The 57671-nt window shown below is 61.6% G+C and carries 49 protein-coding genes (1 of these 49 running past the window's edge); 23 read left to right on the top strand and 26 right to left on the bottom strand.

Features of this window, described 5'->3' with window-relative positions; all coding sequences use genetic code 11:
- Together ACS3WB_RS11760 and ACS3WB_RS11755 are read right to left on the bottom strand one after the other, a co-directional pair.
- On the bottom strand, positions 1-2570 hold the 5' portion of the coding sequence (locus ACS3WB_RS11760; protein WP_438275744.1) for an efflux RND transporter permease subunit. It extends 580 nt beyond the left edge of the window; the window shows 2570 of its 3150 coding nt (coding positions 1-2570); it begins with the start codon at positions 2568-2570; its stop codon lies beyond the left edge, outside the window.
- Positions 2571-2589: 19 nt separating this feature from the next.
- The gene (locus tag ACS3WB_RS11755) at positions 2590-3846 is read right to left on the bottom strand and encodes an efflux RND transporter periplasmic adaptor subunit (RefSeq protein ID WP_438275743.1); all 1257 of its coding nucleotides are present in this window, start codon (positions 3844-3846) and stop codon (positions 2590-2592) included.
- A 312-nt stretch (positions 3847-4158) separates the two neighbouring features.
- On the opposite strand from ACS3WB_RS11755, the gene ACS3WB_RS11750 reads away from it, so the two are divergent.
- Together ACS3WB_RS11750 and ACS3WB_RS11745 are read left to right on the top strand one after the other, a co-directional pair.
- The gene (locus tag ACS3WB_RS11750; RefSeq protein ID WP_438275742.1) at positions 4159-4833 is read left to right on the top strand and encodes a response regulator; all 675 of its coding nucleotides are present in this window, start codon (positions 4159-4161) and stop codon (positions 4831-4833) included.
- A 325-nt stretch (positions 4834-5158) separates the two neighbouring features.
- Positions 5159-6544, top strand: coding sequence for an ATP-binding protein (locus ACS3WB_RS11745; protein ID WP_438275741.1), 1386 nt, complete (start codon positions 5159-5161; stop codon positions 6542-6544).
- 1 nt (position 6545) lies between these two features.
- Here the strand turns inward: ACS3WB_RS11745 and ACS3WB_RS11740 are convergent, their stop codons facing one another.
- From ACS3WB_RS11740 to narH, 5 genes are all read right to left on the bottom strand, one after another.
- Positions 6546-7619 carry a flavodoxin family protein gene (locus ACS3WB_RS11740; RefSeq protein WP_438275740.1) on the bottom strand — a complete coding sequence of 358 codons (1074 nt, stop codon included), beginning with the start codon at positions 7617-7619 and terminating at the stop codon, positions 6546-6548.
- Positions 7620-7750: 131 nt separating this feature from the next.
- A complete protein-coding gene (locus tag ACS3WB_RS11735) occupies positions 7751-8182 on the bottom strand; it encodes a hypothetical protein (protein WP_438275739.1) in 432 nt (143 codons plus the stop codon).
- A gap of 2 nt (positions 8183-8184) precedes the next feature.
- Positions 8185-8442, bottom strand: coding sequence for a PilZ domain-containing protein (locus tag ACS3WB_RS11730; RefSeq protein ID WP_438275738.1), 258 nt, complete (start codon positions 8440-8442; stop codon positions 8185-8187).
- A 601-nt stretch (positions 8443-9043) separates the two neighbouring features.
- Complete coding sequence (locus tag ACS3WB_RS11725; protein ID WP_438275737.1) at positions 9044-9256, bottom strand: hypothetical protein; 213 nt, start codon at positions 9254-9256, stop codon at positions 9044-9046.
- A gap of 620 nt (positions 9257-9876) precedes the next feature.
- Positions 9877-11418: a nitrate reductase subunit beta gene (gene narH / locus ACS3WB_RS11720; protein ID WP_438275736.1), complete on the bottom strand. Its 1542-nt coding sequence runs from the start codon at positions 11416-11418 to the stop codon at positions 9877-9879.
- Positions 11419-12762: 1344 nt separating this feature from the next.
- On the opposite strand from narH, the gene ACS3WB_RS11715 reads away from it, so the two are divergent.
- From ACS3WB_RS11715 to ACS3WB_RS11680, 8 genes are all read left to right on the top strand, one after another.
- Positions 12763-13191 carry an RrF2 family transcriptional regulator gene (locus ACS3WB_RS11715; protein WP_438275735.1) on the top strand — a complete coding sequence of 143 codons (429 nt, stop codon included), beginning with the start codon at positions 12763-12765 and terminating at the stop codon, positions 13189-13191.
- A gap of 211 nt (positions 13192-13402) precedes the next feature.
- Complete coding sequence (locus tag ACS3WB_RS11710) at positions 13403-14053, top strand: tetratricopeptide repeat protein (RefSeq protein ID WP_438275734.1); 651 nt, start codon at positions 13403-13405, stop codon at positions 14051-14053.
- Positions 14054-14281: 228 nt separating this feature from the next.
- A complete protein-coding gene (locus ACS3WB_RS11705; RefSeq protein WP_438275733.1) occupies positions 14282-15358 on the top strand; it encodes a multicopper oxidase domain-containing protein in 1077 nt (358 codons plus the stop codon).
- A gap of 22 nt (positions 15359-15380) precedes the next feature.
- The gene (locus tag ACS3WB_RS11700) at positions 15381-16058 is read left to right on the top strand and encodes a c-type cytochrome (RefSeq protein WP_438275732.1); all 678 of its coding nucleotides are present in this window, start codon (positions 15381-15383) and stop codon (positions 16056-16058) included.
- Positions 16058-16414 (top strand): c-type cytochrome, encoded by a 357-nt coding sequence (locus ACS3WB_RS11695; protein WP_438275731.1) that lies wholly within the window; start codon positions 16058-16060, stop codon positions 16412-16414. Before ACS3WB_RS11700 ends, ACS3WB_RS11695 begins: the two co-directional genes overlap by 1 nt.
- Positions 16415-16479: 65 nt before the next feature.
- Complete coding sequence (locus ACS3WB_RS11690) at positions 16480-17430, top strand: multicopper oxidase domain-containing protein (RefSeq protein ID WP_438275730.1); 951 nt, start codon at positions 16480-16482, stop codon at positions 17428-17430.
- Positions 17431-17922: 492 nt separating this feature from the next.
- Entirely contained in the window at positions 17923-19767 is a 1845-nt protein-coding gene (locus tag ACS3WB_RS11685; RefSeq protein WP_438275729.1) for a putative bifunctional diguanylate cyclase/phosphodiesterase, read from the top strand.
- Positions 19768-20030: 263 nt separating this feature from the next.
- A complete protein-coding gene (locus tag ACS3WB_RS11680) occupies positions 20031-21824 on the top strand; it encodes a glycoside hydrolase family 15 protein (protein ID WP_438275728.1) in 1794 nt (597 codons plus the stop codon).
- Positions 21825-21844: 20 nt separating this feature from the next.
- Here ACS3WB_RS11680 and ACS3WB_RS11675 read toward each other — a convergent pair whose 3' ends face one another.
- The 6 genes from ACS3WB_RS11675 to ACS3WB_RS11650 form a co-directional block, all read right to left on the bottom strand.
- The gene (locus ACS3WB_RS11675; RefSeq protein WP_438275727.1) at positions 21845-22648 is read right to left on the bottom strand and encodes an HAD family hydrolase; all 804 of its coding nucleotides are present in this window, start codon (positions 22646-22648) and stop codon (positions 21845-21847) included.
- Positions 22645-23181 (bottom strand): gluconokinase, encoded by a 537-nt coding sequence (locus ACS3WB_RS11670; RefSeq protein WP_438275726.1) that lies wholly within the window; start codon positions 23179-23181, stop codon positions 22645-22647. The genes ACS3WB_RS11675 and ACS3WB_RS11670 overlap by 4 nt, the downstream gene beginning before the upstream one ends.
- Positions 23178-23915 carry a 6-phosphogluconolactonase gene (gene pgl / locus ACS3WB_RS11665; protein WP_438275725.1) on the bottom strand — a complete coding sequence of 246 codons (738 nt, stop codon included), beginning with the start codon at positions 23913-23915 and terminating at the stop codon, positions 23178-23180. The genes ACS3WB_RS11670 and pgl overlap by 4 nt, the downstream gene beginning before the upstream one ends.
- Positions 23912-25426 (bottom strand): glucose-6-phosphate dehydrogenase, encoded by a 1515-nt coding sequence (gene zwf / locus ACS3WB_RS11660; RefSeq protein ID WP_438275724.1) that lies wholly within the window; start codon positions 25424-25426, stop codon positions 23912-23914. The genes pgl and zwf overlap by 4 nt, the downstream gene beginning before the upstream one ends.
- The gene (gene gnd / locus ACS3WB_RS11655) at positions 25426-26439 is read right to left on the bottom strand and encodes a phosphogluconate dehydrogenase (NAD(+)-dependent, decarboxylating) (protein WP_438275723.1); all 1014 of its coding nucleotides are present in this window, start codon (positions 26437-26439) and stop codon (positions 25426-25428) included. The genes zwf and gnd overlap by 1 nt, the downstream gene beginning before the upstream one ends.
- 275 nt (positions 26440-26714) lie before the next feature.
- Complete coding sequence (locus ACS3WB_RS11650; protein ID WP_438275722.1) at positions 26715-29567, bottom strand: bifunctional transaldolase/phosoglucose isomerase; 2853 nt, start codon at positions 29565-29567, stop codon at positions 26715-26717.
- A gap of 444 nt (positions 29568-30011) precedes the next feature.
- On the opposite strand from ACS3WB_RS11650, the gene ACS3WB_RS11645 reads away from it, so the two are divergent.
- The 4 genes from ACS3WB_RS11645 (at position 30012) to ACS3WB_RS11630 (ending at position 31697) form a co-directional block, all read left to right on the top strand.
- Positions 30012-30269 carry a DUF6894 family protein gene (locus ACS3WB_RS11645; protein ID WP_438275721.1) on the top strand — a complete coding sequence of 86 codons (258 nt, stop codon included), beginning with the start codon at positions 30012-30014 and terminating at the stop codon, positions 30267-30269.
- Positions 30270-30317: 48 nt separating this feature from the next.
- Complete coding sequence (locus tag ACS3WB_RS11640) at positions 30318-30794, top strand: glutathione peroxidase (RefSeq protein WP_438275720.1); 477 nt, start codon at positions 30318-30320, stop codon at positions 30792-30794.
- Positions 30791-31048 carry a DUF3297 family protein gene (locus ACS3WB_RS11635; protein ID WP_438275719.1) on the top strand — a complete coding sequence of 86 codons (258 nt, stop codon included), beginning with the start codon at positions 30791-30793 and terminating at the stop codon, positions 31046-31048. Before ACS3WB_RS11640 ends, ACS3WB_RS11635 begins: the two co-directional genes overlap by 4 nt.
- A gap of 292 nt (positions 31049-31340) precedes the next feature.
- The gene (locus tag ACS3WB_RS11630) at positions 31341-31697 is read left to right on the top strand and encodes a DMT family protein (RefSeq protein ID WP_438275718.1); all 357 of its coding nucleotides are present in this window, start codon (positions 31341-31343) and stop codon (positions 31695-31697) included.
- A gap of 81 nt (positions 31698-31778) precedes the next feature.
- On the opposite strand, the gene ACS3WB_RS11625 is transcribed toward ACS3WB_RS11630, so the two are convergent.
- Positions 31779-32684 carry a metallophosphoesterase family protein gene (locus ACS3WB_RS11625; protein WP_438275717.1) on the bottom strand — a complete coding sequence of 302 codons (906 nt, stop codon included), beginning with the start codon at positions 32682-32684 and terminating at the stop codon, positions 31779-31781.
- Positions 32685-32939: 255 nt separating this feature from the next.
- Positions 32940-33896, bottom strand: coding sequence for an iron exporter MbfA (gene mbfA / locus ACS3WB_RS11620; RefSeq protein ID WP_438275716.1), 957 nt, complete (start codon positions 33894-33896; stop codon positions 32940-32942).
- A gap of 110 nt (positions 33897-34006) precedes the next feature.
- Here mbfA and ACS3WB_RS11615 point away from each other — a divergent pair, with 110 nt between their 5' ends.
- Complete coding sequence (locus ACS3WB_RS11615; RefSeq protein WP_438275715.1) at positions 34007-34495, top strand: NUDIX domain-containing protein; 489 nt, start codon at positions 34007-34009, stop codon at positions 34493-34495.
- 70 nt (positions 34496-34565) lie between these two features.
- Positions 34566-35096, top strand: a complete 531-nt coding sequence (locus ACS3WB_RS11610) for a GNAT family N-acetyltransferase (protein ID WP_438275714.1) — start codon at positions 34566-34568, stop codon at positions 35094-35096.
- 145 nt (positions 35097-35241) lie between these two features.
- Here ACS3WB_RS11610 and ACS3WB_RS11605 read toward each other — a convergent pair whose 3' ends face one another.
- The 6 genes from ACS3WB_RS11605 to ACS3WB_RS11580 all read right to left on the bottom strand — a co-directional run bounded on the left by ACS3WB_RS11605 (position 35242) and on the right by ACS3WB_RS11580 (position 45348).
- A complete protein-coding gene (locus tag ACS3WB_RS11605) occupies positions 35242-37584 on the bottom strand; it encodes a TonB-dependent receptor (protein WP_438275713.1) in 2343 nt (780 codons plus the stop codon).
- A gap of 118 nt (positions 37585-37702) precedes the next feature.
- The gene (locus tag ACS3WB_RS11600) at positions 37703-38140 is read right to left on the bottom strand and encodes a DUF2946 family protein (protein ID WP_438275712.1); all 438 of its coding nucleotides are present in this window, start codon (positions 38138-38140) and stop codon (positions 37703-37705) included.
- A gap of 222 nt (positions 38141-38362) precedes the next feature.
- Positions 38363-40426, bottom strand: coding sequence for a hypothetical protein (locus ACS3WB_RS11595; protein WP_438275711.1), 2064 nt, complete (start codon positions 40424-40426; stop codon positions 38363-38365).
- Positions 40427-40586: 160 nt separating this feature from the next.
- Positions 40587-43397 (bottom strand): DUF4159 domain-containing protein, encoded by a 2811-nt coding sequence (locus ACS3WB_RS11590; RefSeq protein WP_438275771.1) that lies wholly within the window; start codon positions 43395-43397, stop codon positions 40587-40589.
- Positions 43397-44338, bottom strand: coding sequence for a DUF58 domain-containing protein (locus ACS3WB_RS11585; RefSeq protein ID WP_438275710.1), 942 nt, complete (start codon positions 44336-44338; stop codon positions 43397-43399). Before ACS3WB_RS11585 ends, ACS3WB_RS11590 begins: the two co-directional genes overlap by 1 nt.
- The gene (locus ACS3WB_RS11580) at positions 44338-45348 is read right to left on the bottom strand and encodes an AAA family ATPase (RefSeq protein ID WP_438275709.1); all 1011 of its coding nucleotides are present in this window, start codon (positions 45346-45348) and stop codon (positions 44338-44340) included. The genes ACS3WB_RS11585 and ACS3WB_RS11580 overlap by 1 nt, the downstream gene beginning before the upstream one ends.
- Positions 45349-45728: 380 nt before the next feature.
- Between ACS3WB_RS11580 and ACS3WB_RS11575 the strand changes: the two genes are divergently transcribed.
- Genes ACS3WB_RS11575 through ACS3WB_RS11560 form a run of 4 tightly spaced genes read left to right on the top strand, consistent with a single transcriptional unit; the run spans position 45729 to position 48515 of the window.
- On the top strand, positions 45729-46331 hold the full coding sequence (locus tag ACS3WB_RS11575; RefSeq protein WP_438275708.1) for a DUF1285 domain-containing protein: 603 nt from the start codon (positions 45729-45731) through the stop codon (positions 46329-46331).
- Positions 46328-47002 (top strand): CoA pyrophosphatase, encoded by a 675-nt coding sequence (locus ACS3WB_RS11570; protein WP_438275707.1) that lies wholly within the window; start codon positions 46328-46330, stop codon positions 47000-47002. Before ACS3WB_RS11575 ends, ACS3WB_RS11570 begins: the two co-directional genes overlap by 4 nt.
- Positions 46999-47262, top strand: coding sequence for a DUF6111 family protein (locus ACS3WB_RS11565; RefSeq protein WP_412771904.1), 264 nt, complete (start codon positions 46999-47001; stop codon positions 47260-47262). The genes ACS3WB_RS11570 and ACS3WB_RS11565 overlap by 4 nt, the downstream gene beginning before the upstream one ends.
- Complete coding sequence (locus ACS3WB_RS11560; RefSeq protein ID WP_438275706.1) at positions 47259-48515, top strand: CCA tRNA nucleotidyltransferase; 1257 nt, start codon at positions 47259-47261, stop codon at positions 48513-48515. Before ACS3WB_RS11565 ends, ACS3WB_RS11560 begins: the two co-directional genes overlap by 4 nt.
- A 115-nt stretch (positions 48516-48630) precedes the next feature.
- Here the strand turns inward: ACS3WB_RS11560 and hemF are convergent, their stop codons facing one another.
- The 4 genes from hemF to ACS3WB_RS11540 all read right to left on the bottom strand — a co-directional run bounded on the left by hemF (position 48631) and on the right by ACS3WB_RS11540 (position 51308).
- Positions 48631-49515: an oxygen-dependent coproporphyrinogen oxidase gene (hemF, locus tag ACS3WB_RS11555; protein WP_438275705.1), complete on the bottom strand. Its 885-nt coding sequence runs from the start codon at positions 49513-49515 to the stop codon at positions 48631-48633.
- Between the two features lie 133 nt (positions 49516-49648).
- Positions 49649-50014: a 6-pyruvoyl trahydropterin synthase family protein gene (locus ACS3WB_RS11550; protein ID WP_438275704.1), complete on the bottom strand. Its 366-nt coding sequence runs from the start codon at positions 50012-50014 to the stop codon at positions 49649-49651.
- A 197-nt stretch (positions 50015-50211) separates the two neighbouring features.
- Positions 50212-50844: a 7-carboxy-7-deazaguanine synthase gene (queE, locus tag ACS3WB_RS11545; protein ID WP_438275703.1), complete on the bottom strand. Its 633-nt coding sequence runs from the start codon at positions 50842-50844 to the stop codon at positions 50212-50214.
- Entirely contained in the window at positions 50841-51308 is a 468-nt protein-coding gene (locus tag ACS3WB_RS11540) for a tRNA (cytidine(34)-2'-O)-methyltransferase (protein ID WP_438275702.1), read from the bottom strand. Before ACS3WB_RS11540 ends, queE begins: the two co-directional genes overlap by 4 nt.
- A 203-nt stretch (positions 51309-51511) precedes the next feature.
- Here ACS3WB_RS11540 and petA point away from each other — a divergent pair, with 203 nt between their 5' ends.
- The gene (gene petA / locus ACS3WB_RS11535) at positions 51512-52039 is read left to right on the top strand and encodes a ubiquinol-cytochrome c reductase iron-sulfur subunit (RefSeq protein WP_438275701.1); all 528 of its coding nucleotides are present in this window, start codon (positions 51512-51514) and stop codon (positions 52037-52039) included.
- A 51-nt stretch (positions 52040-52090) separates the two neighbouring features.
- The gene (locus tag ACS3WB_RS11530) at positions 52091-54151 is read left to right on the top strand and encodes a cytochrome c1 (RefSeq protein WP_438275700.1); all 2061 of its coding nucleotides are present in this window, start codon (positions 52091-52093) and stop codon (positions 54149-54151) included.
- A 217-nt stretch (positions 54152-54368) separates the two neighbouring features.
- On the opposite strand, the gene ACS3WB_RS11525 is transcribed toward ACS3WB_RS11530, so the two are convergent.
- On the bottom strand, positions 54369-54866 hold the full coding sequence (locus tag ACS3WB_RS11525; RefSeq protein WP_438275699.1) for a YbhB/YbcL family Raf kinase inhibitor-like protein: 498 nt from the start codon (positions 54864-54866) through the stop codon (positions 54369-54371).
- A 501-nt stretch (positions 54867-55367) separates the two neighbouring features.
- Here ACS3WB_RS11525 and ACS3WB_RS11520 point away from each other — a divergent pair.
- Entirely contained in the window at positions 55368-57533 is a 2166-nt protein-coding gene (locus ACS3WB_RS11520) for an anthranilate synthase component I (RefSeq protein ID WP_438275698.1), read from the top strand.
- The last annotated feature ends 138 nt before the right edge of the window (positions 57534-57671 follow it).

The following is a 57671-nucleotide window of genomic DNA, read 5'->3' as shown; positions in this document are numbered from 1 at the left end:
CCGGGCGGTAATTGCACTTCCTGTGCGATGCGCTGCTGAGCTTCCTCGATGGTGCTGCCGAGATCGCGGTCGCGAACGCTGAACTTGATTGGCAGATAGCGCTGCTGCTGTTCCCTATAGATGTATGAAGGGCCGCTCACGAGCTGGATGCGCGCGACCTCGCTCAAGGGAATCTGCGTGATTCCTTTCGGGCCGGATGCGCCGATCGTCAGCTTGCTGATGGCTTCCGCGCTCTGGCGATATTGCGGGGCGAGACGGACCACGATCGGGAAGTGTCGATCGCTTCCCGGCTCATAGACGTCGCCCGCGGATTCGCCGCCGACAGCGGTCCGGATCGTCGAATTGATATCGCCGGGCGACAACCCGTAGCGTGCTGCGCGCTCGCGGTCAATATCGATCTGGATGGTTGGCTGGCCGAGCGATGTGAAGACGCCAAGGTCCGTTATTCCCGGCACGGTGGCGAGCACCGCCTTGATCTTGTCGGCCGTATCCGTCAGTTCCTGCAAGTCATTGCCGAACACCTTGATGGAGTTTTCGCCTTTAACGCCTGACACCTGCTCGGCGACGTTGTCCTGCAGGTACTGCGAGAAATTGAACTCGATCCCCGGAAATTCAGTCTCAAGCCGCGCCTGGATTTCTTCCGTCAGCTTTTCCTTGTTCAATCCGGCGCGCCATTGGCTGATCGGCTTCAGCGGCGTGAAGAACTCCACATTGAAAAAGCCGGCTGCATCCGTGCCGTCGTCCGGGCGACCGTGCTGGGTGACGACCGTTTCCACCTCGGGAAAGCTGCGGATCACCCGACGCATGCGGTTCGCATAGCCATTGCCTTCCTGAAGCGAGATCGTCGCCGGCATGGTGGCCCGTATCCACAGATTGCCTTCCTCCAGCTTGGGAAGAAACTCCAGCCCCAGGAAATGGATCGCAGCGCCTGCCAGAATAAAAACCCCCAGCGCCAGAATGGCCGTCAGCCTTCGGTTTGCGACGGCGAGTTGCAGAACCGGACTGTAAAAGCGATGAAGCGTCCGAACCAGCCACGTCTCGGTTTCTTCGACATGCTCGGGCAGCAGAAGTGCGCTGAGCGCAGGCGTAACCGTGAACGTGGCGATCAATCCTCCGGCGATGGCATATGCATAGGTCTTCGCCATGGGGCCGAAGATATGCCCTTCCACGCCGCTCATGGTGAAAAGCGGAATAAACCCGGCGATGATGATTCCGGTCGCGAACAGGATCGAACGATTGACGCTGATAGCCGCGGTATAAATGGCGAGCAGCCTTCCGCTGAATCCGGCCTCGCTTTCTACCGAGGAACGAGCGGGCACGTCTTGTCCGAGCTGCCGGAATATCCGCTCCACCATGATGACTGTCGCATCGACGATCAGGCCGAAATCGATGGCGCCGACGGACAAGAGGTTGGCGGATTCTCCGCGCAGAACCATGACGCCGACGGCGAAAAACAGCGCGAACGGGATCGTCGCGCCGACGATCAGGGCGCTGCGAAGATTGCCGAGAAACACCCATTGCAATGCGAAGATCAGCAGAATGCCGACCAGCATATTGTGCAGGACAGTATGGGTGGTCGTGTCGATCAGATCCTGACGGTCGTAGATGCGCTCGATCCGAACGCCCGGCGGCAAAATGCCTGACGTGTTGATGCGCTCGACCTCCGCCTTTACCCGCTCGATCGTCGGGGTGCTTTGCTGGCCACGGCGCATCAGAACGATGCCTTCGACGATATCGTCGTCATTGTCCTGGCCTGCAATGCCGAGGCGGGGTTGGTGGCCGACGATTACCGTGGCGACATCGCCGATCAGCACCGGATTGCCGCCCGCCTGAGTCAACATCGTATTCCTGATGTCGTCGACCGACCGGATCAGGCCGACACCACGAACGACGGCCGATTGCGTACCGAGATTGACGATGTTTCCGCCGACATTCAGGTTGCTGCTTCGCAACGTCTGCAGCAATTGCGACAGCGTGAGATTGTGGGCGATGAGCTTGTCGAGATCGACCTGCAGCTCGAAGGTTTTGGTCTTTCCGCCCCAGCCGACGACATCCACGATGCCTGGAACGGCGCGGAAGCGGCGCTGCAAAACCCAGTCCTGCAAAGTCTTCAGGTCGAGCACGCTATAGCCGGGTGGGCCGACCAGTCTGTAACGATATATTTCGCCGATGGGACTGACCGGGCTGATGGTGGGTTGAACACCGTCCGGCAATCCGGAGAGTTGCGCCAGGCGGTTGAGGACCTGCTGAAGAGCCTCGTCATAAGTGAAATCATAGGTGAACTGCAGTTTGACGTCCGACAGTCCGTAAAGGGAGATGGTTCGCATCACCCCGAGGTTCGGCACGCCGGAAAGCTGCGTCTCGATCGGGATCGTGATGTAGCGCTCGATTTCTTCGGCCGAAAGTCCCGCGCTTTGAGTGATGACATCCACCATGGGCGGAACGGGATCGGGATAGGCCTCGATGTTCAGGACTTTGAACGCAGCAAGACCGCCGGCCAGCGTCATGACGAACACGACCAGCATCAGAACGCGCTGCCTCAATGCAAACGCGACGATCAGATCGATCATTGCGAACTGCCCGTATTCATCAAGTTTGTTTGGCGGTGGTCATCCGGTCAATGAACAGACTGCCCCGCGTGACGATCTTCTCGCCCGCGTGGAGTCCGTCCAGGACCTGGATCATCCGTTCGCTCGACTGACCGAGCTTGATCTGGCGCAATTCGACGGAGTGGTCGTCGCCGACGACCCAGACGCGCGCATTGTTTCCTTCATAAATCACGGCATCGAGTGGCACGGCCGGCGTCGGTCTCCCGTCACTGGTGACGATGGTGACGCTCGCAAACATCTCGGGCTTGAGCAGCCCGTCGGCATTGTCGACGCTGGCGCGGACCAGTAGCCGGCGGCTGTCCGGATCGATTCCCGGCGCAACGTAGTCGATCCGCGTCTCGAACATGCGGTCCGGCTGGGTCAGCACCTTGAACATCAGCCGCTCGCCGATTCTTACCTTGGCGACGTCGGTCTCCCGCACATAGGCCGCGATCCAGACTTTCGAGGTGTCTCCGATCAGGAACACCGGATCGCTGTCGCCCGCTCCGGCGCTGACATACTGTCCGGGGCCGATTTTGCGTTGCAGAACGGTCCCGGCCAGCGGCGCGTATACCGGAGCATCGGGCGTGAGCGCGCCGGTTTTCTCGAACGCTTCGATTTCCGCATCGGTTTTGCCGACCAGTCGCAGCCGGTTGCGCGCGGCCTGAAGGGCGATCTCCGCCGAACGGGAATCGTTCTCCGCGGCGGTGAGATTGGCCTGAGCCTCTTGCCATTCCCGTTGCGAGGCTGCCCTGTCCTTGGCCAGCGTCGACATCCGTCGCTCGACGATCTGCGCAAGGTTCGTCTGGGAAACCGCCTTGTTCCGGGTCGTCAGGGCGACAACGAAGTCCCTCTGTGCGTCAACGGAGTCCGCCGCTGCGATCACAAAGAGAAGCTGGCCTTTCTGAACGTCATCGCCGGGCGCGACCATCAATTTCGTCACCCGGCCCGCGTATGGCGCGAAGATACGGGTCGACAGGTTCTGATCGATTGCGATCTTTCCTTCGGTACGGAATTCCGAACGGAACGCCTGTTGCTCGACGGGCTGCACCGTCACGGTGCTCCACTGCGATGCGGTAAGGCGCAGCTTTCCGTCGGCCGGCTTGATTTCGCTGTCCAGCGCTGGACTGCGGGCGGCGCTGCCACGGTCGACCTTCAGAACGATCGCCGCCGCTGCAATCATGACCAGTACGGTCAACAGGCCGATGATGGTCCGTGGGACCGTCCGCGCCCGCCAGAATGATTCCAGACGAAGCATTGCTTCGCGTCTCCACTTCCTCGTGCTCAGCTTGATATGCCGGGAGGCCGCCTGCCTCCTCAGGATCGACGCCTTCGGTTCAAGACCTTGCCGGCTCAAGCGATTTTGCCGACAAGCATGACGAAACCTCGATCCGATGCACGGCATATCTGCTATAGGAGTTGCATCTTACGTTAGCCTTACAATGCTATTCATGACACGGACCTTACACAGAGCTTACAGCGCGAGATCGCGCAGGGACGGGAAGACGCCGGCATTGGCTGATCCATGGTCCGCCGTGGCATCTGGCAGATCGAGGGGCCCGTCGTATCCATGAGAGTCCTGATCGTGGAGGACAGCGAAGAACTGGCTGATCTTCTGGCGAAGGGTCTGCAGGCGGCTGGCTACGAGATAGATCTTCTGGCCAGCGTGTCGGATGCGTCCAGCGTGCTTGGGACGACCCGTTATGCCGCGCTGATTTTGGATCTGGGCTTGCCGGATGGCGACGGACTTTCAATCCTGCGCGAACTGCGGCATCGCAAGGATCCCATTCCGATTCTCGTACTCACCGCCCGCGGCGGCGTGGAGGATCGGGTCAACGGCCTTCGGAGCGGAGCAGATGACTATCTCGTCAAGCCGTTCGCCTTTGATGAACTGGTGGCGCGGCTCGAAGCGCTCCTCAGGCGTCCGGGACAGTTGCTCGGCAGTTCATTGCGGCTTTCCAACGTGACGTTCGACACCGAGGGCCGACAGGTGTTCGTCGACATGAAACCCCAAAACCTTTCTGCTCGGGAAATCGCGGTACTCGAGCTGCTGTTGCGCCGGAAGGGCAGCGTCGTCTCCAAAAAGCTTCTCGAAGACCAGATCTTCGGCCTTACCGGAGATGTCGCGTCCAATGCCGTCGAGGTCTATGTGCATCGCCTGCGCAAGCAGCTTCTGGATATCGGCGCAAAGGTAAGGATCACAACCGTTCGGGGAGTCGGCTATGTGATGATGGAGAGCGACTAGTGGTCCGGTTCTAACATTTGCATCCCGTTGCGGCAGGGAGTTCTTGCAAATGTTAGAATCAAAGGACCACTAGCAGCTATCAGGTTTCTAGTGGAGTTTTGAATTTGACATTCGCCTGACGGGTTTGCTGCAAAGTGGGTAGCGAATGTCAAATTCACTCCACTAGTGTGGTGGTTCAAATGTTCGCTTCATTTTCTCTGCGAGCGCTTCAAGCGAGTTTCTGAACCTGCACACTAGAATTATAAATTCTCTAGCGCCCTTTCGATCTGAAGTTCGCTCCGGAGGGCGCTGCATAATGAGGCGAACTTCAGATTCAGGGCACTAGGTGGCGCTGCGAAAATCCATCCTGTCGCGCATCGTCGCTCTTCATGTCGTGGCGGTGATTGTTGCGGCGGTTCTTTTGCGATCCGTGCTGCACTGGTCGCTGGCATCGGATGTCGCAACGCTTCAGTTGAACACGATGGCGGCTCAGATCGAGATCTTTGCCCGCCATCTGAAGCTGGAATCGGCGGGAGGATGGTCGCTGCATCTGCCAGACGGCGTGCGCGATCAATATTCCGACGCTTACGATCGCTACAGCTATGCGATCATCGACGACGCGGGCAGGGTGATCTTTTCATCACACGCGAGCAAGCAACCGCTCTTTGCCATCGATCCGAACGCGACCGGGATCGTGCCGTACAGGGCGCGAACCCCGGGTGGCGCAAGGACCATCGCGGGAGCCAGCGCCCGCAAGGATATTGACGGCCACTCCGTCTGGATCCAGGTCGCGGAGAAGTTGTCGCATCGCGACGTGATCGTCGACGATGTTCTCGCCAATTTTCTACAGCAGGTGGTCTGGATCATCGTTCCCGTCCTGCTTCTCCTGCTCGGCGCCGACATTGTCATTTTCCGCTTGGCGATCCGGCCGCTCCACAAGGCCTCGGATCGTGCCAAGCACATCAGTCCGACGCGCCTCGATGTCCGCTTGCCGACCGACGACATGCCCCCCGAGATTCTGCCTCTCGTGAAAGCCGTCAATCAGGCTCTCGATCGGCTGGAGCTTGGTTTCCGCAGCCAGCGTGAGTTTGCCGCCGACGCGGCGCATGAACTGCGGACGCCGCTCGCGATTCTTCGCACGAGAATTGAAACTCTCCCGCACAGCGAGGCGAGCCGCGCCCTGGGACGCGATGTCGAGAACATGAGCAGGGTCGTGGGTCAGTTGCTCGATGCGACGGAACTTGAGACGGCGATTGTGGATCCGGAGAGTATCGCAGATCTTCATGAGGTTTGTATCGAGGTCGCGGAGTTCATCGCGCCATTGGCATTGAAGCGCGGAAAAAGCATCGAGCTGACGTGTACGGATGAGTCGATCCTGGTGAAAGGCAACGCGGAGATGATCCGGCGCGCGACGCGGAATCTCGTTGAGAACGCTCTTCACCATACTCCCGAAGGCACCGCCATTGAAATCGTTGTCGGAACCGACGGATCGATCAGCGTGATCGACAATGGCGACGGGGTTCCGCTGGAGAACCGTGAATCGATTTTCAAGCGCTTCTGGCGACGAGCCGCACGTGCGAGCGGAGGCGCGGGGCTGGGATTATCTATCGTCAAGAAGATCATGGAAGCTCATTCCGGAAGCATTGCTGTCGAGGACGGCCCCGGCGGTGGCGCCAGATTCATCATGCGTTTCCATCTCGCGACGGCGCAAATGCCCCGCTTGCATGGCTAGGCTATTTGGGTTCCGGATCGACCAGTCCGGCGGATGGCGAGTCATACCGTCCGGCCTCATGGAGCAGCACGGCGTTCCCAAGCGCGCGGGCCGCATTCAATACTTCTTTCTGGAATGCGACATCGTCATCCAACGCCTGATGCGACGTTGCGTAAGGCTCCATATAGCCGATAAATCCGTCCAGTTCGGCGACACGGCCTGCCGCGATCAGCGACATATCGGTGAGCCAATCGGACAACGCACGGCGCAGCATTTCGGCACCCGCGCTGTCGCCGTGGACAACGACCGAGAAATGGCGGCCGGCAAGATGTCGCGGATAAGGCCATTCCCGCAACTCGAGTGCCTTCGCTTCCGCCACGGTCTTGCCGTGGGTCGACGAAGGGTCGGGATTGCCGCCATCCGCGCAGACCAGCCTGTCGATCATCGCTTTCAGAGCGGTCGGTGCCTGATACCAATGAACCGGCGTGACGATCATGATTCCGTGCGCCGCGACCCAAAGCGGGTAGATCTCGTTCATCATGTCGTCGGTCTGGCCGAGGGCATAGTTGGGATAGCAACTGCATGGCCAATGGCACAAGGCCATGGACGTCGAAACACAGGCTTTGCAGGGGTGAATAGTCTTGCCGAATTCGGAGACGAGGCGACTGAGATTGAGGATGTCGACCGCCAACCCCATTTCGCGGAAGATTGGAGCGGCGAGCTCGACCATCCGCCAGGTTTTCGACATCTCACCGGGGCATGTATGCTCGCTGCGCGGCGAACCGTTGATGAGCAGGATGCGTGGCGGCCGGCTGGAATCTTCGTGCTGCGACTGTGCTTTTCGGATTGCGTCCCGTGCAGCCAGCCAGTCGTTCGCGATCGGGTAATCCGGGTCGGCAAAGCCGGGGCCGGCTTTGCGCGTCAGCGGAGCCTTGCGTGAATGGCGATAGCCATCCCACGCGGCATCGATAATGGACTGCAGGGAGGGACTGAGGTCTGCGAAGGCCGGATCGCGAAAGCGGGCGCGGAACCGTCGCTCAAATTCTTCCTTCGTCAATTGGATGGATGGCATTCCCTTGCGGATGTCGGCCGTCATTGGCGGTCCAGCTTAAGCGGCGCGATGTTGGGCAGTCATGATCCGGCCGAAGCAGCCGTTGTTCTCGCCGATCAATCATCAACTCGGCGATAGCGAACGGGTTCCTTCCGCGAGCCGTGCGTGCCGGGCGCTCAGGGTGCTATATTCCACTCGTAGTCATAATTCGTCTTCACCGACTCCCGGCCATCGTACCGGTCGATGCGGTAGAGCGCCCGGGACGGCAATTCCGCGATGTGCAGCTTCGCGCATATGCCGTTTGCTGCGTCGCCAAGCTCTTCGACGACCTGCACGAGGGCCGGATCGGCGCGATCTATGTCATTCACATTGAAAGCGTTGCGATCCGAGGGGGCGTCGGATGTGTAGTAATAGATGGGAAAGGCATCATTGGCCTCCTCAGGCGAGGCGAGGGGAATCTTCGCATCGCGAAGTTGAATGATTCCGTTCTCATCCCGTTTGTCTGTGAAGGCGAACAGCTTCGCGCCCTTGATTTCAGCATATCGCATGACGCCGCGATAGCTGAGGCCAAATCCACCAAGGCAGTCGTTGTAGACAATCTTGGGCATATTCAACTCTTCAGGTCAGACGACTCATCGAACTCAATTCCAACCCGAAGTTCCTTGCGCCATACCAGGTGACACTTGCGGGTAGAGTTGCCTTTGATGTGGAGGCTGAATCGATCCGGAATTCCAACCGGACTTGCGACGTCGAGCGTCGCGCCTTTTTCGGAGAGGTTCCGGACCGTGCAATCGATCGCGCCGCCACGGAACTCGATCGAGGCGCCCTTGAACGTCCGGTATCGCAGTGCTTTTCGCCGCTCCAGCAAGATGATCTCCCGTAACAGAAACCGGCAGGAACGTGTTCACGGGCGATTAAGCGAGCAGAAAAAGGCTGGAGTTGGACAGGGCCATCCAGCAATGCGGGGATCGATAATGCAACGTATGGGAATCACACCCGGAGACGTTCGCGGCGGCGGGCCGTCATCTGGCCAGCGCGGCGTACTATTCCAGCGCTGGGACGACGGGCCAGCCAGACGGCTTCAGGTTCCTCAGGGTACGAGCCAGGGCGCCGGCGCGCCATTAATCCTGCTGGAGGGCATCATACGCGTGAGCAAAGAACACGGCGGCGCTGACAAGCAGCAACGCGACGATTGTGGCTTCTATCATGACGCTTCCCATTACGCTTTTTGGGATGATAGCTCACCGAATGTTTCAACTGGGTTTCGCGGGCCAGGCAAAGTGGTTTCATTGCTACCAGTTTATTACCGGCACCTTCCCATATCCGCCGAAAAAGAAACGGGCCGTCAAATAGGACGGCCCTGCCGGTTTTTGGCATCGAATTGATAGGAGAAAGAATGTAACGCCGGTCACCAATATGTCCGCGGCGCATCGAAAAGGTTCATGCCGAATAAACAAAAAAGCGGCTCCTTAGGCTCTCCCCGGCCTCCGGTTCATCTCGGTCTCGATTTCGCCGATGGCCTGCCGTAAAGCGAAGAGCGCCAGCTCGTCGACCTCGAAGGCGATGGAGCCAAGTTCTGCCGTCGCCAGCTCAATGGCGTAGCGACCGTCCGGCCGGATCAACGGACGTGAAGCGGTCACGGTGACAACGCTCAATTTGTCGGGGTTGTTCATGACGTCCATTGGAAGCTTTCGCATGAAAAGACTGGTAGCCTGCGGGCGACGCGCTGGGGGATCATGCCCTTTTCCTGGGCAGGGAGTCGAGAGGAGATCGCCGAGGAAACGGCCAATCTCGCTTGAGGCTCAACGCACCGTCAATTAAGCCGTGATGGATCGTAGGTGAGGGGCTGTCCGGAAGAACAGGCGAGAAGATCGTAACCTCGCTCAGTAACGATAACGGTAATTTCCTTCGCAGGGCTATCGACCCGCGAAATTTCAGAATTCTTTCATCGTTACGAAAAGCTTGAAAGCGGGACAACCTGGCGTCGAAGCGGACCTGAGATAGGGGAGACGAAGGTTTTGTAAAATTTCCGGTCGGCCTCAAGAATTGTGGCCGAGCCCGGGCTCGCGCAAATTCTTCGCCTTCCGGGGGCAAATATCAAAATATACGGGAGTTGCTGAAACAATTTCGGAAGGAAGCGCATCGCTTCTTTCGCGATCGCCGGGACAAGGCCGCGTACCCCGCGCAACTATCGCGAAGACTATTCCCCACAACCGGTATCGCTTTCGCGAAGCGGCCCGGCCAAGACCCGGTTGGGCCGAAGCCCAACCGCTGTCTTTGCGTTGCGTAGCCTGGCGAGAGCCTATGGTCCTCTCGCCGGGTCGGTGTGGAAGCCGACGCCGACCGCGCCCCTGCGGATCGGGTAGTTGTGCGAGACCGGATCGAGTTGCGGGAACAGCGCGTCGACCGCCGTCTCTCGCTCCATCGGCGGAACCACGAAGCGCTCCTCGAAGGTCGGCATCGACGTCAGCCGCCAGATCGCCTCCACCTCGGCCGCGGTGGTCTGGCCTTCGGCAAGCGCCCGCTGCACCTCCTCATCCGGGATGTCCTTCACCTTCTTCGAGCGCATGTACACGCGCACCGCGACCAGCTTCTTGTAGACGCCCTTGATGATCTCCTCGTTGCCGCCCGCCAGCAAGCTCGCCATGTAGCGCAGCGACACGCGCGACCGCTCCAGCGAGCTCATCAACGGACCCAGCCTCGATTCAGAGGCGATGTTGTCGTACACGCCGTTCTCCACCTTGGCCAGAACCGGCCCCAGCGGCGGCACGTAGAACAGCATCGGCAGCGTGCGGAACTCCGGATGCAGCGGCAGCGCGATGCCCCACTTCTTCACGAACTGGTACACCGGGGACTGTTGTGCTGCAGCGATTTTCGCATCGGGGATGCCGTTGGCCCTGGCAGCCGCGATGATCTCCGGATTGAACGGATCCTTGATGATGTTGCGCTGCGCCATCACCAGCTGGTCCTGCGACGCCTTCGCCGTCTCCTCGATCGCGTCCGCATCGTAAAGCACCAGGCCGATATAGCGGATACGGCCCACGCAGGAGTGGAAGCAGGCGGGCGGCTGACCGCTCTCCAGACGCGGATAGCACAGGATGCACTTCTCGGCCTTGCCGGTCGACCAGTTGAAGTAGGTCTTCTTGTACGGGCAGCCCGAGACGCACATGCGCCAGGCGCGGCAGCGCTCCTGGCTCACCAGCACCACGCCGTCCTCGCCACGCTTGTAGAGCGCGCCCTGCGGGCAGGCCGCGACGCAGCCTGGATTGAGGCAGTGGTTGCAGATGCGCGGCAGATAGAAGAACACCGTGCTGTTGATCTCGTTGATCTGGCGCATCTCCTCTTCGGAGGCGCCGTCGAGGTTCGGGTCGTTGTTCGCATAGACCTGCGAACCGCCGAGGTCGTCGTCCCAGTTCGGGCCCGCCTCGATCGTGTCCATGTACTTGCCCGTCACCATCGAGATCGCGCGCGCGGTCGGCTGCTCGTCGGCCAGAGGCGCATTGATCAGGTTCTGGTAATCGTAGGTCCAGGGCTCGAAGTAATCGTCGAGCGTCGGCAGATAGGGGTTGTAGAAGATGTTGGTGAGCGTGCCCCACTTGCCCTGCAGCCGCAGCCGCAGGTTCTTCTGACGCTCTCCGTCGACGACCCAGCCGCCGCGGTATTTGGTCTGGTCTTCCCAACGCGTCGGATAGCCGGTGCCCGGCTTCGTCTCCACGTTGTTCCAGTACATGTACTCGGTGCCCTTGCGATCGGTCCAGATGTTCTTGCACGCGATGCTGCAGGTATGACAGCCGATGCACTTATCCAGGTGAAAGACCATCGAAACTTGAGCTCGAATGTCCATGTGTATACTCCTTCGCGTCCTTTGTTTCTTTGTTCCCGTACCTTATGTTCGTTGGCTCTTTAATGATGTTATGCTTTTTCTTGATTTTGTCTCTGGGACCTTTCGTCCTTGGGTTTGCCACCGCTTCAAACTTTGCTGATCGCAGTGGGCCACGCGCCTAATGTGACAAGTTCCATTGCTACGCGGAGTTTGTCGGGGGTGTCGGCGATTATGTTTCTCACGCGGACCGCCTCACGCGGGTCTGCGCATTTCGGCCCTAACCTCAGGCTCCACACTTCGTTCCTTTGGTTCCATCGAACCGCAATCACTTTTTTGGGAGATGCGCTAAGGCGGTTTCGAGACCAGCAGTATTCAGTGCAAACGACATCCTTTCCGAGCGTACGATTTAAATTTCGCGCGCACCGATAGCACTCGGAGGGCGAGTAATGATCCGAGTTCGTTGGTGTCGCGTTCTGGCCGCATCGGGCCTTGACAAGGCGCTCCGACATTTTGCTGCGCAAACTGGGCATGGACTCCGAAACTGACCAGGACAAAACTGACTAGGACAAAAGAGGATCCATTTCCCGACGCCGGCTGCTGCGTTTTCTCCGGCGAACAGGTCCCGGCACACAAGCTCACCTATAATTCGAACGCCGGCCGGCAGGCGATCTTGCCGTGCTAGGTGACGGTTTCGAATTTGCCGGCGCAAGAAAATTGACATGGTGATGGGGCCTGTTGAAGTCCCCGAGCAGGCAACCGGGCATCCGGCCGATGCCTCCCATGCCACTTATTGGTCTGCGCGGCTGTATTCTCTCAGATCGGACTCGATGGGGTATCGTCTTGCACGCCGCACGCGCAACCACTTGCCGCCTTGTGTGCCAGTTGCACTTGCCGTGGGGCGATGACGATGAACTCACGCCGCGTTTCTCTGCTTAGGCAAGTGCCGAAGCTTGCGTCAGCCAGCAGTTTGTCAGGTTGAAATCCCACAACACCAGGCATCCGGTGCGCTTGAAATCCGGCATGCCGCTATCGACGCCGACGGTGATGCCGCGGCGAAATTCTTGTGCCAATTGCAGATGTGAGCCATGGCAACGGCGCTGCCGAAGCCGTCGATCGGGTGTCCACGTGAAATCTGATGGATTCACCCTCGAACAGGATCATGCCCACCGACCAGACCCTGCTGTCGTGGTATGCATGGTCGGGTATGACCCCCGATGTCGGCCGTTGCGGGGTGCCGTGGTCCATCGGTATTCACACAAACAGGTGACCTCCCTTCGGAGCCGGATACACTTGCTAAAGACGCCGGACAAGTTCATCTTTTTCCGGTAGATCTTGGCTACGCGATTTGCCGCCGGCGGACCCCCGATGCGATTGACAAGTTTTTTCGACTACACCCTTCGCTTGCTGATGTATGCGGCCACCCACAGTGACCGGTTGATTACCATCGAAGAGACAGCGGGCGTCTACGGCATTTCACGGACCCATCTCATGAAGGTCGCAAATCAGCTCACGCGCGCGGGCTATCTCAAAGCCGTGCGCGGCAGGTCGGGCGGACTGATGCTTGCCAAGCAGCCGAACCGGATCAAGCTCGGCGATGTCCTGTGCGCGACCGAGCCGGATTTTGCGCTTGTGGAGTGCTTTTCAGCCAACAACCGCTGTCCGATCTCGGCGCGCTGCCGGCTTCGCTCACCCTTGAGGGAGGCGCTCGCCGCATTCACATCGACGCTCGATCGCTATACCCTCGCCGATCTGATCCTCAATCCGAGAGACTTCGGGATTCCGCCGGCGGCATGACGTGACCGCGGTGAGGCGTTGTTCGTTGATATGACAAACAACTGCTGCATGACGACTTGACTCTGCAGCCCGTTGAGCCCGTCCACAGTCCGCTGTTGCCGCTACATTGCGTTCGCCGGTGAATTTTGTTGTTCACCGATTTTATGGACTGTACAAACATACATTTCATGTGCATGTTATCCGTGAATTCGATTATTCGCGGCGCGGGGGCATGAGGGAAGTACCTACAACTCAGAAGCAGCGTTCCAGGCGTTGGTCAAAGCTTTATCTTGCTTCCTCCGTCGCAGGAGCCGCGGCCGGCATAGCGGGCGCGATCTGGTTCACGCATTTGCCGCCGCTGACGACTCACCACGTCACCGTATCGCTGAATAGCGCGGCTACTTCGCTGCCGGTGCCGCTGGAAGGCCTGTCCGATCTGCCGAAACTGATAGCTGCGAAGGATGCAGGCCAATCCTGGGCGATCGCGGGAGGCGCATTGCTGCAGGTTGGACTTGCCCGCTTCAGCGTTCCGATGCTCGAGCAGGCGATCAAGCGTGATCCGGACAATAGCGTGCTTCACGTTGCTTTGGGGGAAGCGCTCGCGCTGGCGGACAAAGGTCTGATCTCGGATCGCGCCAAGGCGGAATTTGAGTTCGCGCTCCGGAATGATCCCAACGATCTGATCGCGCGATTCTACATGGGGCTTTGGTTGCTGCAGAACGGCAAGGCAAAGCCGGCGTTGGTCAAGTGGGTGGGTTTGATGCGGACGGTGGGAAGCGACCAGACCTGGAATGACAGGCTATGGATGGTGATGCCGACGGCTGCGGAGGAGGTCGGCATCAATCAACTTACGCTGCAAGCTCTCTGTGCCTCGGGAATGTAGGTTGTCCCACGCGCGAGCGATCTCGGTGAAAAAGATGAATTTTATATATTGCTTTATGGTTCCGAAGATGGCACGAAGTTCTCAGATTTGTTGGCTTGGTTTGTGCGTCATGATCACCAGGACTGTTCAACATCCCCGGCGGCAGCACAACTGGATGCCTGACGGATAAGAATGCCACCCGCCTCGAAGGGCCTCTGATAGAGGCCTATCAAAAAACATCAATTCAAAATGCATGTTATACCCATGATCCTGCAACCCTGTCTGCTGCGCGCACGCCTCGTCAAATTCACCTTTGCCGCAAGTGCGGTCTTATGCGTCGTCGGTCCGCCGATGGCCTCGGCGGAGACCCGCCATTTTTCGATGACTATCGACGATACGATCATCAAGCTGGTCGATAAACAGACTTTCCACACGTTCTCTTTCAACGGCCAGACTCCGGGTCCGCTGATTCATGTGCAGGAGGGCGATGATGTCGAGATCGATGTCGACAACCAGACGACGTTGCCGCACACGATTCATTGGCACGGGATGTTTCAGCGCGGCACGTGGAAGAACGACGGCGTTCCCGACACGACGCAACCGGCAATTCCGCCAGGCGAAACCTTTACCTATCGCTTCAAGGCCGAGCCGTCCGGCACCATGTGGTACCACTGTCATGTCAACGTCAACGAGCATGTCGCGATGCGGGGCATGTGGGGGCCGTTGATCGTCGATCCGAAAGATCCGCCGCCGGCCGAAAAGGAAGTCACAAAAGACTACATCATGATGTTTTCCAGCTGGGCGTCCGCCTGGGCGAAGAAGCCCGGCTACGGCGGCGTTCCCGGTGACGTGCCGGATTTCTTTACCGTCAACGCCAAGTCCTTTCCCGACACCCAGCCGCTGCGGATCAAGCAGGGCGATGTCGTCCGCATCCGCCTGATCGGCGCCGGCGATGAGATGCATTCCATCCATATCCACGGCCATGACTTCGAGGTCTACGCCAAGGACGGCCGTCCGCTCGCCAATCCCTACCTCGCCGACACCATCCTGTTCGGACCAGGTGAGCGCTACGACCTGATCCTGCGCGCCGACAATCCCGGCATCTGGATGGTGCACGATCACATCGACAAGCACACGGTGAACGGCAGCAAGCCTATGGGCGGCATGATGACGACCATCGAATACGAGGAAATCCCGGTGAAGGACCAGGCTTTCTACAAATGGAAAAACAAAGAGTTCGTACCCGATTTTTATTACGAGGAGTCGATGAAAAAGCCGTTCGGCATGTACGACAACCCTGCCTTCAAAGGCGATCCCGCGCCCTAGTGCCATTGAAAGGAGAGTAGATATGAAAGGGCTTTTTTTCGCCGTCGCAGGTTTGACCGCGGTTTTCCTGAGCAGCGCAATCGCTGCGGACAAACTGGATCCGAGTTGTGGAGGTTGTCACGCGCTGACAAAGCCGACGGACACGTCGCTGGACAGGCTGCTGACCCGCAAGGGTCCCGACCTCTGGTTTGCCGGCAGCAAGTTCAACAAGGAATGGCTGGTTTCCTGGTTGCAGGATCCCAAACCCATACGCCCTGCGGGTTATCCGTATTTCAAGAACATCAAGAAGGGCGCCAAGCACGATGAGATCGATCAGTCCAAGATCGCGGCGCACCCCAAGCTGAAGAAGGCGGATGCCGAAGCGACCGCGGAGGCGTTGATGGCTTTGAAAGCTCCCGCCGATCTCGTTCCGGCTGGCGCCTTCAAGGGTGACATGAAGGGTGCGCGCATGGGTGGGCTCGCGTTCATCAAGTTTCGTGGCTGTGTCGCCTGTCATCAAGGTGAAAACGGCGAAGGTGGTCTTTCCGGACCGCGATTGACTGATGCGGGAGCGCGGCTCCAGCCCGATTTCATCGCCGCCTATACCACCGACCCGCAGCGTTTCGATCCGCATATCTGGATGCCGACGTCGAATTTGAAGGATCTGGACGTCCAGCGATTGACCGCGTTCCTGGTGCAACTGGGTCAAGGAGGCAAGTGATGAAAACGCAAATGTTGGCGGCTATCGCCGGCCTGGTCCTGCTGCTCGCCTCATCGACGAGCCATGCCGATCAATCGATCGAGCAGATCTACGGGGTCTATTGCGTGCAGTGTCACGGTCTTCAGCGCAACGGCACGGGCATCAACGTGCCCGCCCTTTCCGTGAAGCCGCGGGATCACACCGAAGCCAAGGGTATGGGTGACACCCCCGATGACGAACTGTTCAAAGCTATCAAGGAAGGAGGACTCGCCGTCAACAAGTCGGTGTTGATGCCGACCTGGGGGCGCGTCCTGTCGGAAGACCAGATCAAGGGTCTGGTCAAATATCTCAGACAGGTCTGCAAATGCGGAAAATGAATCCAACAAGGAGCTCATATCAAATCATGAAGCGGAGAGCGATTGTGAAGGGGAGATCGATTTCAATGACGACCGCAGTTTTGAAGAAGAGCGCCATCATGGGGGGCGTCGCGTCGGCCCTGATTCTGGCGGGCGCCGCGATCACCGCGGCCCAGGCCAAGACGGTCAAGGTCGAACTGACGGCCAAAGAGGTCACCGTGCCGCTTGATAACGAAGGCCACACGGTCGCCGCCTGGACCTATAACGGCCAGGTTCCTGGTCCGGTGATCCGCGCGACCGAAGGCGACACGATTGAATTCACGTTGAAGAATGACGCCGCTAATAAGAAGTCGCATTCTATCGATATGCATTCTGCGCGCACCGATGTCCTGACGAATTTTGCCTCGATCAAACCCGGTGAAACCAAGACGTTCTCATACGTCCCGGAACATGCCGGCGTGTTCTTCTATCATTGCGGTTCCGATCCGATGATCCAGCACATTGCCCGCGGCATGATCGGAGCGGTCATCGTCGATCCGAAGGATCCCAATGCGATGCCCAAGGCGGATCGCGAATATGTTCTGATCGAGCATCAGATCTTCGAGAATCCTGAAGACGTCGACAGCATGATGGCGAACAAGTGGAAGCGCGATGCCTTCAACGCCGTTCCGTTCCAGTATGACCCCGTGCATGACGAGCACGCGACGCAGACTCTCGAGGCGAAGCCCGGTGAACGCGTGCGCATCTACCTTGTCAATGCCGGACCCAACGAGTTTTCCGGATTTCATCCGATCGCGGGCATCTGGGACAGGGTTTATCCGTCCGGAAATCCGAAAAACGTGATGGTAGGGATGCAGAATTACACCCTGGCGCCGGGTGATGCTGCAACGTTCGACCTCATTTCGCCGACGGAAGGCGCTAATGCATTGGTGAACCATTCAATGCGTGCCGCACTTACGGGCGCGATCGCGGTCATTATGTTCAGCAACAAGGCCGACCCCACGATGGGGCGTGGTGACAAGATTCTGGTCCGCTGAGATCAGCCTGACGTGGAGCGTCGTTGGCGCTCCACGTCAAATATCGAGAAGGTTGAAGTGATCAAAATCAGAGCTTGATCCAGAACCGCTGCCCGATCGGAGAGTTGACGGTATCTGGAATGAATGATCCCGTCGGCAAGGGTTCAGTCCAGCCAGGTTCGATGTGCGGCCTGCACAGGCCGCCTGACTGTTGAGGAAAGCGTCAAGCCGCGCGACCCTGCCGAGGGGACGCTGATGGTAGATATATCACGCATCGTATTCATGTATCGGTAATAATAAGTCGGCTCTGAACCGGAAGTGCGGCGCCCAGTGTGGAAAGTGCTGCCTTGTTTGCGCATTCGATTTAACCATCCAACAAGGTGCTGGAGCTATCCTTTTCCTGCGGAAGGTAGGGGCGTCCAGTTGTGTGACTGCACCCGGCCATTGCAGACCGCGAGAGCCTGAAAGTCCGGTAATTTCCCCTTTCAGAACGTGGTGAAGGTTGGGAAGTTCATGTCCGGTTCACCTGAGCCAAGCGAAATTTCTGTTGTCGCGAGAGAAGGGGACCCGCAGGACGGTTTGCAAAGCGATCGGAAAGACTTCTGCTTCGACGGTAATATATCTTCCAGGCTAAATTTCCTGAGTGAAGTCGTCAGGTTGCTTCCGGCCGGTGTGACGGTTCAGGACGAACAGGGAAATTTCGTTCTCGTGAACGCCGCTGCCGCGACGCAGTTCAATATGCCGGCAGACGACATCGTCGAAACGGCGTCGAGCGCGCCGTTCCGCTCAAGAGAATTGAACGATCGCAGCCATATCGCTCGCAGGGCGCTTCAATCGGCCAAGACCAGGGTGTCCGAAGAGCTCGTTCGGACCGACCACGGGACAAAAGCCTATCTTACCACGCATGAGCCCGTTCTGATTTCGAACAGAAAGTTCGTGCTTTCGAGTTCCGTCGACATAAGCCAGCAAAAGGCTACCGAAGAGGAACTGTTCCGTTGTGCATACTATGACGGGCTCACGGGTCTGCCGACCCGGCGGGTCATCGAGCAGCACGCCAACAGTCTTATCCGCGAGGAAGAGGACCCGGTCAGATTTGCCGTGGCCTTTCTCGACATCGATAATTTCAAGCACATCAACGACTATTACGGTCATGCATCCGGGGACGGCCTCCTTGTCGAGGTTGCCAGGCGCCTTGGCCTTGGCCTTCGCACCACCGATATGCTGTCCCGGATCAGCGGCGACGAGTTTCTGCTCCTGCTCAATCCGGTCCAGAGCGACGCCGAGGTTGCCGAATACATCGAGTTCGTGTTGCAGCGGCTCAAGGCGCCGTTCTTTATCGACGGATCGGAGCTGTTCGCATCCGCATCCATCGGCGTGAGCATCTATCCGGATCATGGCGACAGTTATGAGGTGTTGCGTCAAAACGCCGACACCGCGATGTATCGCATCAAGAATGAAACCAAAGGCGCGGCCGCCATTTTCGATGCCGGCATGCAGCGCGAGGCGCTGGCTCGGATGGAAATCGAACAGTCGCTGCGGCTTGCGATTCTTGACAGACGCTTCTGTTGCGCGTTTCAGCCGAAGGTCGACATCAAAACCAGGCAGATCAAGGGTATCGAGGCGCTGGTTCGGCTGCGCAATGACGAAGGCATCATCCAGGCGCCCGGAACGTTCATCGATCTTGCAGTCGAACTTGGTCTGATTGACGAGCTGACGCATCTAGTGCTGGCAGAGATCATGAGGTCGATCGATCTCATCGATGATGCGTTCGGAACCGGCGTCGGCATCAGCATCAACGTTGCCGCCAAGCAGGCGGGCAACGTGGCGTTCATGACGTCCTTTGCTCGGGCGCTTGAGAAGACCGGCTGTCCGACGCGTTTCATCGTTGAGGTCACGGAAGACGCATTCGTCGCGAAAACTCGTTTCCAGGCGGAGATCCTGCCCATCCTGCGGAAGCTTGGCGTCGGAATCTCGATCGACGACTTCGGGACCGGTTGCTCTTCCCTGTCGGCCCTCGCCGATATCACGGCCGATGAAATCAAGATCGACCGGTCATTCATTATCGACATCCACAAGCGTCCGCGCAGCCAGGGCATTCTGAAGGCGATCGAATCTCTCAGCGATGCTTTGGGAATGACGGTGATTGCGGAGGGCGTCGAAACCTTCGAAGAACTTGCTTATCTGCAAGCCGCGACGAGGATCAAATACGCACAGGGCTTTTATTTCTCCGAGCCCGTCTTTCTCGAAGAGCTCCAACCGGGCGGCCGGACGGTCAGCGACAATCGCGAGAGTCAGGTAAGCCGGCCGGTGCAGGAGAGCCGACCGGCGTATCCTCGCGCCAACCGCTACAGGCGCTGACCGCCGCACCATGTTGCCGTGGGACTGATAAGCCATGGGCGTTGCGCACCATGACATCTCACCCACGTGGTCCGCTCACACCGAATTGTGTTCGCAAATAACAATCGCCGGATAAGGTGACGAATATTGGCTAGAACGTTTCGCTTTGATGGAATCGGAAGCGGGCTCTATGTTTTTGTTGATGCGTTTTCTTCACGCGGACAGGTAGCCACTTCGCTCGAAAACGCTATAGTTCTTCCAGCCTGCCTTGCCGAGTTCGCCAATTGCCCAGCAACATCGAAGACTATGGAATTATCGGTGACGGCGAGACAGTCGCGCTCGTTGATCGCACGGGATCGCTCGACTGGCTCTGCTGGCCGAGTTTCGATTCGGACGCCTGCTTTGCGGCTCTTCTGGGCGACGAGCGCAACGGTCACTGGCGGATCGCGCCCGCGGGCGTGATCGAGCGTTCGACCCGCGGTTATCGCGGAGACGGCCTCATCCTGGAGACCCGTTTCGAAACCGCCGACGGCGCCGTGACCTTGATCGATTTCATGCCGCCTCGCGGCACGACCTCCGACATCGTCCGGCTTGTCCGGTGCGACCGTGGTCGATTGAAAATGCGCATGGATCTGGTGATCCGCTTTGGCTTCGGAAAAAACGTCCCCTGGGTTCGCCGCACCGAGGACAGGGCGCTGCTTGCGGTTTGCGGGCCGGACATGCTGGTGTTGCGCACGCCCGTCGAGACCCGCGGCCAGGATATGACGACGATCGCCGACTTCGAGGTGAGCGCCGGGCAGACGGTTCCGTTTGTCATGGCCTATGGTGCATCTCATTTCGAGATTCCTCCTCCGGTCGATGTGGCGGAAGCGCTGAAGGAGACAGAGGCGTTCTGGAAGGAGTGGTGTGGAAAGTTCGAATATGACGGGCCTTATCGCGATATCGCGATGCGGTCTCTGGTCGCGCTGAAGGCCATGATCTACGCGCCGTCCGGCGGCATCGTCGCCGCGCCGACCACCTCGCTTCCGGAAAAGCTCGGTGGCGCGCGCAATTGGGACTATCGCTTCTGCTGGCTGCGCGACGCAACCTTCACGCTGCTCGCGCTGATGAACAGCGGCTACTACGATGAGGCCTCGGACTGGCATGACTGGCTGCTGCGGTCTGTCGCGGGCTCGCCTGCCGACATGCAGATCATGTATGGCATTCTCGGCCAGCGTCGGCTGACGGAATGGGAGGCCGACTGGCTGCCCGGTTATGAGGGCGCGCGCCCGGTCAGGATCGGCAACGCTGCTCACGCGCAGTTGCAACTCGATGTCTACGGCGAACTGATGGACGTGTTTCATCAGTCGAGAGAGGCGAACCTCAAGCTGAGCGAGCCAACCTGGGCGCTGGAATGCGAACTGCTCGAGCATCTCGCCAAGATATGGAACGAGCCGGACTCCGGCATCTGGGAGCGAAGAGGTCCCGGCCAGCACTACGTCTCGTCGAAGGTGCTGGTCTGGGTGGCTTTCGATCGCGGCGTCAAGAGCGTGGAACATTATGGCTTCGACGCGCCGGTCGAGCGCTGGCGTGAAATGCGTGACGCCATTCATCGTGACGTCTGCGACAAGGGTTTCGATCGCGAGCAAAACACATTCGTCGAATCCTACGGCTCGAAATTGCTCGACGCCAGCACGCTTCTGATTCCGTCGGTCGGATTCCTGCCTGCGTCCGATCCGCGTGTGACAGGAATGCTGGCAGCGGTCGAGAAACATCTGATGCCGGATGGCTTCGTGCTTCGGCACGACCCGCGCGCAGTGTCGGACGAACAGCCGCCGATCGAGGGGGCCTTTCTGGCCTGCACGCTTTGGCTCGCCGATGCCTACGTGCTGCGGGGCGAGATTGAACGCGCCGAGGTGTTGCTGAAGCGGGTGACTGCCGTGGCGAACGATCTCGGGTTGCTTTCGGAGGAATATGATACGGTTGCCCGCCGCCTGACCGGAAATTTTCCGCAGGCGTTGACGCACATTGCGCTCGTCAACACCATCCATAACCTCAATACGGCGCGAAAACCCGCGATGCAGCGGGCGAAGACGTAGAACCATCAAAGGCTGGTTTGTTATTCGAGCGCAACGATCCGGTCGATTGCCTTTGCGAAGCCGTCGTTTTCATTGGTGTCGGTGACGCAGGTTGCCTTCGCCTTTACCTCGTCGTCGGCGTTGCCCATGGCAAAGGACATCCCGCTCTTGCCGAACATGGCCAGATCGTTTCGCATGTCTCCGATCGTCGCGACATTGCGCGGAGAAATGCCCAAGCGGTTGGCCATCGCTTCCACGAATGTCCCCTTGTCCTGCCCGAACGGCGTGATGTCGAGATAGTAGCTTTGCGAACGAAAGGCCGCCGCCTGACCGGCGAGCGCCGCTTGCATGTCGATTTCGCAACGCGCGAGTTTGTCGGGATCGGCGCTGACGCCGACGATCTTGCAGGCATTATTCGTGAATTCGTCAAGATCCGAAGCGACAACGGGATTCATCCGGATCGTGCGCTGTTCGTGCGGGACGTAGCGCCCGTCGTCGCGCGTGATCAGCCAGCGATCAGCCGTGAACAGCCAGATGTCGATACCCGACGCCTTCAGCGCATTGATCGCAATCCGGGCCGCGGACGCCGAAATGATGGTCCTTTGAAGGACTTCAAGTGTGGGATCGACGATCAGGCTGCCATTGAAGGCGCCGAGCGGTAGCTTGAGACTGAGTGGTTCGACCAGCATCCGCATCCCGAAAGCGGGGCGGCTGCTGGTGATCGTGAAGCCGATGTTGTTTTCGTCGAGAGCCTTCACTGCCTCGATCGAGGCGTCCGTCAGGCGCTTGTCAGCCGTCACCAGAGTGCCGTCGACGTCCGAGATCACCAGCGATATGCGGCTCATGAGATTTTCTGTTTCGACTTGAGCATGGTTACGATTCGATCGGCGATGTCGTCCACCGTCGCATCGATGTCGACGACGATAGGCCGCTCGTCGGCTGTAGGCTCCTCCAGCGCGTCGAGCTGGCTTTCGAGCAGCCCCGGCGGCATGAAATGAGCGAACCGGGCCTTGAGGCGGGCCGCGATCAGGTCTTTGTCGCCGCGCAGGTAGACAATGCGGGTGTCGCGGTGGCCTTGCACGAGAATATCACGATAGGCGCGCTTGAGCGCGGAGCATGCCATGATGATGCTCGCGCCGCTTGCGCGTTTGCGCTCGATCTCGGCGGCGACGGCGTGCAGCCATGACCACCGGTCGTTATCGGTCAGCGCGATGCCGGTGCGCATTTTCTCGATGTTGCTTGCGGGGTGAAACTGGTCCGCATCCGACACGATCCATCCCAGCCGTTTTCCCAACGCGTTCGCGATCGTGCTTTTACCGGATCCGGAGACGCCCATGACGATCAGCGCGCAGAAGGCGGAGTCCTGATCGGCGCTCATGCCGTTCGCCCGGCGGCGGCCGAATCGGTGAGCCACGTCGTGACGCCATTGGAACGGGCGCGGGCGCCGGGCAGGTCAGCCCCTGCCATGACTTTCGACAGGATGTCGCGCTTGGCTTCGCCGCTGACAAGGAACAGCATTTCGCGTGAGGACGCCAGCGCCGGAAGCGTCAGTGTAACGCGGGGAACGAGGGGCTCGACGTGCGCATGATCGACGCCGACGACCCAGCGTTCGGCTTCATCAAGCGCCTTGTCTCCCGGAAACAGCGAGGCGGTGTGACCGTCCGGGCCGAGCCCCATCAGCACGAGATCGAACAGCGGCTGCGCCGCATCCAGGTGAGATGCACCGTAAAAGGTCTGGAGTTCGCGCTCGTAAAGCCGGGCCGCCTTATCCGGATCTGGCGCATCGGTCGGAACGGGATGAATATTCTCGGGCGGAGCACAGCGGTCGAGGAAAATGCTTCTGGCCATCGCCATGTTGTTGCGCGGGTCGTCGGCGCTTACGAAACGCTCGTCGCCGATGAACCAGTGAACCCGATCCCAGGCGACGCGCGAACGCCAGGCTGGGCTGCCCAGCAGCGTGTAGAGCGCCTTCGGGCCGGAGCCGCCGGTGAGGCATATCGCCGGGCGTATCCGAGCTTCGGTTCGGGCGATCAGATGGTTTGCTGCTTCGGTTGCGACGGCTCGCGCGTCCGCCAGCACCTGGACCCTGCGATCGGTCTCAGCCGAAGTCATGTCAGCTTGCGCCAGTGGCGGCCGTCGCGCGCGAGCAACTCATCTGCTTCGACTGGGCCTTCGCTGCCGGCCTTGTAGCTGACCAGCCCCTCGGCGCCCGCTGTCTTCCAGGCATCGAGGAACGGTTGCACGGCCTGCCAGCCGGCCTCCACGCCGTCGGCGCGCTGAAACAGGATGTTGTCACCGATCATGCAGTCGTAGATCAGCGTCTCGTAGCCGGTGCTTGGCGCGGCGTTGAAGTAGTCCTTGTAGCGAAATTTCATCTCGACGCCGTCGATCGAGATCGTGGGGCCGGGGATCTTGGTGTTGAATTGCAGCGTGATGCCCTCGGCCGGCTCGATACCGATGACGAGGTAGTTTTGCGACAGCCGATCCACCGGTGTGGAACGGAACATCGCGAACGGGGCCTGCTTGAACTTGATCGCCACTTCGGTGCGCTTCAGGCCGAGCGCCTTGCCGGTCCGCAGGTAGAAGGGAACGCCGGCCCATCGCCAGTTATCGATCGTCAGCTTTAGCGCCACATAGGTTTCCGTGGTGCTGTCGGGTTTCACATCGGGCGTCTTGCGATAATCGCCGATTTCCACGTCCCCGGACTTGCCGGCGCGGTATTGTCCGCGCACCGAGTTGCGGAGCGCCTCTTCGGGGCTCTGGGTCTGGATCGCAGCGAGCACATCCGCCTTTTCCGAGCGCACCGCGTGAGCTTCGAAACGACGCGGTGGCTCCATCGTCACCAGCGAGAGCAACTGAAACAGATGGTTCGGCACCATGTCGCGCAAAGCGCCGGTCACATCGTAGAAACTGCCGCGATGGCCGACGGCGAGTTTTTCGTCCACGGTGATCTGGATATGGTCGATGTGGTTGCGATTCCAGATCGGCTCGAACATGCCGTTGGCGAAGCGAAGGACGAGAATGTTCTGGACGGTTTCCTTGCCGAGATAATGATCGATCCGGTAGATCTGATGCTCGTCGGCGATCTTGAGCAACTTGCTATTGAGGGATTTGGCCGATGCGAGATCGGTGCCGAACGGTTTCTCCACCACCAGCCTGCGCCAGGCGCCGTGCTGTTCGCGCAGCAGGCCGACGCGGCCGAGTTGCTCTGTGATCGGTGCAAAGGCGGCCGGCGGGACGGCAAGATAGAACAGGCGATTGCCGCACGTTCCCTTTTCCGTCTCGAGTTTTTCGAAAGCCTTCCTCAAGGTGTCGAACGAGGCAGGATCTGACGGATCGGCCTCGAGACAGGTCAGGCACCGAAGCACCTTCTTCGCAACGTCCGGGTTGACGGGTCGCGTCGCGTGCTTGTTCAATCCGTTCATCAGGCTTTGCCGGAGATCGTCCTCCGACATCTGCTTGCGGACGATGCCGACGATGCAGAACTGCTCCGGTAGCAGGTCGGATTCGGCAAGATTGTAGAGTGCGGGAATGACGAGGCGATGGGTGAGGTCGCCGGTGACTCCGAAAATGACGAAGCAGCAGGGCTCAGGTTTGCGCGGCTTGTTGCTTGCGACCGTCATCAGGACCCGGTTCTCCCCTTCGCGGACGGCTCGGCTTCGCCGGGCTCCTTGTGACCGCCGAACCCTTCACGCATCGCTGACAGAATTTTTTCGGCAAAGGTGTGTTGTTGACGCGAGCGGAATCGCGCGAACAACGCCGCCGTCAGGACTTCGGCCGGGACGGCTTCGTCGATCGCGGCATTGACGGTCCAGCGACCCTCGCCGGAATCCGCGACGAATCCCGAATAGGCTTCAAGCGTCTCGCTGCGAGCCAGCGCAGACGCCGTGAGATCGAGCAGCCAGGACGGAATGACGCTGCCGCGGCGCCAGACCTCGGCGATGTCGGCGAGATCGAGCTTGAAGCGATGATCCACGGGCAACGCCTCGCTGTCCGCATTCTTGAGAATGTCGAAGCCTTCGGCATAGGCCTGCATCAGGCCGTATTCGATCCCGTTATGTACCATCTTGACGAAATGGCCGGCGCCGACGGGTCCGGCGTGAAGATATCCCTGTTCGACGCGCGGATCGCGGCCCTCCCGGCTCGGCGTTCTCGGAATGTCGCCGCAGCCTGGCGCCATCGCGGCAAAAATCGGATCGAGCCGGTCGACGACGGCCTTATCGCCACCGATCATCATGCAGTAGCCGCGCTCAAAGCCCCAGACGCCGCCGCTGGTGCCGACATCGACGTAATGGATGCCTTTCTCGCGCAGCGTTCTCGCCCGCCGAATATCGTCCTGCCAGAAGGTATTGCCGCCATCGATGACGACGTCATCGCGGTCGAGCAACCCGGCGAGAGTGTCGATGGTTGTCTCAGTGATCGCGCCGGCGGGCAGCATGATCCAGATGGCGCGGGGCCTTACTAGCCGGTGAACAAAGTCTTCAAGATCTTTCGCGCCCGTTGCTCCTTCGTCGGCGACTGTGGCGACGGTCTTATCATTCTTGTCGTAAACGACGGCCTGATGACCTCCCTTTTTCATCAGCCGGCGGACGATGTTTGCCCCCATTCGGCCCAGGCCGATCATGCCTATCTGCATTGGTCCGGTCCTCCGTCCGCGCGCCGGCAAGCGGTGCGGACATTCCACGCGCTATCTGAAGGGTTATGATGCTTGCGTTTCAGGGTGTAGTGCAACACCGCCTCGGGAGATTCTCAGAAAGATTGGACAGGGGCGGGACGTTCGAACGAAGTGACGATCGGGCCGGACCAAAGTATCGTGCATACGCGCCGGCGGATCATTTGGTTCCCGGCGCGTTATCGCATTTGCGTGAGCATGCTGCGCCTAGCGCCTGCATGAGCGTCCGCGGATGTCGATCAACTCAGCGCCCCCGTGACGGCCTCGCCGAGTCGCGACAGGCCGGATCGGAGATCGCCCTTGAGGTGCACGCGGAGCGCGCGACGTCCGCGACCGGTGAGCACGTCGAAATCGCCGCGCGCCTGCGCAGCCTTGATGGTGCCGAAGCTCATTTTCCGGCCAGGAATTTTCAGATCCCTTCCGTCCTCTGCGGTGATCTGAAGAAAGACCCCGCTGTCGGGACCGCCCTTGTAGGCCTGTCCGGTCGAATGGAGGAAGCGCGGGCCGAATTCGGCGCAGGTGGCGACTTTTTTCCGGTCGCGGATAGCGAGGCGCATCCGCTGCAGATCGCCGATGTGTTCGTCGTCACGCGCAAGATAGGCCAGCAGCGCGACGTAATCGCCGGGCTCCGCGCGCGCGAAGTGCGCCTTCAGCCAGGAGGACAGATCGCTGTTTGCGCCTTTTTCGCGCAAGGCGCGCGCATTTTCAGCGTCTGTGTAAAGATCGAATCCCGCGGCGGAAACCGCCGGCTCCTCGTGCGGCAGCCTGCCGGTTTTCTCGAATGCCGTCGTCAGTTCGCGAGTCCTGACCTTGGCGGATTCAACATCGGGCTGATCGAATGGATTGATACCGAGAATGGCGCCGGCAACGGCAGTTGCCATCTCGAACCTGAAAAACTCCTGGCCGAGTTGATCGATCGAATCCATCACGATCCGGACCACCGGATGTCCGGCCGCCTCGAGCGCCTGCAATTTTTCCTCGTGAGCGACATCCTCTTCGTCCGCGGTGCGGATATCGATGAAGAAGCGGTCGTCGCCGTAAAGACTTGCATCGCCGAGCGGCTCGCCATCGATCGGGATCAGGCCCTTGCCCTCCTTGCCGGTCGATTCGGCGATCAGTTGCTCGGCCCACGCGCCGAAATCCGCGATTTTCGGGGACGACAGGATCGTGACTTTGTCGCGGCCTTCGCGCCCGGCGAGACCCATGGCAAGGCCAAGCTGAGCGCCGGGATTATCGTGCGGAGGCACTTCGGCACCGCAGGACCGCACCATGGCGAGGGCGTTCCTGAGCAATTCTGTCACGTCGATTCCCGCCGTCGCGGCAGGGACCAGCCCGAAGGGCGACAGCACCGAATACCGACCGCCGATCGCAGGATCGCCATGGAACGTGCGCGCGTAGCCGAGCCTTGCTGCTTCCCTGTCGAGCGACGAGCCGGGATCGGTGACCGCGATGAAGCGATGGCCTGCCTTGTCTGCGCCGATCGCCTTCGCCACCCGCGCGTGAAAATAGTCTTTCAGCGCATTGGGCTCGGTGGTGCCGCCGGACTTGCTGGATACGATAAAGACGGTTCGTGCGACGTCGATTGAGGCTTCCAGCGCGCGGATCTGGGCGGGATCAGTGGAATCCAGCACGTGCAGCTTTGGAAAACCCTCCGCTCTCGCAAAGGTCGTCGCCAGCACCTCCGGGCCGAGACTCGATCCGCCCATGCCGAGGACGACCGCATCGGTGAATTTCTGCTTCTTCACCCGCTGTGCGTAGTCTTCATAGTCGGCCGCTCGATCGAATTCGGCGGCCGGGCTCGCAAGCCAGCCCAGCCATTCGCTTTCGTCCGTACCGGTCCACACCGATTTGTCATGTTGCCAAAGTTTGCGGAGCGTGCCGGCAGCCCGCCAGTCTTCCGCCTGTTGTTCGACGGATTTCGCCATGGCCGAACCAAGGGACAGCGTCTGCTGGCCGATGGTGGAGCCGAGGATTTTCGCGCGCTTGCGGGCGACCGCGCCGAGCAGCTTGTCGGCGGCATCGTCGAACAACTGAACGCCTTCCGTCACCAGATGCCGGGTGATCGCATCGAGCGAGATTCCCGCGCCTGCCAGCGCTGCGAGGGCCTGCCGCGCCTCGTCGAGATTTTCCTCAAGGCTGTCGCGCGATCTGCCGTGATCGCGGAAGGCTTCGAGAGTTGCCAGCGGGACGGTGTTGACCGTGTCCCTGCCGATCAATTCCTCCACATAAAGAACATCGCTGTAGTCCTTGTTCTTTGTGCCGGTCGAAGCCCATAGCAGCCGCTGCGGTCGAGCGCCCCTGGCTTCCAGCGCCTGCCAGGAATCGCCCGCAAACAGGCGCTTGTAGTCCTGATAGGCGAGCTTGGCGTTGGCAATGGCGATCTTGCCCTTGAGCGATGCGAGACGCTGCTTTTCTGCGGGATCGTTGGCCTGGACGATTTTCTCGTCAAGTTGCTTGTCGACGGCGGTATCGATGCGACTGACGAAGAAACTGGCGACGCTGGCGACGTGCGAAGGGTCGCCGCCATTTCGCACATATTCCTCAAGCCCGGACAAAAAGGCTTCGGCGACCTCGACGTAAACCTTCTGCGAAAACAGCAGCGTGATATTGATGCTGATGCCCTCGGAAATCAGGTGGCGGATGGCCGGCAGGCCCTCCGGCGTCGCCGGCACCTTGATCATCAGGTTCTTGCGGTTGACGGATTTCCAGAGCCTCTCGGCCTCGGCGATCGTCGCCTTGGTGTCGTTGGCGAGATAGGGCGAGACCTCGAGGCTGACGAAGCCGTCGGCGCCGTCGAGTCGGTCGTACACCGGCCGCAGCACGTCGGCGGCGTGCTGGATGTCCTGAACCGCGAGTTGCTCATAGATGCCGGCGACCGATCGATCGCCTTTGTCGAGAATCCGAGCTATCGCGTTGTCATACTCGCCGGAACTGCCGATGGCCTTCTCGAAGATCGAGGGATTGGAAGTGACCCCGCGCACCCCGTCGTTGTCGACGAGGTGTTTCAAATCGCCCTTGGCGATGAAGCCGCGCGCAAGGAAGTCGAGCCAGATCGCCTGGCCGTGATTCTGGAGTTCTATGACAGGGTTCATGATGTTCTTCTGTGTTCTGACGCGCGCACCGTGAGAAACGTTTTCCGGACCGTCGGCGAGGCTCGGCAACTTGGCCGGGAAAAAATGGCCTCATCAAGGGGAGCTTGCCACTCTAATAACGTTTTTCGTGGGATATTGATCCCGCCCGGAAATTGCTGGACCGGCTCGGCGAGTCATGGCAAATCCGAATTCATGACAAATCCAAATTCATGGCAAAATCCGAGTCATTGCAAATAGATTCATGGCAAATAGATATCGTTGAACCCGGAAAGCTCCGGCTGCTTTGGTTTCCGTTGACTTCGTGAGGAGTTCACAAGGCGGGCGCAGCCTCGGCGACGAGATCGCGGGATCGACGGGACTTGTCGTCCCATTCCGCTCTCCGATAAAGAAAACGTGTGAGAACAGCCGTTGACAGGTTTCCCCCAACGCCTTTGAGGTTCGTTCATGCCCCGATATTTTTTCAACACCCGTATCGGCAGCGACTTGATTCTCGATCCGGAGGGTGAGGAACTGCGCGATCCCGACCATGCCTGGCGTGCCGCGCGCACGACGATCAAGGAAATTCTCAAAACTGACGGTGAACAGCGCACCATTCTCAACGCCGTGCTGGAAGTCACCGACGCCTCTGGCGAGATCGTGCTCGAATTTCCGTTTACCGAAGCCATCCTGGATTCGGTCGACCGGTCCTCGACGCGGCATTGATTTCAAAAATGGCCGGTCCCGTCGTCGCCGTCTGGTCGAAAGGTCATCATGTCCGGTGTGTTTGATTTTTCCGCGAATACGCTGGCTGGCGAGCCCTGCGCGTTGAATCGGTTCGAGGGCCAGGTCCTTCTGATCGTGAATACCGCCAGCGCCTGCGGATTTACCCCGCAATACAAGGACCTCGAGGAAGTCTATCGAGCCATGAAGCCACGCGGCTTTTCGGTGCTCGGCTTTCCCTGCAATCAGTTCGGCAAGCAGGAGCCGGGATCACCTGCGGATATCCAGCAATTCTGCTCCACCAAATATGATGTGACGTTTCCGATGTTCGAGAAGATCGAGGTCAATGGCGATCATGCGCACCCCCTTTATAAGTACCTGAAGCGCCAGAAGTCCGGCCTGCTCGGTGCATCGATCAAGTGGAATTTCACCAAATTTCTGGTAGATCGAAGCGGCAACGTCGTCGCCCGGCACGCACCGACGACAAAGCCAAAAGCGCTGATCAACGAAATTGAGGCCCTGCTTTGACTGACCAGACCGCGAACGACCAACTGCCTGATCGCTTGTCGACCGACCCGCGCAGTCCCTATTACGACGCAGCGATTCTTTCGCGCGATATCGGCATCCGATTCAAGGGCATCGAGAAGACCAACGTCGAGGAGTATTGCGTCAGCGAGGGCTGGATACGTGTCGCTGCCGGCAATGCCAGGGATCGCCATGGCAATCCGCTGACCATCAAGCTCACCGGCGCGGTCGAGCCTTATTTCCGGACCGAAGGTTAGGCTTGGCAGGGGCAGCCGGCGTTGGCGCTTACTTTATGCAAGAGCATCGCCAGCGGAAGGCTCAGTAAAATTCTACTTCCGGGAATTGTGTAAAAACAAACGGAGAGAGCGTTGAATGCGATCTGTTCTCGCCGGAAACTGTAGACCCTGATGTTTTTTGGATTGCATCGATCAAAAATGATGACTGTGATCGATTATAACATTTCGCCCCGCTCTGGCTGACTTCGCCTGACAGCGGGCAAAACTGCGAGCAATTGCCGTCTCCCTCCGGCCATTTCCGAAAGCCGAAACCATGCCCTTCACGATCCCGTCGTGGCTCCTGCCGATCCTGATGCTGTTCTGTTCGAACGTTTTCATGACCTTCGCCTGGTACGGACATCTGAAATTCAAGGAGAGTCCGCTTCCCCTGGTCATCATGATCAGTTGGGGCATAGCTTTCTTCGAATACTGCCTCGCAGTGCCGGCCAATCGCTGGGGCAGCGCGGTCTATTCGGCGGCCCAACTGAAGACCATTCAGGAAGTGATTACCCTGATTGTGTTCGCCGGCTTCTCGGTGATGTATCTGAAGCAGCCGCTGGGCTGGAATCATGCTCTCGGCTTTGCGTTCGTGGCGCTCGGCGCGTTCTTCATTTTCCACAAGTGGTCGTGAAGTCCGATTCCCCTCAGCTCGAGGGGAAGAGGGGCGGGGAATCGCTCCGCATCTGGGCGATTCCGTCTGATGGAAACCACACTAGATCAACTGAATCCGCTGCAGTTCGGTGACCTCTGCCCGCTCGGCCGCCCCACCGTCGGCAAAGCCGCGCACCCGCTGCTCGCAGCGCCAGGCATCGTCTTCGCGCGTGATCGAAAACAGATTGTAGGCGGCGGCCGGATACTGCAGGTAGGCCGTTGCGGACGCCGACGGCACGCCGATGGCCGGCACGCGGCCGTTGGGCCCTTCAAACCACATGGTGGAATGAATGTGATCGTGTCCGTGCAGGATCAGATCGACGCGGTGTCGCTTGATGAGCGCGAGCAGCGCGTCCGCATCGGTCAGCCGCTTGTACGACGCTTTTGAAGAGAGTGGATGATGGATCAGCAGAACGCGAAAGTTCGGATCGTCCGCGATCTGTGAAAAACCCTGCTCCAGCATATCGAGCTGGTTGGGCCCCAGCCGGCCGGTGGCCATGAACGGGGCGGTCGGCACCGCCGATGACACGCCGATCAGCGTCAGCGGCCCCCTGCGGCGCAGGAACGGAAACGAAAGCGGCGCGCCTGCGCGGGCACTGTCGCCGTGCATATATTCGGCCCATTGGGAGGTCTGTTTGCTCGTCACGCGAACATAGGCGTCGTGATTGCCCGGAACGAGGGTGACGTCGGCGGGCGTGCCGACGCTCTCGAGCCATGCGCGCGCCTGAGTGAATTCGTCCGGCAGCGCGAGATTGATGAGGTCGCCGGTAATCGCGATATGGTCCGGCGATCGCATCTTGATATCCGCGACCAGTGCGTCGGCGATGTCGCGCCGATGAATCTTGTAGCGGTAGCGTTTCCAGTTCACATAGCCGAGCATGCGCTTGCCAGCGAGTTCATGCAGTCGGGGCCGAGGCAGCGGCGCCAGATGCGGATCGGAGAGGTGTGCGAGCGTGAATGCGGTCATTATGGTGATGCCATCATCGGAAGCGCAGACGTTATGGATTTTTTATCGCATGATCTTTCCGGAAAACCGGTTTCCACTTCTCCGGATCATGCGCCAGTGTCCCGATTCCGAAGTTCGTATACCCTTGCAGCAACCTCTGATACGAACTTCGGAATCAAAGGGACACTAGCAACTTTATGATTCTAGTGTGGTTTAGGTTCAGAAGTTCGCTTGACGGACTTGATTGAGCACTGAAGCGAACTTCTGAACCACACACTATGCGCTGCCGATCAGGATTCCGGCGAGAAACACCAGCGCGCCGCCGACCGCGATCTGGAACGTCGCCTGCAGCCACGGCGTATCCATGAAGCGGTGGCGCACCCAGGAGATGACGCCGAGTTCGACGACCACGACGGCGACCGCCAGCACGGTGGCCACGTAGAAATCCGGGATCAGATAGGGCAGGGTATGGCCGAGGCCCCCGACCGCCGTCATCAGCCCGCATACGCCGCCGCGAATCCACGGCGAGCCGCGGCCGCTTAGCGTGCCGTCGTCCGACAGCGCTTCGGCGAAGCCCATGGAGATGCCGGCCCCGACGGAAGCCGCAAGACCCACCAGAAAGGTCTCGAACGGTTTGTGGGTCGCGAAGGCGGCTGCGAACAGCGGCGCCAGCGTCGAGACCGAGCCGTCCATGAGCCCGACAAGGCCCGGCTGCACATATTGCAAGATGAACGCGCGGCGCTCGCTGTCGGATTCGCCGGCTTTGACCTTATCTGTCAGGTGTTTCGCGGTGAGCTGCTCGGCCAGCGAATCGTGCCTGTCCTCCTCTTCGGCGAGGCCGATCAGCAATTCGCGGATCGATGCATCGCGTGTGGTTTCCGCAGCCTTGCGATAGAACCGAGCCGCCTCCTTCTCCATGCCCAGGACGTATTTGCGGACATCCTCGAGGCCGAGCGGCCGCGTCAGCCACAGCGGTTTGCGCTTGATGAAGCCCTTGACGTCATGGCGGCGGATCAGCGGCAGGTAGTCACCGAATTTTTCGCGGTAGAGGTCGAACAGTCTGCCGCGATGGCGAACCTCTTCCTCCGCCATGCCGGAGAGAACCGCGGCGGAGGCCGGAAACGGCTCGGCCAGCCCTTCGGCAAATCCGTGATAGATGCGGCTGTCCTCTTCCTCGTTGGAGATGGCGAGCGCCAAAATCTCGCGTTCCGTCAAATCCGCAAACTGCTTCACTGCTGCCTCGTGCCCCGGAATGTTCCAAGGTTTTGGCAAGAGGACCGCTTTGATGCAAGGATCATGGGATACGAATTGCGGCGAATCGCAGCCGCGGAGGTGCGCGCGTCATGACTGTCGGAGGGGTGCGTCGCGGTTTAGAGCCGGTGCTGCGGCGATTATTTCACCTGTATTGGCGGTTTGCCCGCGGCATGACGCTGGGTGTGCGCGGCGTGGTGCTCGACGGCGACGACAGGGTGTTTCTGGTCCGGCACAGCTATGTGGCGGGTTGGCATCTGCCTGGCGGCGGCGTCGAAGTCGGCGAGGCGCTCCTCACGGCGCTGCGGCGTGAATTGATGGAGGAGGGACGAATCGAGATATCCAGTGAACCCGAGTTGCACGGCATTTTCCTCAACAGCCATGTTTCGCGGCGCGACCATGTCGCGGTCTATATCGTCAGGGACTTCCGGCAGGATCGCAAACCGGAGCCCAACCATGAGATCGTCGAGTGCGGCTTTTTCGCCGCCAATGCCCTGCCGGCGGAGACCACGGCGGGCACGCGGTTGCGGATCGCGGAAGTGCTCGCTCATGTGCCGCCGCCGCCAACCTGGCGGCGCTGATCCCGGTCGGTCACCTTGACGGCGGCAGGCGATGGACCGCGCCCGTGGCAGGTGCTATCCCGCCCCTTCCATGTCTGATCTGTCCCTGACCATCCTGACCGAGACCGCCAACGACGCACAGGCCATCGAGCGTCTGCACGAACGCACGTTCGGTCCGGGCCGCTTCGTGCTCAGCGCGTACCGGCTGCGCGAGCATGTCGATCATTTGCTTGAGTTGTCCTTTACCGCCCGCATCGGTACGTTGATGGTGGGCTCGGTCAGGCTGTTGCCGGTCTGCATCGGCGACACGCCGGCGCTGCTGCTCGGCCCGTTGACAGTCGAGCCGCCGTTCCGCGGCCGCGGGATCGGCCGCGCGCTGCTCGATCGCGCGCTCGGCGAGGCGAAAACAAAAGGACATCGTCTCGTGGTTCTGGTCGGCGACGAGCCCTATTACGGCCGCGCCGGCTTCAAGGTGATTCCGAAAGGGCAGGTCGATATGCCGGGCCCGGTCGATCGGGCGCGACTGTTGGTGTGCGAACTCGTCCCCGGTGCGTTCGAGGGCGTGTCCGGCATGGTCCGGCCGGACTGGACGTTCGCGCGGGAGACGCCGGCGGCAAGTTGAGGTGATACCCTTTGCCGCGTCTGCTGTTTGTTGCTGTCGTCATGCCCCTGCGTGTCACGGGCATCCACGTCTTTAGCCAACTTCAGTCGAAACGAAAAAGACGTGGATGGCCGGAATAAATCCGGCCATGACAGGACAGGACAACTCAATACTTCACGTTCGCGAACAGCCGCACGTTCAGCCCGGGCAGCAATACCTCGTCCTTGTTGTAGGCGACGGCATTGCGGATCTGCTCGTTCAGCAGATTGTCGCCGACGAGACCGACGGTCACCTTCTGCGCTCCCCACCAATCGTTCTTTGAGAGAGTGGTCGTATAGCTGACCTCGGCGCGGAGCCGATTGTAGCCGGGGGTCGGCGTCTCCACGCCGCTGACGTCATTTTGCGCGAAGGCGTGGAGCAGGTTGATGCGAGCCAGCCAGTTGGCGTCGTGATAATAGACGCCTCCGCCGAGACGCTGCGGCGGAATTCGCGGCACGTTGGAGCCGTCCGTGAAGGTCGCGCGAACAATGTCGTACTGCCCCTCGATGCCGAACAGGCCGGCCCACGCCGGCAGGACATCGTATTGAAACTGGAATTCGCCGCCGCGGAAAACGGCGTCGGTCTGGGAATAGACGGCCTGGTTCAGTTCCAGACCCGGCCCGGCCGCGCAAGTCGTCTCCTCGCAGGTGTTGCCGGTCAGGCGCCGGTAGATGAAGCCGTTGAACCGCGTGTAGTAGCCGGTCAGTTCAAAGCGCAGCGGTCCGGCCGCGCGGCGCAATCCCGCCTCGATCGACTTCGCGGTCTCGATGCCGAGGTTCGGATTGCCGATGTCGAAGGTTTCCGTCGCATCATGCGCGCCGCGCGAGAACAGTTCGGCCGGCTTCGGCGCGCGCTGGACGTATTGCCCGGTCAGGCTGGCCACGAGATTCCAGGGCAGATCCTGGATCAGGCCGACGCTGGCGCTCGCCGGCGTGAAGTTCAGCGCGCGGGGCATTGCGGCGCCGATCGCGCCGGGATCGGTGGTGAGATCGAACAGTTCGGGAATGACGCTGGGAGTCGAGCCGCTGAGGTTCACGTGTTCGATCCGGCCGGCGACCTGGGCCTTGGTTGTCTCGCTGAACTTGAACTCGTTGAAAACGTAGCCAGCAAGCTTTGCGTTGCTGTTTGGATCCCACAGGCCGTTGAGCGGGCCTAATGGATCGTCCGGGCTCGGCGCGGTCAGTTCCTGATGTGACGCCTGCACGCCGATCGCGGTCGTCAGGGCGGCGAAGCGCAGGTCGAACGGAGCGAGTTGCACTTCCATCCGGCCTTCCTGCTCCTTGTTGGTGAAGGTCTGGCGTACGCCGTCGCTGGCCGGATCGGCCGCATCGGCAAGCCCAAGTTCGTTGTGCCTGTAGTCGGTCGCGCCGACCCAGAAGCGGATGGCATCGACCGCCGCTGCATCGGGCCGGTATTCGCCTTTTGCGGTGAACTTGGTCTGATGCGCATCGATCCGGGTGCCGACCTCTTCGCCCTCGTGGCCCGGAATATGGTACAGGCTGTTGTTCTGCGTGATCGCGGCTCCGATGAACCCGCCGTCGAATAGGTAAGAGCCGCCGACCGAGCCTCCGTTCGAGTCGGTCGAGGAGTTCTTCTGCACGCCGCCGGGGATCGCATAGTCATCGGTCCGCCGCGCGAAGGCATCGGCGTGAATCGCGACGTTGTTGCCGCCCGCATCGAGCAGAACCCCGCCTTCGCGACCCTGGTCCACGCTCGAGACCGCCCCTCGCGTCTCGACGCTCACGCAGCCGGAGGAGGGCGGCAATTGCGGCGCCTTGACGTCGTAGCCATAGGTTTGCGTCGTCAGCGGCGGCGCGCACGGCGTGGTTTCGGGAATGCGGTTGTTGCTGGCGCTGACGACGCCGCCGATCGCCGTCGAGCCGTAGCGCAGCGTGGCGGGGCCGCGGATCACCTCGACCTGATTGGTCGAAAGCGGATCGATCGGCACGAAATGGTCCTCGCCGAGATCGGACGCGCCGTTGCTTCCGATGCCGTTTTCCACGATGCCGACGCGATTGACGTCGAGCCCGCGAATGATGGGCCGACTCGATGCCCCGGGCGCGAACGAGGAGCCGGTGATGCCGGGTTTGTTGTTGAGCAGATCGCCCAGCGTTGCGGCCCCGCTGCGCCGGATCTCGTCATTGGGGACCACGGTCACGGTGGCGAACTGATCGGTCACGATAGGCAACGTGCCCGGCAGATCAGCGGGAGGCGAGGCCGGCGGAGCAGCCGCAGCTTCCTCGGTTTGTCGCGCGGTGGATGGAGGTGTTGTCCTGCCGCGACGGACCGTGTGCGTGGGCTTCGTTCGGGAAGGGCGCGCGCGGTGCACGATGGGACTGGGGGCGTTGACCACGATGCCGGGCAGAGTGGTCTGGGCCGAGGCTTGATCGGGGATCGTCATGGCAAGAGCTGGAAGCGTCGCTGCGCCGAGGCGCGCGATCGCCAGCAAGCGATGGGAAGAAACTGACATTTGATTGGTCCTGACGTGGCCGATATCGACCCGTAGCGGGCCGGCGGCCGTCGAAATCGATGGCGAAACTCATCGGCAACGGCTGCGCCAACGCGCGGGCGTCGCCGAGCGGTCGACGTCAGGAGGCGGGAGGCGCGCGCGGCTGTGAAACAACGTGCCGCGGCTTGATGTGGTTGAACTCGGCGTCGGTGGTCAGATAGAGAAAATGATAGGTCTCCGGCAGCAGCAAAACCGGAGGCTCGGTGAACAGCACCGTGCCGGCGAGCGCCATGACGGCGCAAATCGCGCAGGTGTCGCTGTCCTGATGGTGACCTGACGCCGGGCCGGCCGGACTCTCGGCCGATGCTGATGCCCTGGCGGGATTCGCGACGGCGGCTTTGGTCGCAAGAGGCGTGGATGCGCCGCTCGGCTGCATAGCGACCGCCGGTGACGCGAGCGCCGGTGACGCGAGCGCGGCAGTGCCGTGATGATGTCCGAACGACAGCACCAACTGGATCGCAAGCGCGAGCAGCGCGAGCCGCGATCCATGTTTGATGTTCGACCGGAACCACTTCATGCAGTTACAAGCCCCCGCCGCGGAGTTCGTCCTCGGTGCGCCCAAGATGTTATAATATAACATCGCCTCATCGGGGCGCGGATGTCAACCGGAGTTTGCGGTGCCGGGGCCGGGCGACATCATTGACCGGGAAGTGTGGGATCGCGGTCACGGTCGTGGGGCATTTCGGGCGAGCGGACCGGTTTCGTGGGTCGCGTCACATCAAGCCGGTTGCGCCGGGGATCAGCGCCCCTCGCGCAGCCAGGTCGCGGCGAAGGCGCCGAGCAGCATCAACAGGCCGATCAGTCCGGCGAACACTGGCAGCACGCCGACGCCGCGCACCACGCTGGCGTCGCGCATCCGCACGCCCATCCAGCCGTCGCCGCGAAACACGCTTGAGGCATGTACCGGAACGATGCGCGGAATGTCGACGCCCGAACCCTCCGCAATCCGCCGGACATCGCCGCCGCTGGCCTGCGCCAGCGGCTTGAGTTCGTCGACGGTCGAGGTCACCTCGGAGAATTCCTTCGGATTGACCGGGCCGACATTGACCAGCGCGTTCAGCGTCCCGTCGGTCGCCTGCCACAATCCGAGTTCGTCCGCCGTCAATGTTGCCTTCCACAGGCCAGGCTCGCCGGCGCTCAGCGTCAGTTCGCGTTTCTTGCCGGACGGCGACGTCACGATGACCGGCGTGACGCTGTCGGCCATGGTCTGGCGCTGAACGACGAGGTCCTTGCCATGGACTTCGAGCCGCAGCGCCTCCTCGTCGAGTTCGGGCTGCTTCATCAGCCAGTGCGCAGTCCGCCGCAGCAGGTCAAGATATGGACCGCCGCCCTCATAACCGCGCGCCCATAGCCAGATGTGATCCGACAACAGCAGCGCGACGCGTCCTTCGTCATAGCGCGACAGCAACAATAGCGGCTTGCCGTCCGCGCCGGTCATCACCGGCGGCACCGAAACGTTGCGGGTATCGACCTCGCGGAAAAACCGGCTCCAGTGCGGCGGATCGTTCGCGGATCCTTCGAGGGCGCGGGTGACCGGATGGCGCTTTCCGGCATCGCTCAGCCGTGCGTGGAACGGCTTTTCGGTGACGCCGACGGGCTCGGCGGGCAGCACCGTATCGAGCGGGGTCCGCCAGATGCTGGTGTTCGAGGCGTAATCGGGACCGGCCGAGACCAGCACAGCGCCGCCCGCGCGCACGTAACGCGCGATGTTGTCGAAATAGGCGGTCGGCAGCACGCCCTGGCGCGCATAGCGGTCGAAGATGATCAACTGGAATTCATTGATCTTCTGCTGGAACAGTTCGCGCGTCGGAAATGCGATCAGCGACAGCTCGTTGATAGGCGTGCCGTCCTGCTTTTCGGGTGGACGCAGGATCGTGAAGTGGACCAGATCGACGCTGGGGTCCGATTTGAGCAGGTTGCGCCAGGTGCGCTCGCCGGAATGCGGCTCGCCCGACACCAGCAGCACGCGCAGCTTGTCGCGGACGCCGTCGATCGGCACCACGGCGCGGTTATTGATCGGCGTGAGTTCGTTCTCAAGCGGCGAGGCCTCGATCTCGACGATGTTCTGTCCGGCGTGTTTGATGGCGACATCGACATTGACGGTCTGCCCGCTCAGAACGGTGCGCTCGCTGATGACCTCGCCGTCGCGGCGCACGACCACTTTCGCGCGCTCGCCGCTGACGCCCTGATCGTCGAGCTGGTAGGTGATGGTCTGGCTCTGGCCGACGATGCCGAAACGCGGCGCCGCCACGATCGCGACACGGCGATCGCGTTCATCCTTGTGTCCGGTGATCAGGGCGTGGACCGGCGCCTTGAATCCCAGCGCGGCGACGTTGTCCGGAATATCGTGAACGCGTCCGTCGGTGATCAGGAACGCGCTGGCGACGCGGTCGGTCGGCACGTCCGATAGCGTGGAGGACAACGCCGAGAACAGCTTGGTGCCGTCGGTCTCGCCGTCCGCCTGGCCCGCATCGACGACCCGGACCTCGAGTCCCTTGATCTGCTTGAGGCGGTGGACCAGCGCCTCGCGCGCCTTCGCAGTCTGGTCGGTGCGGTCGCCGAAATCCTGGCTCGGGCTCTTGTCGACGATGACGGCAGCCACTGAAGACAGCGGTTCGCGCTCCTCGCGGGTGAAGGACGGATTGGCGAGCGCGAGCAGGATCAGCGCCAGCGCCGCCACGCGTACCGCCGCGCCCCGCGCGCGCGCGATCACGAGAAGCACCGCGATCACGATGATCGCGGCGAGCGCGGCCCACAGCACGATCACGGGAACCAGCGGGGTGAAGGCGACGCCGTAGGTCATGCGGATGGTGTTCCACGCACTGCGTCATGCTCGGCCTTGTGCCGGATATCCACGTCTTTCTCGACGAGTGCCAAGGCGTGGATGGCCGGGACATCTGCGCGAAGACGCGCTTCGCGCTTTTGCCCGGCCATGACAACTGAACATGTTGGCGAGTTCATCGTCACTGCCCCAGCCGTTCGATCAGCGCCGGCGCATGGACCTGGTCGGCCTTGTAGTTGCCGGTCAGCGTGTACATCACGATGTTCACGCCCGCGCGGAAGGCGAATTCGCGTTGCCGCGGTTCGCCTGGCGAGAGCGGCAGCATTGGTTGGCCGTCGGGACGCATCGCCCATGCGCCCGCAAGATCGTTCGAGGTGATGATGATCGGCGAGACGCCGTCGCCGCCACGCGCTGGCCGCGATGCAGCGTCGTCGTCCTCGTCGCGCGGCAGCGCTTCCACCCAGGTCTGGCCGGTGGTGAAGCGGCCGGGAAAGTCGTGCAGCAGATAGAACGTCTTCGCCAGCACATGCTCGTGCGGCACCGGCTCGAGCTCAGGGATGTCGAGTGATGAAAGAATGGTGCGCAGTTCCTGCATTCCCGGCGTTTGCGATTCACCGCCCTCGCCCGGCAGTGCATCGATCGCATCGCGGGTATCGAACAGAACCGTTCCGCCCTGCTTCATGTAAGCGTCGATCTTGTTGAGGGCGCTTTGCGACGGCTTCGGCGCGCCCGGTACCACCGGCCAGTAGATCAGCGGGAAGAACGCCAGTTCGTCGCGCGCCGGGTCGATGCCGACCGGATCGCCGGCTTCCAGCGCCGTGCGCTGCGCCAGAAACAAAGTAAGCCCGCTCATCCCGGCCTTGACGATGTTGTCGACGTCGGCGTTGCCGGTCACGACATAGGCCAGCCGGGTCTGCGAGGTCGCCTTCATCGCGAACTCGTCCTTCGCGCTGTCGGCGCGCGAAGGTGAGGGCGCCATCGCGATGATCGGCAATGCAAGCGCGAGAGCCAGCGCGGCATGGGCTGCGCGGCGGCGCAGCAATGCAGCGAGCCCCCCGCCAAGCAGCGCCACGATGACGGCGTCGACCAGAAAGAGTGCCAGCGCCGACGACAGTAGGATGCCGCGGAGATCGTGCGGTTCGGCATTGGTGAAACTCGCCCGGCGCGCGTTCAGTGTCGAGGTGTCCAGCGGCACGATCCGGTCGGTGGCCGCCAGCGTATTGACCGCAATCGGGCCGTCTACCGGTCCGTAGAACCCAGGGGGATGTTCGACGGTGCCGCGGCCGCGGTAGTTGACCGGCAGGGGTTTGGCGGTAGCTGGCGGCGGGGTGAAAGCGCCGAAGCCGTCGAGCGTCCGCAGCGGCGCGACTGTTTCAGCCTTTGTGTCGGTGTCGGTCTTGCCGGTGTTCGCCGTGTAGCCGGAAGCATCGACGATCCGCCGCAGCATCTCGACGAAGGTGCCTGACATCGGCAGATCGGACCAGCGCATGTCGGCGCTGACGTGGAACAGGGCAAGCAAGCCCCTTCCGCGGCGTTCGCCGGTCACGAGCGGCGTGCCGTCGACGAGCGACGCCCAACTCTTCGCCGCCAGCGCCGCATCCGGTTCGGCCAGCACCTGCCGGCTGACGGTGACGTCGTTCGGTACCGCGAGGCCCGCGAACGGCCCGTCCGCGGCGAAGGCGGCGAGATGTTGCGGCTTTTCCCACGTCATGCTGCCGCCGAGGCTGCGGCCGCCGTGACGCAGTTTCACCGGCACCAGATCGTCGTCGGCCTGCGCCAGGCGCGGCCCCGCGAACCGCACCAGCACACCGCCGCGATCGAGCCAGGCGTCGATGCGCTGACGCAGCTCCGGCGACAATGCGCCGACGTCGGCCATGACGATCATCGGCAGCTTCTGATCGAGGAACTGGGTGACGACCTGCTGCGGCGCCCCTTTGTCGCCGAGTCGGACATCGGCGAACGGCCCCAGCGCGCGCGTCAGATAGAACGTCGAGGCGAGCAGCGGCTGCGCCGTATCCGCGCTCGATCCGCTGACCACGCCGATGGCGCGGCGGCGCCAGCGCTTGTCCAGCAACTGCACCGCGCCCGCGGATCGTTCGCCGGCGATTTCGAGGCGGGCGATGTCGTTGCGCAACTCCAGCGGCAGGTCGAACGCGGCTTCGATTTCGCGGTCCTGCGGCGGAAACGCGAAGCGCGTCTCGCCGATCGGCGAGCCCTTCTGGTCGAGCGCCCGGACGACGCCGGCTTGCGGACCATTTACGGCGCTGCGCAAGACCTTCACCGTCATTCGGGCGGCGGCATTTTCCGCTGCGACCAGCGCATGCGCCGGCGGCGCGCCGCCCTCGACAATGGTGAGGGAACGGTCGCCGATCGCCTTGCGAAGACCGTCGACGAATTCCGCCCCGCGTCCGCTGTCGATTCCATCGGACAGCCAGACGACGTTGCTGTCGCCGGTTGCCTTCAGGAAGCGTTCGAGCGCCGGCAGCGTCTCGACGCGCTCGACGGCGAAGGGTTTCGGGGCGAGCTGGCGCAACGCCACGCGCGCCGTGCCGGCCGGCATCAGCGTGATGTCATGCGTCGGTTCTGACAAGGGAACGATGGCAACGCCGCGCTGGTCGCGGTCGGCCTCGGTGATCAGTTCATCCGCCGCCCTGATCCGCGTTTCCCAGCTCGATGCCGCGCTCCAGCCGTCGTCGAGCAGGATCGTCAAGGGCGCGCTCGAGCGTGTCGCGCCGGCCTTGGGATTCCACACCGGTCCGGCCGCCGCGAAGATTACCAGCGCCGCCGCCGCAAGCCGCAACGCCGTCAGCCACCACGGCGTGCGCGAGGGTGTCTCTTCCTTCGCGGCGATGTCGAACAAGAGCCGCGTCGGCGGGAAATCGACACGTCGCGGTCGCGGCGGCATCACCCGCAACAGCCACCAGAGCAGCGGCAGGCTGAGCAGGCCTAGCAGCATCAGCGGCTGAAGGAACGACAGCGGAAGCGCCGACATCATGCCATGCGCCCCGCTTTGACGGAGCCCGCCGTGTCGCTCCTGCTGGCGGTCATGCCGGCATGAAGGAACAACAGCAATTCGGCGGCGGAGCGGTCGGTTCTGTGGGTCGAAAACAGCCAGCCGAGCGCGTCGGTTTCCTCGCGGATCTGGTCGCGATGCAGCGCGACGCGCGCGACGTAGTCGCGGGCCCATCGTTCGGCGCGTCCCGCGGTGATGACGCGCCCGTCTTCGGGTTCGACGAACTCGACGCGGCCCGAATAGGGGAACGTCTCCTCGGCGGGATCGACCACCTGCAGCAGCGTGCCATGGGCGCCGGAGGCCGACAGCCCGGCAAGCATGGTCTGGATATCTGCGATCGGCGACCAGAAGTCGGATAGCACCACGATCTCCGATCGCGCCGGCGGCACGAATGATGGCGGCAGGCTGGCGCGCGCGAGGTCGTCGTGCAGTATTGCCTGCGCCATCCTGTCGATGACGTTGCGGCTCGCGGTCGGATTCATCAGTCCGGGAATGCCGACCCGCTCGCCGCCGGCAACCAGCAGTTCCGCAACTGCAAAGGTCACGATCAAAGCGCGTTCGAGCTTGCTGTCGCGAGCCTGCCGCGACGCAAAAGCCATCGAGGTCGAGCGGTCGGGCCAGAGCCACACGGTGTGCGCGGCCTCCCATTCGTGCTCGCGGACATAGAGATGATCGTCACGCGCGGAACGGCGCCAGTCGACATTCTGCGACGGTTCGCCGGAGACAAAACGGCGATATTGCCAGAAGTTTTCGCCAGAGCCGGCGCGACGGCGGCCGTGCAGGCCGTGAATCACGTTGGCGGCGATGCGGCGGGCTTCCAGCACGAGCCGCGGCAGCGACGCGGCCAGCGTGCGGCTTTCACCGTCGGCACGTCTGACTGCTTCGATTTCCTGCCGGACATGCTCGGCGGCTGCGACCATCAACCGATCCGCGTTTTCAGTTGTCCGATCACGTCGGAAATGGTGCGCCCCTCGGCGCGGGCCGAAAACGTCAGCGCCATGCGATGCTTCAACACCGGCTCGGCGAGGTCGAGCACGTCGTCGATCGACGGTGCCAGACGTCCGTCGAGCAGCGCGCGGGCGCGCACCGCGAGCATCAGCGACTGGCTGGCGCGCGGGCCCGGTCCCCAGGCGATCAGTTTTCCGGCGTCGCCGCTTTCAGGTCCGGGGCGCGCCGAGCGCACCAGCGACAGGATCGCTTCGACCACGCTGTCGCCGACCGGCAGCCGCCGCACCAGCCGCTGCGCGGCGAGGACGACATCGGCGTTCATCGCGGCCTTCGCCAGGGTTTCCTCGGCGCCTGTTGTTTCGAACAGGATGCGCCGTTCCGCGTCGCGATCCGGGTAGTCGACGTCGATCTCCATCAGGAAACGGTCGAGTTGCGCTTCCGGCAGCGGATAGGTGCCTTCCTGCTCCAGCGGATTTTGCGTCGCCAGCACGTGAAAGGGTTTCGGCAGGTCGTGACGCGCGCCGGCGACGGTGATGTGTTGCTCCTGCATCGCCTGCAACAGCGCCGACTGCGTGCGCGGGCTGGCGCGGTTGATTTCATCCGCCATGAGGAGTTGTGCGAACACGGGTCCGGCGATGAAGCGGAACGAGCGCTTCCCCGCGCCGCTCTCGTCAAGCACCTCGGCGCCGAGGATGTCGGAGGGCATCAGGTCCGGCGTGAACTGAACCCGCTTGGCATCTAACCCGAGCGTGACGCCGAGCGTCTCCACGAGTTTGGTCTTGGCAAGGCCGGGGACCCCGATCAAAAGCGCGTGGCCACCCGACAGGATGGTTACCAATGTGTTTTCGACAACCCGGTCCTGACCGAAGATCACGGCGGAAATCGCGTCGCGCGCCGCACGGATCTGCTCCGCGACCTGCTCGGCCGAGCGAACGATCACGTCTTCCAGCTTCTCGACGCCCTTGTCAGCTTCCACAGCCATCCGTCACTCCTTGCGGCTAGGCCGCGCCGTTTGCGTCGTCATGTCCGTCAAACATATGCGAGCGCCGTGTCTTTCTGGAATTAAACTCTTGCCACAATACCGGATATTCGAGCCATCGGATCACGAAGTGGCGAGTTATCCTGCCGGTTCCGGCCGAGCCACAGTTCGTGCCCGGATCTTAGAAGTTGGCCGCGTTCGCTGCGAATACGGCTTGGCGACGGTCAAATCCACTTCACTGGCAACCTTATGATTCTGGTATGGTTGGGGTTCAGAACCTCGCTTGACCGTCGGGCATATGAAACGAATTTCTGAAACCACCAGACGAGTGGGCTTGCGTCCCTCTTTGTGCCAGAACAGAGCGACCAAGGTCGGGGTAAACCATGGCGAAGCAAGGGCGCTCCGATAGCCGGACGCTGGATGGGTTGGCAACGGCGGCGCGTGATGCCGCGGGCCCAGCCGGCAGGGGTCTGCCCCCGGTGCATCTGTGGAATCCGCCGTTTTGCGGCGATCTGGACCTGCGGATCGCCGGCGACGGCACTTGGTTTTACATGAAAACGCCGATCGGCCGGCCGGCGCTGGTGCGGCTGTTCTCCACGATCCTGAAGCGGGAGGATGACAAACACTTTCTGGTGACGCCGGTGGAAAAGGTCGGCATCCGGGTCGACGACGCGCCCTTTGTCGCCGTCGAGATGGCCAGGGAGGGTGGCGAACATGGCCTGCTCCGGTTCCGCACCAATGTCGGCGACTGGGTGCCATGCGATTCCGGGCATCAGTTGCGCTTCGCGCCCTCGGAGAAGGGCGGATTGAAGCCCTATCTGCACGTCCGGGCCGGCCTCTGGGCAAAGGTGACGCGGGCGTTGTATTACGATCTTGTTGACATGGGCGAGCAACGAATGATCGATGGCCGGATGATGTTCGGTATCGAATCGGGCGGAGAGTTTTTTGCGATGGCGGATGCGGAGCAGGTGAGGGACGCAGGTTGAACGTGCCGGTGGAGGAGACGGGCCCCGCGACCGATGACGGCTCCGGAGATTTTTTCGACCGCGCGCGGGCGCGGCTGCGCTTCGACATCCCCGCCGGGCTGACCGACGCCGGTATCGCCCCCTCGACCAGCGATCAGGGCCGCGATTTCATGCTCCAGGAGATCGCCCGCGACGAGCCGCTGCGGGCTGCGGCGGTGCTGATCCCGGTGGTGGCGCGGCAGGAGCCGACCGTGTTGCTGACGCGGCGCGCCGCCCATCTCAGCGATCACGCCAACGAAATCGCGTTTCCCGGCGGCAAAATCGACGCGGCCGATGCCTCTCCGGTCGATGCCGCGCTGCGAGAGGCATGGGAAGAGGTCGGCCTTCCCCGCGACTTCGTCGAACCGATCGGCTATCTTGACCTCTACGGCACGAGCGTCGGCTTTCGAATCCTGCCCACAGTGGCGCAGGTGAAGCCGGGATTTGACCTTCGCCTCAATGCGGGCGAAGTGGAGGAGGCGTTCGAAGTGCCGTTGTCGTTTCTGATGAACCCGGACAATCACAAGCAGGGCTGGAAGCTATCCCGCGGCAGAATGCGCTCGTTCTACGAGATGTCGTTCGAGGAGCGTTATATCTGGGGCGCTACCGCCGGTATCCTGCGCGTGCTGTATGAGCGAGTCTATCTCAAATGATACGTCCGGTTCTTATGGAGATCGGAATCTTCCTGGTTCCGTTCGCAATCTATGCTGCGTATCTGATTGCCAACCGTGTGGACTTCATGATCGCCGCGTCGTGGCCGGCGCACATCGTCCTGAGGCTCTCGCTTGCGGCGCTGGTACTGGTCGTCGTCAGTTTCATCCTGCTGGCGCACTTCTCGGGCGCGCCGCCTGATTCGACCTACATTCCGGCGCATATGGAGAATGGCAGGCTCGTACCCGGAGCCGAGAGGTGACCACGGTCCGCTCGCTGCGTGAAGCGGGCTGGCTGAAATCAGGTCCAGCGGCGCGCGTTCTTGCGCTGCTCAATGAAGAAGGCGAGGAGGGGCGCGTCGTCGGCGGAGCGGTACGCAACGCCTTGATGGGGCTGCTGGTCGGTGAGATCGACTTCGCGACCACGGCGCTGCCCGAAGAGGTAATCCGCCGCGCCGCCGCTGCCCGCATCAAGAGCATTCCGACCGGGATCGAGCATGGCACCGTTACCCTGGTCGTCGAGGGTCGGCCATTCGAGGTCACGACGCTGCGGGAGGACGTCGAGACCTTCGGCCGCAAGGCCAGGGTCGCGTTCGGCCGCGACTGGACGCGCGATGCCGAGCGCCGCGATTTCACCGTCAACGGCCTGTCGGTCGACAGCGATGGGATGGTGCACGACCATGTCGGCGGGCTCGAGGACATCGCGGCGAGGCGGGTGCGCTTCATCGGCGATCCGGACCGGCGCGTTGCCGAGGATTACCTGCGTATTCTGCGTTTCTTCCGCATCCATGCCGCCTATGGCGCGGGCGAGCCCGACCGGGCCGGTTATCTCGCCTGCATTCGCGGTCGCGCAGGACTTGTCACGTTGTCGGCCGAACGGCTGCGAGCGGAAATGCTGAAGCTGCTGGTCGCGGAGGGTGCCGTGAAGGCGCTGATCGCGATGGAGGATGGTGGCCTGCTGCTGGCTATCCTCGGCGGCGTCTCCTATCGCGGGCCTCTCACGGCGATGATCGCCGCCGAGTGTGCGCTGGGGCTTCCGCCGGATCCGGTCCGCCGGCTCGCGGCGCTTGCGGTGTCGGTCACCGAAGATGCCCGGCGGGTCGCGCAGCGGCTGCGGCTTTCCAATGTGGAGGCGAAGCAGCTGGATTCGATGGGTCATCGCTGGTGGCGGCTTGGCAGCATGGACGAAGCGACCGCACGGCGGCGAATCTATCGGCTCGGCGCGCCGCGCTTCCGCGACAGGCTGATGCAGGCCTGGGCGCGGGCGGGTCTCGGGGCCGATCCGGCGCCGTGGCGAAACGTCGCAACCTTGCCGCAGCGCTGGCAGCCGCCGGCGTTTCCTTTGAAGGCGGAGGATTTCATCGCCCGCGGAATAGCGGCGGGGCCGGCGCTGGGCCACGTCCTGACGATCGCGGAAGATGCCTGGCTGGCGGCGGATTTCCCGCTCGATTCCGCAGAGCTTTCGGCGATCGCGGACCAGACCGTCGCGCGGTTCACGCGCGATCACCGGCTGTGAGCGCGGTCGCGAGATAGCCAGAGCGTTTCCGCCTCCGACGAGATCAGAAGCGGGGCTTCATGAATTTGTTTTGCCGCGCTTCACGCGAACCGATTCCAGTTCGTTCGAAAACTGGTCAAGGCCATTTCACCTCGGGCGGCATCGATGACAGGATCGACTCGACGTTGCCGCCGGTCTTCAGCCCGAAAATGGTGCCGCGGTCGTAGAGCAGATTGAATTCGGCGTATCGTCCGCGCCGGATCAACTGCTCCTCGCGGTCGGCCGCGGTCCACGGCGTGTTGAAGTTGCGGCGCACGAGTTCGGGGTAGACCTTGAGCAGCGCGCGTCCGACATCTTGCGTGAAGGCGAGGTCGGCATCCCAGTCGCCGCTGTCGTGCCAGTCGTAGAAGATGCCGCCGATGCCGCGCGCTTCCTTGCGGTGCGGCAGATAGAAATACTCATCGCACCAGGTTTTATATTTGTCATAGTCGGCCACGGCATGGGCATCGCATGCCGCCTTCATCGCCGCGTGGAATGCGACGCTGTCGGCATCCTCCTGCGTGCGCCGCCGCATAAGCACGGGTGTCAGGTCGCCGCCGCCGCCGAACCAGGCCTTCGTCGTCACCACGAAGCGCGTGTTCATGTGAACAGCGGGGATATGCGGATTGCGCATATGTGCGATCAGGGAGATGCCCGAGGCCCAGAATTTGGGATCTGCCTCGGCTCCCGGAATTTGTGCGCGAAACTCCGGCGCGAATTCGCCATACACGGTCGAACAATGCACCCCGACTTTCTCGAACAGCCGTCCGTGCATCATCGACATGACACCGCCACCGCCGGGTTGGCCGGTGTGGTCGGTGCGTTCCCATGGCGTGCGCACGAAGCGGCCGGCCTCGCCGGGGTAGAGCTGCGCCGGCGCGTCGTCCTCCAGCTTTTCGAAGGCCGCGCAGATGTCGTCGCGCAACTGCTCGAACCAGGATCGGGCACGGGTCTTGCGGCCCTCGGGCAGGGAAGCGTCCATTGCAAATTCCTTAACAGACTCTGTCATTGCGAGGAACTCGGGACGACACGGAGCGTCGTCTGACAGCCACGAAGCAATCCAATATTGTTCGCGGTTGCCGAAGGCAAACCCCGGCGGCTCCCAGTAGCGGGGGTCAATTTGCAGGCCCGAAATAAGTGCAGCTTTCGCCGCAACTGTCGCGATGCACGCTGATGCGCGTCACTTGTCCTGCGTGCTGGACATGGTCCCAGATGAAGCGGGCCAGATTTTCCAGCGTCGGCGGGCCTAACCCCGCGACGTCGTTGAGAAACCGATGATCGAGCTTGCTCCGGACCTCGTCCATGCGGCGTGCGAGCAGGCCGAGATCGAGCACCATCCCGGTGGCGGGTTCGGGCGTGCCGCGGACGCTCACCTCGGCGCGGAAGGAATGGCCGTGGATTTCCATGCTCGCATTTCCCAACGTCGTTCCAGGCAGCGCATGCGCAGCCTCGAAACGGAACGATTTCGTCAACTCCCACATTCGTCAAACCGGCTCCTGACAACCTGCCCCGGGCGTGATGCGGTATCTTCGATGCCGCTTCGCAGAACCGGGACGCTTCCAAGCGCTCCCTTCATAACGATCCGGATCGGCAGCCGGCCACACTGTCGGCAGCGTAATGCGCTGCACGGAGGGAGTCGCTGCGTCTGCGCAATGTTGATGGCGCCGCTCTGGCATTCCTACCTTATTCCCAGCGTTTTGTGCGTCTGCAGGCTGAGCCGCCATTGCGGATGCCGCAGGCAGTAGTCGATGGCGCGCGCGGTGTTGCCGGCCGCGTCCGGTCCGTCCATGGGCTGCAACGAAAACCGCTCGAAGGCGAGGTCCGCGAAGTCCTCGGGCCGCGCGTCCGCCTGCGGATAGACCAGCTTGAGTTCCTGCCCCCTGGTGACGCGCAAATCGGCGCCGGCCTTGGGGCTGACGCACAGCCAATCGATACCGTCGGGCGGTGCGATAGTGCCGTTGGTCTCGATGCCGATCTCGAATCCGCGGGCGTGCAGCGCGTCGACCAATGCCTTGTCCACCTGCAACAGCGGCTCCCCTCCCGTCAACACCGTATAGCGTTGGGGGGCCGGTCCGGCCCATTGCGCCTCGACGGTAGCGGCCAGCGCGTCGGCGGTGGCGTAGCGCCCGCCCAGCGTCCCGTCCGTGCCCACGAAATTCGTGTCGCAGAACCGGCAGGTGGCTGAAGCACGGTCTTCCTCGCGGCCGCTCCACAAGTTGCAGCCCGCGAAACGACAGAATACCGCAGCCCGGCCCGCATGGGCGCCTTCGCCCTGCAGGGTCAGAAAAATCTCCTTAACTGCGTAACTCACGAGGTTCTTTCCGACACCGGTCTGGTCTGCCGCAGAGCCTCGCCTACCGCCAGGGCGGTGGCAATGGCGACGTTCAGCGAGCGTAAGCCCGGCTTTACGGGTATCACCAGACGTGCGTCCGCGGCTGCTGCGACGGCGTCCGGGACCCCGGCGCTTTCTCGGCCGAACAACAGGATATCGGTATCAAAATACTGATGATCCAGATAGGGCAGGGCGCTTTTGGTCGTGAACAGCACCAGCCGCCCGCCGTCTTCGGTACGCCACTCCTGAAATTTCGGCCAGGAATCGTGACGCACGATGGCAACCTGGTCGAGATAGTCCATTCCTGCCCGGCGGAAATGGCGATCCGAGACCGGAAAACCGGCCGGCTCGATGATATGGGCCTCGACCCCGAGACAGGCGCAGAGGCGCAGAATTGTCCCGGTATTCTGGGGGATATCGGGTTGAAAAAGCGCAATCCGCATCACCTCGGGGCTTTCATGACGTGACTTCCGGCATGGTTTCACGGCTCCCGAGAAATTTATTGCACTGCACGAATGAGACCGATAACGCACTTGCGCTCACTCTGCGACGATGCCAATAGAACGGCCGCTCGCAAGATGCATCCCTGGAGTGGTTACACCAACAGCGACAAAACCGGCAGAGGATATAAGAAAGGGTTGGAATCGTGACGACATCGTCTTCGGCAGGACATAGCCGCCGTGATTTCCTTTTCGTAGCAACCGGCGCCGTCGCCGCCGTAGGCGCGGCTGCCGCGGCGTGGCCGCTGGTGGCCCAATTGAACCCGGATGCTTCCACGGTCGCCGCCGGGGCGCCTATCGAGGTCGATCTCTCCCCGATCGCCGACGGGCAGGACATCAAGGTGTTCTGGCGCGGTAAGCCGATCTACATCATGCACCGCACCGCCAAGCAGATTAAGGAAGCCCAGTCGGTCGACGTCGCGAGCCTGCCCGATCCGCAGCCGGATTCGGCCCGCGTCAAGGAAGGCCATGACCAGTGGCTCGTCGTGATCGGCATCTGTACCCATCTCGGCTGCATCCCGATCGCGCATGAAGGCAATTACGACGGATTTTTCTGTCCGTGCCATGGTTCGCAATACGATTCCTCGGGCCGCATCCGCCAGGGGCCGGCCCCGCTCAATCTTCCCATTCCGCCTTACGCCTTCGTTTCCGATAGCAAGATCAAGATCGGATAAGGCCGAAAAGACCCGAACCGAACGCGTCGTTTCATTCCTCAGGATCGCATCATGAGCGGACCATCCACGTTTCAGCCGCAAAATTCCGTCCTCAAATGGATCGAGCGGCGATTGCCGATCTTCGGCCTCATCCATTCATCCTTCGTCGCCTATCCGACGCCGCGCAACCTGAATTACTGGTGGACGTTCGGCGGCATCCTCTCGTTCATGCTGGGGGTGCAGATCATCACCGGCGTCATCCTGGCGATGCATTACACGCCCCAGGCCGACCTCGCTTTCAACTCGGTGGAAGCCATCGTCCGCGACGTCGATTACGGCTGGCTGCTGCGTTATCTCCATTCCAACGGCGCCTCGATGTTCTTCATCGCCGTCTATATCCACATGCTTCGCGGCCTGTATTACGGCTCCTATAAGGAACCGCGCGAAGTCCTCTGGATCCTCGGCGTCATCATCTACCTGCTGATGATGGCGACCGGCTTCATGGGCTACGTGCTGCCGTGGGGCCAGATGAGCTTCTGGGGCGCGACCGTCATCACCAACCTGTTTTCCGCCATTCCCTATTTCGGCGAAAGCATCGTGACCCTGCTGTGGGGCGGCTATTCGGTCGGCAATCCGACGCTGAACCGCTTCTTCTCGCTGCACTACCTGCTGCCGTTCGTGATCGCGGGCGTGGTCGTGCTGCACGTCTGGGCGCTTCATGTCGCCGGTCAGAACAATCCGGCCGGCGTCGAGCCCAAGACGGCGAAGGATACGGTGCCGTTCACGCCTTACGCGACCGTCAAGGACGCGTTCGGCCTGTCCTGCTTCATCCTGTTCTATTGCTGGTTCATCTTCTACATTCCGAACTATCTCGGCGATCCCGACAACTACATCCCCGCCAATCCGGGCGTGACGCCCGCGCACATCGTGCCGGAATGGTACTACCTGCCGTTCTACGCGATCCTGCGCTCGATCCCGAACAAGCTCGCGGGCGTGGCGGCGATGTTCGCCGCCATCCTGGTGCTGGCCTTCCTGCCCTGGCTCGATTCCGCCAAGACCCGCTCGCTGCGCTATCGCCCGCTTGCCAAGCAGTTCTTCTGGATCTTTGTCGGTGTCTGTATCGGCCTCGGCTATCTCGGCGCGAAGCCGCCGGAGGGTGTCTACGTCATTGCCGGGCGTATCCTGACGGGGTGCTATTTCGCCTATTTCCTGATCGTGCTGCCGATCCTGAGCCGCATCGAGAAACCGCGTCCCGTGCCCAATTCGATCGCGGATGATGTGCTGGGGAAGAAAGGCGTCGTGGCCTCTCTAGCGGCGGTGTTCGCTGTCGCGGGGCTATTGGTATGGGATAGCGGTTCCAGGGCTCAAGCGGCCGACCATGCGCCGACCCCGCCGTCGCTCAACTGGTCGTTCGCGGGCCCGCTTGGCAGATTCGATCAGGCCCAGTTGCAGCGCGGCTACAAGGTCTACAAGGAAGTCTGCTCTGCGTGCCATTCGATGAACCTCGTGCATTATCGCAATCTGGCCGATCCGGGTGGTCCGGGCTTCACCGTGGCTCAGGCCACGGCGCTGGCTTCCGAAATCCAGGTCAAGGATGGGCCGAACGATGCCGGCGAGATGTTCGAACGGCCGGGACGTATCGCCGACAAGTTTCCGGCGCCGTTTCCGAACGAGAACGCTGCCCGCGCCGCCAATGGCGGCGCAGCGCCCCCCGATCTCTCGCTGATGGCCAAGGCGCGGGGCTATGAGCGCGGCTTTCCGCAGTTCATCTTCGATGCCTTCACGCAGTTCCAGGAAAAAGGCCCGAACTACATCCACGCCATCCTGACCGGCTTCGAGGATTCCCCGCCGCATGGCTTCACGCTGCCGGACGGTTCGTTCTACAACAAGTACTTCCCCGGTCATGCGATGAAGATGCCGAACCCGTTGTCGGACGATCAGATAACCTACAGCGACGGGACGCCGCAGAAGGTTGATCAATATGCGACGGACGTGTCCGCTTTCCTGATGTGGGCGGCCGAGCCGAAGCTTGAGGAGCGCAAGCGTATCGGCCTGCAGGTCATGATTTTCATGATCATCTTTGCGGGACTGCTCTACTTCACCAAGAGGGCGGTGTGGGCCGACGCGCATTGATCGCGCATGGATTCAAAACAATAAAGGCTCCCGCGAGGGAGCCTTTATTGTTTGCAACCAAGGCTGTCAAACAGCGAGGGATGTTACTCTTTCATGCCCGGCTTTGTGCGAGACATTTTTGTCGATTGCCAAGATGTGGATGGCCGGAACAGGTCCTGCCATGACGGTGGTGGAGTGAATTGCCGCTCGCCTCTCGCATTCGCCCGACTGACGTCGTTCAGCGCTTGAACAGGCCCATTATCGCCGACTTCGCCAGCGTGTTGAAATGAAGCTGGAACCCGATCACCGCCGCCGAGGTGTCGGCTGTCGCGTTGATGTTGGCTCCGACGGCGTGCACGGTGAAGAAATAGCGGTGCGGGTGATCCCCTTCGGGCGGGCAGGGGCCACCGTAGCACGCGGAGCCGAAGTCGGTGCGGGTCTGCAGCGCCCCCCTCGGAAGCTTGCCGCTGTCGGGATTGCCGGCGTCGAGCGCAAGCTCCGTCACCGATGGCGGGATATTAATGACAACCCAGTGCCAGAAACCACTGCCGGTCGGCGCATCCGGATCGTAACAGGTTACGGCGAAACTCCTGGTGCCCGCCGGCGCGCCGCTCCAGCGCAGGTGTGGCGACCGGTTGCCGCCCGCGCAGCCGTGACCGAAATCCGCCGACAGGATATGATCCTTGGCGAGGTAGTCGCCGTCCTTGAAACTGTCGCTCACGACCTTGAACGTCATGCTGTTCTCCCGGAAACGCGTCAAATGAATATCATGGAGTTCCGCTTCTGATCCCATCGGAAGCAAAGCTCTAGCAGGCAGTTGAATGAAAAAGTCTTCAACCGTCATTCCGGGGCACACCGAAGGTACGAACCCGGAATCCAGTCACACTGATTTTCTTCGCATTTTTCGGATTCCGGATCGCCGCTTGCGCGGCGCCCGGAATGACGACGGAGATTTTTCAACAGCCTGCTAGGTGTGTGAAGGAAATCTAGCGCGGATCGAGGCACGCGCAACCGCGATTGGCGTTGTTCGAACGCTCTTGACAGCGCACCATCGGAATGATGATTTCGCGGCCATGACCAGCATCGTCCGCCCGTTCCGTCTCTGGTGGCCCACCTTCTAAGGTGGCCGGTGCGATTTTGTTTCAATTCCGATCGTCGAAGGCCGTCATGCAGAAACGACGGCCTTTTTCGTTTGTCCTGTGTGGCGCTTCTTCTTCAGGTCTCGTAAGAGGACTCCATGAACAGGACCGTCTTTTCCCTTCCCGCGCAAAGCGAGTACGCGACCGCCGGCGGTCTCGCCGTCAGCCGGTCGATCGAGCATTTTACCGGCGGCAGGCGGCTCGACGACCTGATCGACCTGCTCGACCGCCGCCGCGGCCTGGTGCTGTCGTCGGGCACCACGGTGCCGGGACGCTATGAAAGTTTCGATCTCGGTTTTGCGGATCCGCCGCTCAGGATCGAAACCACGGGTCGGAATTTTTCCATTGAGGCCACCAATGCCCGCGGCGAGGTGCTGATCGCCTTTCTGGGCGAGGCCCTGAGTGAGCCTTTTGTGGTGGTCACCGAAAGCACCGCGCTTCGCATCGCCGGCCACATCGTGTGCGGCGAGGCGCCAGTGGAAGAGGACCAGCGCACCCGGCGCCCCAGCGTGATGTCGCTGGTGCGCGCGCTGGTGGCGGCGTTTGCATCAGGCGCCGATCCCATGCTCGGGCTTTACGGCGCGTTTGCTTACGACCTCGTGTTCCAGATGGAAGATCTGGTGCAGAAGCGCGCGCGCGCGGCCGACCAGCGCGACATCGTGCTGTTCGTGCCCGACCGTTTGCTGGCCTACGACCGCGCCACCGGCCGCGGCGTCGTGCTGTCGTACGATTTTGCGTGGAACGGCCGTTCGACCGCGGGCTTGCCGCACGACACGCCGGAAAGCATCTACGCCAGGTCGGGGCGGCAGGGTTTCAGTGACCACGCCCCCGGCGAATATCAGGCCACGGTGGAAACGGCGCGCGCCGCGTTCGCGCGCGGCGACCTGTTCGAGGCGGTGCCCGGGCAGTTGTTCGCCGAGCCCTGTGAACGCTCGCCGGCCGAAGTTTTCCAGCGGCTGTGCCGGATCAATCCGTCGCCCTATGGCGGCCTCGTCAATCTTGGCGACGGCGAATTCCTGGTTTCCGCTTCGCCGGAAATGTTCGTGCGCAGCGACGGCCGCCGGATCGAGACCTGTCCGATCTCCGGCACCATTGCGCGCGGCGCCGACGCCATCGGCGACGCCGAGCAGATCCGCGAACTGCTCAATTCGGAGAAGGACGAGTTCGAACTCAACATGTGCACCGATGTCGATCGCAACGACAAGGCGCGCATTTGCATGCCGGGAACGATCAAGGTGCTGGCGCGGCGTCAGATCGAGACCTATTCGAAGCTGTTTCACACCGTCGATCACGTCGAGGGTATTTTGCGGCCCGGCTTCGACGCGCTCGACGCGTTTCTCACCCACGCCTGGGCGGTGACGGTGACCGGCGCGCCGAAAAAGTGGGCGATGCAGTTCGTCGAGGACAACGAGCGTTCGGCGCGGCGCTGGTATGCCGGCGCGTTCGGCGTCGTCGGGTTCGATGGATCGATCAATACCGGCCTGACCATCCGCACCATCCGCATGAAGGATGGGCTCGCCGAGGTGCGCGTCGGTGCGACCTGCCTGTTCGACAGCAAGGCGGAGCTTGAGGACCGCGAATGCCAGACCAAGGCAGCCGCGCTGTTCCAGGCCTTGCGCGGCGACGCGCCGAAGCCGCTCTCGGCGGTCGCGCCGGACGCGACCGGCTCCGGCAAGCGCGTGCTGCTGATCGATCACGACGACAGTTTCGTCCACATGCTGGCGGACTATTTCCGTCAGGTCGGCGCGCGCGTCACGGTGGTGCGCTATGTCCACGCCCAGGACATGCTGAACACGCAGAATTACGACCTGCTGGTGCTGTCGCCCGGTCCTGGCCGGCCGGAGGATTTCGGCATGGCTAAAACCATCGGCACCGCGCTGGAGAAGAAGCTGCCGGTGTTCGGCGTCTGCCTCGGCGTGCAGGGGATCGGCGAGTATTTCGGCGGCCGGCTTGGCCAGCTCGCGCAGCCGGCGCATGGCCGTCCCTCACGCGTGCAGAATCGTGGCGGACGCTTGATGCGCAATCTGCCGAATGAGATCGTGATCGGCCGCTATCATTCGCTGTATGTCGAGCGCGAGGGCATGCCCGACGTGCTGGAGGTGACTGCGACCACCGACGACGGCGTGCCGATGGCGATCGAGCACAGGACGCTGCCGGTCGGCGGCGTGCAGTTTCACCCGGAGTCGCTGATGTCGCTCGGGGGCGAGGTGGGCTTGCGGATCGTGGAGAACGCGTTCCGGCTGGGGGAGCGGGCGCAACGCTAAATGACGTCATACGCGGGCGTGTTCTGACCGAGACCGACACATCCTGACCGTGGAGATTTGATATCCATCTCCTTGCCGCGATGCCCAGAAACTGGCGCTTCTTCGGAGCGCTGCATCAGGATGCCTTGCATCTTCAGG

Source organism: Nitrobacter sp. (assembly GCF_051535215.1).
GTDB lineage: Bacteria > Pseudomonadota > Alphaproteobacteria > Rhizobiales > Xanthobacteraceae > Nitrobacter.
The sequence above is the reverse complement of the archived record's forward strand: the minus strand, read 5'-3'. Positions and strand labels throughout refer to the sequence as shown.

Bases quoted from the DNA above. Each gene is read 5' to 3' on its own strand.
- ACS3WB_RS11590 (WP_438275771.1), bottom strand. From the start codon at position 43,397: ATGTCGGCGCTTCCGCTGTCGTTCCTTCAGCCGCTGATGCTGCTAGGC.
- ACS3WB_RS11610 (WP_438275714.1), top strand. From the start codon at position 34,566: ATGTCTGATCTGTCCCTGACCATCCTGACCGAGACCGCCAACGACGCA.
- ACS3WB_RS11645 (WP_438275721.1), top strand. From the start codon at position 30,012: ATGCCCCGATATTTTTTCAACACCCGTATCGGCAGCGACTTGATTCTC.
- ACS3WB_RS11630 (WP_438275718.1), top strand. From the start codon at position 31,341: ATGCCCTTCACGATCCCGTCGTGGCTCCTGCCGATCCTGATGCTGTTC.
- ACS3WB_RS11715 (WP_438275735.1), top strand. From the start codon at position 12,763: ATGCGATTGACAAGTTTTTTCGACTACACCCTTCGCTTGCTGATGTAT.
- ACS3WB_RS11580 (WP_438275709.1), bottom strand. From the start codon at position 45,348: ATGGCTGTGGAAGCTGACAAGGGCGTCGAGAAGCTGGAAGACGTGATC.
- ACS3WB_RS11675 (WP_438275727.1), bottom strand. From the start codon at position 22,648: ATGAGCCGCATATCGCTGGTGATCTCGGACGTCGACGGCACTCTGGTG.
- ACS3WB_RS11690 (WP_438275730.1), top strand. From the start codon at position 16,480: ATGACGACCGCAGTTTTGAAGAAGAGCGCCATCATGGGGGGCGTCGCG.
- ACS3WB_RS11585 (WP_438275710.1), bottom strand. From the start codon at position 44,338: ATGGTCGCAGCCGCCGAGCATGTCCGGCAGGAAATCGAAGCAGTCAGA.
- hemF (WP_438275705.1), bottom strand. From the start codon at position 49,515: ATGGACGCTTCCCTGCCCGAGGGCCGCAAGACCCGTGCCCGATCCTGG.
- ACS3WB_RS11755 (WP_438275743.1), bottom strand. From the start codon at position 3,846: ATGCTTCGTCTGGAATCATTCTGGCGGGCGCGGACGGTCCCACGGACC.
- ACS3WB_RS11540 (WP_438275702.1), bottom strand. From the start codon at position 51,308: ATGCGGATTGCGCTTTTTCAACCCGATATCCCCCAGAATACCGGGACA.
- ACS3WB_RS11685 (WP_438275729.1), top strand. From the start codon at position 17,923: ATGTCCGGTTCACCTGAGCCAAGCGAAATTTCTGTTGTCGCGAGAGAA.
- ACS3WB_RS11550 (WP_438275704.1), bottom strand. From the start codon at position 50,014: ATGTGGGAGTTGACGAAATCGTTCCGTTTCGAGGCTGCGCATGCGCTG.
- ACS3WB_RS11670 (WP_438275726.1), bottom strand. From the start codon at position 23,181: ATGAGCGCCGATCAGGACTCCGCCTTCTGCGCGCTGATCGTCATGGGC.
- ACS3WB_RS11740 (WP_438275740.1), bottom strand. From the start codon at position 7,619: ATGACGGCCGACATCCGCAAGGGAATGCCATCCATCCAATTGACGAAG.
- ACS3WB_RS11750 (WP_438275742.1), top strand. From the start codon at position 4,159: ATGAGAGTCCTGATCGTGGAGGACAGCGAAGAACTGGCTGATCTTCTG.
- ACS3WB_RS11725 (WP_438275737.1), bottom strand. From the start codon at position 9,256: ATGGACGTCATGAACAACCCCGACAAATTGAGCGTTGTCACCGTGACC.
- ACS3WB_RS11640 (WP_438275720.1), top strand. From the start codon at position 30,318: ATGTCCGGTGTGTTTGATTTTTCCGCGAATACGCTGGCTGGCGAGCCC.
- ACS3WB_RS11710 (WP_438275734.1), top strand. From the start codon at position 13,403: ATGAGGGAAGTACCTACAACTCAGAAGCAGCGTTCCAGGCGTTGGTCA.
- ACS3WB_RS11595 (WP_438275711.1), bottom strand. From the start codon at position 40,426: ATGACCTACGGCGTCGCCTTCACCCCGCTGGTTCCCGTGATCGTGCTG.
- ACS3WB_RS11600 (WP_438275712.1), bottom strand. From the start codon at position 38,140: ATGAAGTGGTTCCGGTCGAACATCAAACATGGATCGCGGCTCGCGCTG.
- ACS3WB_RS11650 (WP_438275722.1), bottom strand. From the start codon at position 29,567: ATGAACCCTGTCATAGAACTCCAGAATCACGGCCAGGCGATCTGGCTC.
- gnd (WP_438275723.1), bottom strand. From the start codon at position 26,439: ATGCAGATAGGCATGATCGGCCTGGGCCGAATGGGGGCAAACATCGTC.
- narH (WP_438275736.1), bottom strand. From the start codon at position 11,418: ATGGACATTCGAGCTCAAGTTTCGATGGTCTTTCACCTGGATAAGTGC.
- ACS3WB_RS11575 (WP_438275708.1), top strand. From the start codon at position 45,729: ATGGCGAAGCAAGGGCGCTCCGATAGCCGGACGCTGGATGGGTTGGCA.
- ACS3WB_RS11705 (WP_438275733.1), top strand. From the start codon at position 14,282: ATGCATGTTATACCCATGATCCTGCAACCCTGTCTGCTGCGCGCACGC.
- ACS3WB_RS11625 (WP_438275717.1), bottom strand. From the start codon at position 32,684: ATGACCGCATTCACGCTCGCACACCTCTCCGATCCGCATCTGGCGCCG.
- ACS3WB_RS11615 (WP_438275715.1), top strand. From the start codon at position 34,007: ATGACTGTCGGAGGGGTGCGTCGCGGTTTAGAGCCGGTGCTGCGGCGA.
- ACS3WB_RS11695 (WP_438275731.1), top strand. From the start codon at position 16,058: ATGAAAACGCAAATGTTGGCGGCTATCGCCGGCCTGGTCCTGCTGCTC.
- ACS3WB_RS11700 (WP_438275732.1), top strand. From the start codon at position 15,381: ATGAAAGGGCTTTTTTTCGCCGTCGCAGGTTTGACCGCGGTTTTCCTG.
- ACS3WB_RS11530 (WP_438275700.1), top strand. From the start codon at position 52,091: ATGAGCGGACCATCCACGTTTCAGCCGCAAAATTCCGTCCTCAAATGG.
- ACS3WB_RS11605 (WP_438275713.1), bottom strand. From the start codon at position 37,584: ATGTCAGTTTCTTCCCATCGCTTGCTGGCGATCGCGCGCCTCGGCGCA.
- ACS3WB_RS11565 (WP_412771904.1), top strand. From the start codon at position 46,999: ATGATACGTCCGGTTCTTATGGAGATCGGAATCTTCCTGGTTCCGTTC.
- ACS3WB_RS11525 (WP_438275699.1), bottom strand. From the start codon at position 54,866: ATGACGTTCAAGGTCGTGAGCGACAGTTTCAAGGACGGCGACTACCTC.
- ACS3WB_RS11735 (WP_438275739.1), bottom strand. From the start codon at position 8,182: ATGCCCAAGATTGTCTACAACGACTGCCTTGGTGGATTTGGCCTCAGC.
- ACS3WB_RS11520 (WP_438275698.1), top strand. From the start codon at position 55,368: ATGAACAGGACCGTCTTTTCCCTTCCCGCGCAAAGCGAGTACGCGACC.
- zwf (WP_438275724.1), bottom strand. From the start codon at position 25,426: ATGACGGTCGCAAGCAACAAGCCGCGCAAACCTGAGCCCTGCTGCTTC.
- pgl (WP_438275725.1), bottom strand. From the start codon at position 23,915: ATGACTTCGGCTGAGACCGATCGCAGGGTCCAGGTGCTGGCGGACGCG.